Consider the following 57671-nt stretch of genomic DNA (forward strand, 5'->3'; position numbering starts at 1 on the left):
CAAAAATGGCTTGGTGTCTCTCGTCCGAATAAACCGCTCCACTTCTCGAAACCCCTGACGAGCCAGTCGTTCGCGCCAAGCAAACGACCAGCGCATCACATCTACACGTGGCCAAACGTGGAGTTCTTTGGGGCCCCGGTTTGTCTCCAGTAAATAGCAATCATCTAGGGGCGTAATTCGGATTACGCGCGCCCGATATTGCTGGCAAACCTCGGAGAGATCAATTTTATCCACGGTCCCCCACTCCTCTATTGTGGGATGTACAGAATCTGCCCTGCTACAAGCTGCTCGGAAGCTAATCGGTTTACTTCCACGATTTTGGAAACAGGCAAGGAGTATCGTTGTGAAATATGCTCTAACGTCTCATCTCGCTGAATAATGCACATTTTCAGCTGACTGGAACGCTCTTCTTTTCTCCGGACAAACGACGTTAGATTTTGCATAGCCTCCACCGTAGAAGCGTTGACATTCGCCGCAGACCCATATCGCGAAGAGCTAGATGAAGATTCCGCCTCTAACGCCATCGCTTCCTGTTTGGCACGACTCGCTTGTGAGAAGATGGAAGTAATGTTCACACGACTTCTATCTTCCTGGGAGGGTTTCCCTGAAATCGCCACTCGCACTTCTACATCTTCCGCGGCAGCCTCTGGTTGTGCAACGACTGGTTCTGCTTCCGGCTCAGGTTCTGACTCGGATACAACACTGGCTTCCACCGCTTCTTGCACGGCTTCCTGCGACTCCGCTTCGACTGATGACCCTGTAGGTTCATTGGAAACTTGCTGGTATGCGATTGCCTGTTGATCGTGGATAGCCAGTATAGGCTCCTCATGTCCTTGTTCTTTTTCGGCTATTTCTCTCATCTGCTCTTGCTCATCTGCCAATACTGACTGCTCGGAATAGGCGACAGAAGAATCGTACGAAGCAGATTGTTGGGAATCGAAGTCATACGAAATAGGAGCAGTCTCCCAGGACTCTGGAAGATTGGACTGTGCTGACTGTGCCACTTCCAGCACATCACCATATTGCTCGTAGTATTCATCCTCATCGGATTGAGCAATAGCCGGAGTATCGAACATGGAAGGAGATTCGGTTGATTCATAGGATGCTGGCAATGCCTGCCGCTCCAATTCCTCCTCCAGCGCACTCAGCTTTTGATCAATGTCATCGAGGGACGTCTGTTCCGTATATTCTTGCCCATCATCCCTAGCAGCAAAGGTGTATTCCCACGCTCCTTCGCCTGGACCTGCTGCCTGCGTTTCGATCTGCTCCGCTTGTTCTGCTCTATCCCCGAGGACTATCCCCAAAATCTTCAGATCGGCATCAATGAGCATTTGATGTGGTGATTCCAGCTTGTAGTCAAAGCTGTCCACAATTGCATAGATGTCTCCGATCTCGGTAATCCGATCCAATGGAATGGTGATGTTCAACGGAATGCGATGACCGATCTGTTCCTCCCAGCCATAAAAGGCTTGATCCGATGCTTCCTGGCGAAAGGGAGTAAAAGTCATGGCCTCAACCAGCGATTCTCCTTCGCCGCCTGTCGCTTCTGCGGCTTCCCTGATTGGCTCGTACTTCCCTACTAATTGCAAGCAACCCGTGATCGAGATGTAGGAATCGTTTTCCAACACTTCCACATCTGGAACCAATTCCAGCTCTTGCAATTCACCTATTCCAGCTCTATCGGATGAGAGGAAAATGGTCTCCTTGATGGCAAAAGAGAGTTGCCCATCCTGTAATGCCATTCGTGCTCCTCCTTTCAAGTGCAGGACATTTCCCTATACTATATGGACAGGACGAGCCGTTTAGCACCGAAAAAAAAGGAAAAACCGGGGTTATCTATCTCCCCGGTTTTACAGACGCGATCCATTCTGCTATTGCTTTTTTCCCCTGATCAATACAATCGGGTACACCTACGCCACTGTACGACGCACCTGCCACGATAACACCAGGGAGTTTTTCTTTTAATTGATTGTTCACATCCTGCACCCAAGCCTGATGTCCGACAACATATGGTATGGCATTTTGCAAACGTGATACGTTATAAAAATCCGGCTCTGCTCGAATCGTCATAATCTTGCGCAGATCGCGGAGGACAACCTCCAAAATTTCCTCGTCTGTCTGCTCCATGAAGGATTGCTCTCCTGCTCTCCCTATGAAGCTACGCAGCAAGGCTTTGTTTTTCGGCGTCGTATGCGGCCATTTGCGATGCGCCCACGTACAAGCGGTAATTTTTGCTCCAGAATGCCGCGGTACAATAAATCCTGTCCCTTCCATTCCTAAATCAATGGCTGACTCTGGAAACGCCATCGCGATGGTTGCAACCATATGCGGCTTCGCTTGTGGCAGAGTAGGAACTTGTACATAAGGACGGAACAACGGCTCTGCGACAGCATGTGGCAAGGTAAACAATACCGTATCCGTCTCAATCGTTTCCCCATTTTTCAATACCAATGTGTACTTCCCGTCTGGACGTTTCACCAGTTCTTTGACACCGGTATTCTTGGAGATGACTTCTTCAGGCAGACTCTTCTCGATTGCCTCCACTAAGGACTGCAAGCCGTTCTTCAACGTCAGGAAGATGCCTTTTGGCTTTTCTTGCGTTTTTACTTGCGGGCGAGAATGCTTCATCGCTACGATCAAGCTGCGATGCTGCTCCTCCATTTTGGCGAATTGAGGAAAACTCGCAAGCAAGCTGAGTTTGTCGAGATCCCCGGAGTATACACCGGACAATAAAGGCGCTATAAGATTATCAATAACTTCATTACCTAGCCTACGCCGAAAAAAGTCACCCACGGAGATATCGCCGTCTCCTTTTGATGCAGGAAGAACGAGATCCAAAGCTGCTCGAAGCTTGCCCGGCCAAGAAATAAGATCGGTCGTGACAAAGGGCATGAGCTTCGTCGGTACACCCATGACCGCTCCTTCTGGTATAGCTTTCAGGCGATCCTGATGCCAAATATAAGCTTGGCCTGTACTGTTGCGAACGAGATCATCCGCAAGCCCCAAGTCCACTGCCAGCTCAGCCGCACTCGTTTTCCGCTCGAGAAACGAATCGGGACCTTGCTCAATCACAAACCCTTCGTGACGCCATGTCTTGATTTTCCCACCAAGTCGTCCCTGCTCTTCAAGCAGTTGAAAACGGATTGGCAAGCCTTTTGCTTCGATTTCCTTTTGTAAGTAATAAGCAGCGGTTAACCCTGTGATGCCGCCGCCTATAATCGTAATATGATAGGTATTATCGCTCATATGATCGATCCCCTAATTCGCCAGCTTCTTTCCGACTGCATCAGCCAGACAGGAAATGAACGCAGGTCTGGCGTTAGGCATCGGTGGACGATTGTAATGTACCCTTAGCTCATCTGTAACCGCTTTGCATTCCACATCATTATCAAACAGAACTTCCAAATGCTCCGCAATAAATCCGACAGGACAGTAAACAAATGCTTGGTAGCCTTTTGCTTCGTACAGCTCTCTAGTCAAATCCTGTACATCTGGTCCCAACCACGGATCAGGTGTATTTCCGGCGCTTTGCCATCCGATTGCATAAGAAGTGACCCCTGCTCGCTCGGCAATGAGCTTTGCTGTCTCTTCCAGTTGCATTGGGTACGGATCACCTGACTTCAAGATTTTTTCCGGCAGGCTGTGAGCGGAGAAGATCACAACTGCTTGTCCACGCTCTTCATCCGTCATCGTAGCAAACGTCGCTTGAATAGCATCTGCCCAATATCCGATGAAGCCTGGTTCCAGATACCAGCTCTCAATGCTCTGGATGACAGGTCCGCCAATTGCCTCGGAATGCTCCTGTGCTCGTCCATTGTATTCTTTGACGCTGTAGCTGGAATAATGAGGCGCCAGAACAAGACTGATCGCTTCTGTAATCCCATCCCGCTTCATTTGCTCTACTGCGTCTTCGACAAACGGAGCGATATGCTTCAAACCAAGGTACCCTACAAATTCACGGTCTGGGTAGCGTTTGTTCATTTCCTGCTCGAGAGCGCGCACTTGCTCATCTGTAATGTCTGCAAATCGATTCAATCCATCTACAGCCTCGTAACGCGCCATCAAATCATCGAGCAGTTCTTGTGGTGGCTTACGACCACGGCGAATGTGCGTATAGTATGGTTCAATCTGTTCAGGACTGCGTGGCGTTCCATACGCCATTAACAAGAGTCCGATCTTCTGCTTTGACATGTAAGCGCCCCTCCTGATTAGATGTCCCTTTTGTAACTATGGATGAACTTCGTCAGTTGTTGCAGTGTTTCTACTTTGGCGTCAGGGAATACGCCGTGTCCCAGATTGAAAATGAAGCCTGGCTGTTTTGTGCCTTCATCCAAAATTTCCTTCGCCTTCGCTTCGAGCTTCTCCCAAGGAGCCAATAGCAGCGTTGGGTCCAAATTGCCTTGCAGCGACTTCGTCACACCCATCTCACGAGCAGTTGTAATCGAAGTACGCCAGTCCAGACCAACCACATCAACAGGCAAGCGGTTCCAATCCATCAAAAGATGACCAGCGCCGATACCAAAATAGATCGTTGGCACGCCAGTATCTTTTAGTGCATTGAAGATACGAGTCATGACAGGTGTAATGTACTCGCGGTAATCTTCGTCATTCAATGCACCGACCCACGAATCAAATACTTGCACAGCTTGTGCACCTGCTTTAATTTGCGCCTTGAGGTAGGTGATAGTCATATCGCCCAGTTTTTCCATCAGCGCCTGCCAAGCAACTGGCTCGGTATACATGAATGCTTTTGTCTTATGATAGTGCTTGGAAGGGCCGCCTTCGATCAAATAGCTAGCCAGTGTAAATGGTGCACCTGCGAAACCGATCAATGGAACAGATAATTGCTGACGCAAAATCTTAATGGATTCAAGAATGTACGGCACATGCGTTTCCGGATCGAGCTCAAGCAGACGCTCAACATCCTTCAAGGATTCGATTGGGTTCGCGATCACAGGACCAATCCCAGATTCGATATTTACATCCACACCAATCGGTTTTAGTGGCGTCATGATGTCTGCAAACAAGATTGCAGCGTCAACGCCCAGTTGCTCAACTGGAAGACGTGTCACTTCCGCGCAAACTTCCGGTATGTAGTTCATTTCAAAAAAGCTATGCTTCGCGCGGATGGCGCGGTATTCTGGCTGATAACGCCCTGCCTGTCGCATGTACCAGACCGGAACATGCTCTGTCGCTTCACCGCGACATGCTTTCAAAAACGTGTCGTTAAAAGTTTTTGCGGTCATGAATAAACCTCGCTTTGCACAATTATGTTTCCTTCAATATGATACCATTCGTCATTCGACAAGTAATGTCTCTTTTGTGTCAAAATCTTTTCGTTTCTTCCGTTTCCAATCCTATCCATCAGTGTTTCCAAACTTCTCCTATTGAATGCGAACGTCCCCGGTAGAACTTCGCACAGTCATTTTGGGTCCACCTGATCCAATCGATGCCTTCACTTTGTATTCCTCGTTCTTTTCATAGGTAAGGTTAGACCAGGTGGTTTCAATGCCTCCTGTATCTGTCGTTACTTCCAACTGTGCTGCAACAGGCTCCTTGGCTACTGTCACTCGAATATCCCCGGTATCCGTTCGAATAGAAACGTCATGGGTCAACTCTGGCATTGTCAGTTTATCAATCTCGCCTGTGGAGCTTTCAATGACAACGGCCGAGCGAACATTCGCCAGATTGATATCTCCTGTAGCTGTCTGGACGTCAAGTGCTTCTCCTTCATAGCCCGACACATCCACATCTCCATTGCTGGTGGATATTTTCGTGTTCTTTGCACGCAGCATTCCGCTCTTGATATCCCCTGTCATCGTTGCAAGCTGGACGTTCTCATACACTTTTTCTGGCAGGAAGAGCTCCAGCTTTACCTTTCCGTTGCGAGGATAAAACATATTGACGTGAGGGCGTTCACGCAGTTCTATGAGAAGCGTACCATCTGGTGAGACTACACTCTGAAACTCCAGTCGCTCCTGCTGTTGTTCGGATACTTCCCCGACCATCCGTACGCTCGCTTTTGGTTGCTTGCTTGCCATGATTTCCACATCAGCCGTTTCCGTCAGCAACTCAATCGCTTTTACCTCTTGTTCGATCATGCGCTCTTCATTGACTTGTTTTAACGAAAAGGAGAAATTTTCTTGCTTCGTAAAGAGCCAGATGATTCCACATACACCGATGATGAACAAAAGAAGACTTATTCCAAAGAGTCTTTTCCCCAAATTTCGCATCTCATTTCCCCCTGATCATCTTCACGTTGAACTGGAGATAACGCAAGAACTGGCGATACAGCCATTTCGTCAATCGTAGCAAGCCGATGGCAAACATTCCGCCCAATCCTACGGAAACCATGCTGGAGAACAACAAGAAAAGTCGCTCTTGAGACGGGGCAGGAATCCCGTAATCCAAGAATATTCCGACTGGCGCGACCAAAAGCGCCGCAGTCATCGCATACAACCCCATCAGTATACCAATCAGGCCTAAAAATGGCCCCAAAACAAAGACGAGATTGAAAAATCCCAAGCTGATCGTGGCGACAATCGCTCTCGTCATATTCCCTACCGATGCGTTGGACTGTGCTTGATCAATTCGGTAGCCAGCCAAAAGCTCGCGTGCCACTAGCTTCGGACTTCCCAATCCTTCTGCAATTTCAAACTCCGTCTTTCCTTGTTTCATTCCCGAGAGAAAATGCTCTGTATAATCGGCAAGGATGTCTAAACGTTCTTTATCAGGCAAAGCGCTAAGCAAAGCATTTAACTCATCCATAAACTCACGCCTTGTCATATCCGAGTCCCTCCTCTATGATCTCATTTACTCCGCGGTTAAATATTCGCCACTCCAAGACGAGGTCATTCATGTATTGACGACCCCGATTTGTCAGCTGGTAATATTTCCGTGGGGGTCCCTCTTGTGATTCCGCCAAATAGGTCGTAAAAAATCCTTCCTGGGTCAAACGGCGAAGCAAGGGGTAAACCGTTCCTTCAGAGATATGGAATTTTTCTGAGATGCTCGCAACTAGTTCGTAGCCGTATCTGTCCTGCTTAGCTGTCAAGACGAGAACACACAGCTCCAGAACCCCTTTTTTAAACTGTACGTTCATCAACATCACCCATGTAAAAGCTTACCAAATGGCTACTATATATTGCAAGGTACTTCATAATAACAAAACCTCTTTTTCGCAGCATATCAAGAAGGTGCGACCGCGTTTTAGAGGTAGTTTATTGTGTCCGTACAGTAAAAAATGGACAGGGAGGTTTTTCTCCACCCCTGTCCGGTCAAACCTTATTTTACTTCAACAATGCGGTCTTCTACTTTTGGATTGACAGTTTTACGCTTGATCAAGCCTTCTTCCACAATGCTGTACATGGACAAGCCTGTGTTGAAGAATGGCTTTTTCAAAGATTCGTAACCATCTCCGCCTGCTGCCAGGAAGTCGATCGTTGCCACTTTATACGTTTTGGTCAGGTCAAGCGCCTTGTCGCCAACTTTTACTTCTACTACGCGCTCGCCAGCTGGCTTGGATGGGTTGTACGTGAAGCTCATGCCGCTCACTTGCGGGAAGCGTCCTGCTCCCTCTTCTACCTTGCTCACGCCATTTTCGAGGGCTTTCTTCAGCTCTTCGCCTGTTACTTCTACGACTGCCAGTGTATTGTTCTCGAATGGCAGGAGCGTGTACAGACCTTTTTTCGTGATATCGCCTGCTGGCAACTGTGTACGGATTCCACCACCGTTAGCGAGTGCTACATCTGCCTCATAGCCTTTGATGGACTGCGTGCGCTCCAGCATGATATCTGCGATCAGGTTACCTACGTTTGTTTCTTTCGTACGTACCAGTGCACGGTCACCATCGAGTGGCACTTCGGATTTCGCAATGGTAACATTCATGACAGTATCGATCTTGCCCACGATTTCTTTTACCATCTTATCTACGTCTGGATCAGCCACAACTGCTTCATCGTACTCTTTCAAACCGCCGCTGAATGCTACCAGTTCTTTGCCGAGGTAGTAGAGGTCAGCGCGTCCGAGGGACTTGCCGTACTCCCAGTCTTGTACAATGTACGTGCCGTTTACGAGTTCAGGTGCTTTCAGCGGAGTATGGGAGTGACCACCAACAATCAGGTCAATGCCAGGGACGTTTTTCGCGATTTCACGGTCTACGTTCACTCCGATGTGGGAAACAACAATCACGTGATCTACTTCTTTTTTCAGCTCAGGTACAAGTACTTTCGCCACTTCTACCGGGTTTTTGAATGTCAGCCCTTTTACGTTGTCAGGGTGAGTCAATACAGGTGTGTCTTCCGCTACGAAACCAACAAAGGCGAATTTCTTCCCACCAATCTCTGCTTTGAAAACAGGTGGCAGCAATTCTTTTCCATCTGCCTTGAACACGTTAGCAGAGATAACTGGATGCTCGAGCATGTCACGCAGCTTGAGCAGTTGCTCATAACCGAAGTCAAACTCGTGGTTACCGGCAGCCATTACGTTGTAGTCGAGGCTGTTGAGGATCGGAACAACAGATTCGCCTTTGAATTGGTTCACGAAAACGGTACCTTGGAAGGTATCACCAGCGTCCAAGAGCAAGAAGTTTTCGTTCTCTGCACGCCATTCCTTGAGCAAGGTTGCGATTTTGGCAAAGCCGAATTCTTTTTGGTTCTTGTCTTCTTGAATATGACCATGTGTATCGTTGGTGTGTGCAATCGTTACATGCGTGGTAGCAGCATCACCCAATGCTTGGAAAAATTCACCGCGCGTTACAGTCGCTTTGCTGTCGAGCTTCATTTTGTAGCCCAATTTGTCAGCCATTTGTGTCAGCTTGGCAGACGTTACGGCTTGCGCAGGGTTTTTATAGTCGTCTTGTGTGAGAGCACCTTGGCTCTTTGCCCAGTCGAAGTAAGGAGTAGACCAATGAGCTCCCTTAGCGGCTGCTCCCAGTTTTGCCTCTTTCAATTTAGAAAAAACAACAGTAGCCTCCGCGAGAGTCACGGCACGATCCAAAGCAAGATCGCCATTTTGACCCGCTGATACAATTGCCTTTTTCACCATCCAGTCAGTGTGCTGTACGGGATGCAATGGTGCTGCAAATGCTGAGGAAGACATCAGCGATGCAAACACGATAGATGCAAACGCCGTCATCGTAATCCGACGTGCCTTTTTCATGATAATTTCCCCTCTCGTCTATGTATAAATAAATAGGATAACGTTTTCATTATAGCAAAATTTGCTAGGACTATGGTGTGATATTTGTTTACTTTCTGTTTAGAAAGCTCTTGAAGGCCTCTGCCATTTTCTCTGGTGCCTCTACCATGCCCATATGCCCAACATCAGGCAACAACACTTGCTCTACGTTATTTTTATCTACTGTAAAAGTTTTTTCAGAAGGAATGATCTGGTCCTCTGTTCCTGCGACTAATAGCACAGGTAAAGTCGTTTCTTGCAGCACATGATTGCGATCCGCTCGATCACGCATGGCGATTAATGTTTGGATGGCTCCAACCGGGTTCGTCGCAAAACCAATTTCTTTTGCTAGCTGGACTTCTTCTCTCATCGTCTCGACATGGGAAGGTGCGAACAGCTTCGGTACGAGGGCTTTGATAAACGGCTCCATTCCATTTTGGCGGATGTTGTCTGCGCCTTTATCCCGATTGGCTTTGGCAGTGTCGTCATCTGGATATGGCGTCGAATGGATCAAGCCAAAGCTCGCTAGCTTGTCCGCGTATTGATTTGCAAATGCCAAGGTCACATAGCCACCGAGCGAATGTCCAAACAGATGAATCTTCGCTAAACCCAGCTCATCTACAAACAAAGCCAGATCGTCTGCAAAGCGCTCCATCGAATACGATTCATCAGGCGCCGAGCTGTTTCCATGACCACGTAAATCGATCGCAATGACACGATTGGTTTTAGACAAGAGCGGAACTAGCTTATGCCAGTAATCTGAGCTCCCGCAAAAACCGTGGATCAAAACAAGCGACTCCCCTGTTCCTTCTTCTACATAGGCTATTTTGATGCCGTTACTCAGTTGGACTTCCTTTTTCATCGAATCATACTCCTTTAATGTTTGTTTACTTCTTGTCAAAAAGTGCTGCTGACCCTTACGATTGGAAAATAACCCCTGTTTCGAAGAACATGAAAGAGGTGCATATGTAGATGGTATACCCAAAAACAGGTTCCGTGATCGTCAGGGACGGGAAAGAAATGACGTACACGCACATTCAGGCAAATCAGACGCCATCTCGCTCCGTCTGTTTTTTCTTTCCCGGAGCCAGCTATTCGTTCGACAGGCCTTATCTGTATTATTCTACCATGCTTTTATTGAGCAAACAGATCGATCTCGTCCATGTACATGCAGAGTATGGACGAGACAATACGGATTTTTGGAATAGCTCCTTCGCCAAACGAAGTGCTTGGATCAGCGAGGAGATGCAAACGGTTGTCTCACATGTGCTGGATGTTCACGCGTATGAACGAGTATTCTTCCTCGGGAAGTCACTCGGTACGGTACCGATTACATGCGGATTGCTTAAGGAATCTCGTTTTGTCCGTTCATCGGCTATCTTGTTGACGCCATTACTGACTGAGGATGTGTTCCATACGGAATTGCTGACTCTCACTCAACAGGTCTTTCTCGTCTCAGGCACCGCCGATCATTACTACAATCAGGAAGTGGTTGATCAGCTTGCTACATCCAAACCAAACATTCAGCTCCATCTCCCGCAAAACGCCAAGCACTCCCTCGATGTTGATCTCTACGTCGATGATTCCCTTCAAGTGCTACAGTCTGTCATGGGCGAACTAGCATGTTTCTTGGACAAGCAAATAGATTGACAGCAAAAACAACACCTCTTGCCCGTACTAAAGAGAGGTGTTGTTCTCTTGTTTTTTACCGAAGCGGGATAAAGATTTCATACGCATTGTCGACCCGAGCAGACTCATGCACAGATGGAACATATCGTTGATCGTAGCGCTCCATGCGAAGAGCTTGCTCGTCCACCTGATGGCCATTCTCGTTGAGCCAACCAAACAGGCCGTGGTATGTATTTTGTACCTGTTCCATCGGTCCTGTGTGGGTAAAGCGGGCGTATGTCTTCGCTGGCATCGTGAACCCGATCATGCCCTCAGGGATATGCTCGAAACGCTCTACTTCCACCACAATGTACTCGGTATACATTTGATACGTCCGATTCTCTTCGCTGATGTCGTAACGAACATCTGGTGAAATCACGAGAGGAATCTCATCCTGGCGCTTCAAAAAAGTCTCCCACAGCTTTGGCATGTATTCCACAAGCATCGGAAATGCACCAGAGAAGCTAAGGCCAATCAGATGCTTTTGCGGTACGTGAACAATCATCCCTTCCATGTCTCCACCTCATCATCTGCATTTTCCTTCGTATTTTGACAGGGAGTGGAAAAATCCTGCAAAAAAAAATCAAAAAAGCACCTCCTGCATCAGGAAGTGCTTCTTCTTTTCATTCTTTATTCAAACGCTTTTTTCATCGCTTTGTAGCTCGCTTCAATCGTCCGTTCGATATTTTCATCAGTATGTGCCAAGGAAACGAACATACCCTCAAACTGGGACGGCGGGATCATGATGCCTTCCTCCAGCAGATAGCTAAAGTACGCGGAGAAACGCTCCAGATCGGATGTTTTCGCTGTTTCATAGTTGATAACCGGTGTCTCTGTGAAGAACAGGCAAACCATGGAGCCTACGCGATTGAGCGTGTGCGGAATGCCCAGCTTCTTGGCATTGTCAGCCAAGCCTTCAGCCAAACGAGCGGACATCTTCTCCAAGCGTTCGTAAGCGCCTGGTTTGCTGAGCTCTTGCAAGGTAGTCAAGCCTGCTGCCATTGCCAAAGGATTACCCGACAGCGTTCCTGCTTGATAGATTGGTCCTGCTGGAGCCACTTGCTGCATGATCTCCCGTTTGCCGCCGTATGCACCAACTGGCAAGCCACCGCCAATGACTTTCCCCATCGTTGTCAAATCCGGAGTAATGCCGTACAGCTCTTGTGCACCGCCCAATGCTACACGGAAGCCAGTCATGACTTCATCGAAAATGAGCAGTGTCCCATGTTTCTCCGTAATTTCACGCAGTCCTTCGAGGAAGCCTGGCTGTGGAGGAACGACCCCCATGTTGCCGCCGATTGGCTCCACAATGACTGCTGCCAGATCATCGCCAAACGATTCAAATGCCAGTTTGACGCTTTCCAGATCATTGTAAGGAACCGTAATCGTGTTGTGTGCTGTTCCTTCTGGTACGCCTGGGCTGTCTGGAAGTCCGAGTGTAGCCACACCAGAACCAGCTTTGATCAACAGGCTGTCTGCATGACCATGGTAGCAGCCCTCGAACTTCATGATTTTGTTGCGTCTGGTATAGCCACGCGCGAGACGCAGAGCGCTCATCGTCGCCTCTGTACCGGAGTTCACCATGCGCACGACTTCTACAGATGGCACGATCTCACAAACGAGCTTTGCCATTTCTGTTTCCCGCTCAGTCGGTGCGCCGAAGCTGGTTCCAAGCGCAGCTACTTCCGTAATCGCTGCGAGGACACGCGGATGCGCATGACCCAAGATCAATGGACCCCACGAGCCGATGTAGTCAACATAGCTGTTACCATCCACATCAAAAATGCGGGAGCCTTCTCCTTTTGCGATGTAAACAGGATTGCCTCCGACGCTCTTAAAGGCACGGACCGGACTGTTTACTCCGCCTGGTATGTAATGCTGTGCTTCTGCAAATAACTGAGTAGATTTTTCTCTATTCATCTCGTGCTCACCTCGCCAGCCATTTTGCAACATCTTTTGCATGGTACGTAATGATCAAATCTGCACCTGCGCGCTTGAAACCAACCAATGTTTCCATAACGATACGCTCTTCATCGATCCAGCCATTCAGAGCTGCCGCTTTTACCATGGAATACTCTGCACTCACATTGTAAGCCACGATCGGCAGGTTGAAGTTCTCACGCAGACGAAGGACCATGTCCATGAAGGCAAGACCTGGCTTCACGATCAAGAAGTCAGCGCCTTCTTTTACATCGGAAGCTGCCTCTCGCATTCCTTCACGTGCATTGGCCGCGTCCATTTGATAGCTTTTGCGATCGCCGAATTGTGGAGTCGAGCCTGCCGCATCGCGGAACGGCCCGTAGAAAGCAGAAGCGTATTTCACCGCATAGGACATGATCGGAATGTGTTCAAAACCAGCCTCGTCCAAAGCTTCACGGATTGCAATCACGAAACCGTCCATCATGTTCGAAGGTGCAATGATATCTGCTCCAGCTTTTGCTTGGGAAACGGCGGTCTGACCCAAAAGCTTCAATGTTTCGTCATTCACGACTTCGCCTTCATGAATCACACCACAGTGACCATGATCGGTGTATTCACACAGGCATGTATCTGCAATCACGAGCATTTCCGGATGGGCTTCCTTGATCAGACGCATCGCCTGCTGGGTAATCGCATCATCATTGTACGCCTCTGTTCCACATGCGTCTTTATGTGTTGGTACCCCAAACATTAAAACAGCTTGAATTCCCAGAGCTACGATTTCCTTCATCTCTTCGGCCAGTTTGTCCAAGGAGAGCTGATACACGCCTGGCATGGACGGAATCTCATTCTTAATACCGGTTCCTTCCACTACGAATAACGGATAAATCAAGTCTTCCACCCGTACGTGGTTCTCCCGCACCAGATTACGCATAGCCGCGCTTTTGCGAAGACGGCGATGACGGTCAAATGTTTGTGCCATGTCGATTCCCTCCCAGATTCTCTATGATAGCTACTAGTAATCCTTCCACGGTGTACTCACTCGCTACCACATGAACAGAAAGCCCGTTTTGTTTTGCTGTATCGGCCGTTATTGGTCCGATACAGGCTATCTGAACGTGCTTAAGCCAGTCAAACGATGCATAAGGCTCCATCGCTGCCATAAAATGGGTCACCGTTGAAGAGCTGGTAAACAAGATGATATCGATGAGACCTTGCTGGAGCTTTTCCGCTGCATCTGGAGCCTGCTCTGCATCAATGACAGTGTGATACACGTCTACCTCTGTCACAGCAAGTCCCAAGCGAGCCAACTCCTTTGGCAATGCCTTGCGGGCAATATCTGCACGAGGCAGCAGAACGCGCTGACTAGGAAGCAGTTGATCATACAAGCTCGAAAGCAAGCCCTCCGCCACGTAATCAGACGGGATGACAGCTACTTCGAGTCCGTGATGCTCAAGGGCCTGGGCCGTCTTCGGACCGACCGCAGCAATTTTGCCAGTGAACGCTTCAAGGCCTACCCCGACCTCGTGCATGCGCTCCAAAAAGAAGCGTACGCCATTCACACTCGTGAAGACCACCCAGTCGTATGTTGGCAACTGGATGATGGCTTCGTCGAGCTTGGCAGTGTCCGTCGGCGGCATCATTTTTAACAGGGGAAATGCGTATGCTTCTCCACCCAACCGCTCGATATGTTCAACGAGCTCGCGAACTTGACTTCTTGCCCGCGTGACCATGATGCACTTGCCAGTCAGCGGCTTGTGCGATCCGTGGACAATCATTGCTCATTCTCCCGCAGTACTTGCGCAAGTACGTCTCCCGCTCCTTGCGCCAGGAGAGCTTCCGCCACTTGAATACCCAGGGCTAATGGATCCTGGCCAGTCGCCGTGTTTTTGAACATTTGCTTCCCATCTGGGGAGCCAACCATTCCGGTCAAAGTAATTTCATTGTTCTCACCAATTGTCGCATATGCGCCAATCGGCACCTGACAGCCTCCTTGGAGTTTATGCAGGAAGCTGCGCTCTGCCGTTACCGCCAAACGCGTCAGTGCGTCATCAAACTGCTTCAAGAGAGCGAGTGTCTCCTCATCGTCTGCACGGCACTCGATGGCAAGCGCACCTTGACCGACAGCTGGCAAGCTGATTTCAACAGGCAGGAACTGCGAGATGTTCCCTTCAAAATTCACGCGCTCAAGTCCAGCTGCAGCTAGGATGATCGCATCAAAATTTCCTTCCTCCAGCTTGCGCATGCGCGTATCAATATTTCCACGCAGAGATTCGATCTGAATGTCAGGGCGATGTGCGAGAATTTGTGCAGAACGGCGCAAGCTACTAGTCCCTACCAAAGCTCCTTGTGGTAATTCATCCAATGTCTTGCCGTCCTTGGAAAGCAGGACATCACGGGGATCAACACGCTTTGGAATCGCGCCGATTACCAAGCCCTCTGGCAATTCAGCTGGCATATCCTTCAAGCTGTGTACCGCAAAATCGGTTTCCTTATCGAACAAGGATTGCTCGATTTCTTTAACAAACAACCCTTTTCCGCCTACTTTGGACAAGGTCACATCGAGGATTCGATCGCCTTTTGTCACGATTTCATGCAATTCAAAATCAGCCTCAGGTGCTAACCCCTTTAGTTGATCTATGACCCAATTCGTTTGGGTGAGCGCCAATTTGCTGCGACGCGTTCCCACTTTCCATTTTCCCATGACAGCCTCCTTGATGAACAGCCCCTACCACCAGTCGTGAAATGTAGAAGTAGTGAAGCCTAAAAAATTGATAAGCAGTAACAAAAACGCCAAGACGTTCCACTGCGCGAGTCTGCGCATCTGCACCGTATCCCGATAGCGTTGGTACAGCCATAGCGAATAAATCGCAAGAACCAGCATGGAGAGCACTACTTTTGAATCTAGCAGAAATTTCTCCGGCAAAACCATTTTACCCCAAATGATCCCTAATACAATCGAGAGCAAGAGCATCGGTACACCCAGCATGTTCATTCGGTACGCGTAGCCTTCCAATTGATCGAGGCTAGGCAACCGCCTGAGCAACGGGGACCAGCGTCTTTCCTTGAGCATTTTGTGCTGAAGCAAGTACATGGCCGAGAAGATCATGGAGAGCGAGAACGCCCCGTAGCTGAACATGGCCAGTGTCACATGTGTCAACAATAGCTCAGAGGTCAAGATACTCGATACAGCCTCAATCGGCGTTTCCGGCAAAAACATCGACATGACGAGCACGACGAACCCGATAATATTAGTAAAAAATACCAGCAAATCAATCCGAAAAAAATAGTGAATGGTAAGCGACAAGCCTACCAGCACCCATGAATAAAAAAAGAGCGTCTCAAACAGCGTAATGACTGGAAAATACCCCTTCATGACTGCTTGCGAGACAAAAAATGCGGTTTGCAAGGCCCAAACGACAACAAGCAACCCGAAAGCCAGACGATTGACTTTCCGGTTGCTTTGCAAGAAGTCGTTAAAATAGAAGAGAACACTTGCAGCGTAGAGAAAGATCGTCAAGTCGTAGATCCATCTCACCTCGGCCATGTACTCTCTCCCCCACTTTCCCAATCGGTTTCTAACAGTAGCAGATAGATTGTTAGGTCAGCTTAGTCAGGGAACCGGGAAGCCAATACTTGCTCCCGAGAAGAAGATGTCTGTTTATTTTTATCGTTAGACCAGATTGCTTCCTGTTCTTTTCGCTCCAGGATCTCCTCCAACGCAAACATTTTCTCGAAAATATCCAGTACTTCTTCCCCATCTTTGGTAGCTGCCATTTCTTTTAAACGCACGACCGGATCGTGCAACAATTGATTGACAATGCCCTTGGTTGTCTTGCGGATGATGTGCATCTCCCGCTCAGACAGGTTCGGCAGCTTGTTTTCGATTTTTCGCATCGCTTCGCTTTGGATCGTGTTTGCCTTGTCACGCAGTGCAGCAATGAGTGGCGCCACTCCAAGCGTCTGGTACCAGGTCGTGAATGCCACAATCTCTTCTTGAATCATGACATCCAGACGTTCCGCTTCACGAGAACGTTCTGCAACGTTACTCGCAACGATGCCTTCGAGATCGTCAATATCATATAAAAATACGTTATCAAGATCATGCAAGTCAGGATTCAGGTCGCGAGGAACTGCGATATCCACCATGAACAACGGTCGATGCTTCCGTTGTTTCATGATCGGAGCCAGTTCTTTTTTGCCGAGGACATAACCTGTCGCTCCGGTCGAGCTGATGACGATGTCTGCTGTGAGCAGTGCCTCTGGCAGCTGCTCCATCGTACAGGAGTCACCCTTGAACTTTTCTGCCAAAAGCTGCGCTCTCTCCAATGTACGATTCGCTACCATGACGCGTTCCGATCCATTTGTGTGCAGGTGCTTGGCGGTGAGCTCACTCATTTTGCCCGCTCCGACGATCAGGACAGACTTCCCTGCGAAGGAACCGAAGATCTTTTTCCCCAGTTCGACAGCAGCGTAGCTGACAGAAACCGCATTTTGTCCAATCGCTGTCTCTGTATGGGCACGCTTAGCGAACGTAATCGCTTGCTTGAACAAGGTGTTGAAGACAGTACCTGTCGTTTGACGTTCCTGCGCCAACAGGAACGCATCGCGGACTTGTCCGAGGATTTGTGTTTCTCCCATTACCATCGAATCAAGACCGGAAGAGACGCGGAACAAGTGCTCGATTGCCTGTTCGTTCTCTTTTATATAGAGATGATCCTTAAATTGTTCTTTCTCCACGCCGAACCATTCAGCCAAAAAACGGCGGGTATAGTCTCGGCCAATATTCGCCTGGTCGCAAACGACGTAAATTTCCGTCCGGTTGCACGTCCCCAGGATGATACATTCTGCGATACTCTTCGTCTGGGAGAGAAGATGAAGAGCGCGTGCTGTTCCATCGTCGCTGAATGTAAACTTTTCGCGAATTTCGACAGGAGCTGTTTTGTAGTTTAAACCCAGCAAAAGAATATCCATAATGTCCTCCCAGAATAACAAACCTGTTAGCGGCATATGTAAAATGCACTATTATTATATCATTATGTCCCGAATCGGATAAGAGTAATTGTGAAAAGTTTATTAACGGAGTGTACTTTGCGTATCTCCTATATAATCCGCTTGCGTTCCATCCTGGAATCCCTTATGATGTCGGCTATACATGAAAACAGAAGAAAAATTGCGAAAATGTCAGAAAGGAGAGGAAAGAAGCTTTGAGAAAACCTTGGATGGCAGACATAACGCTGCTCCTCGTCGCAGTTATCTGGGGAACTACGTTTTTGATCGTACAACAGGCAATCACATCGCTGCCTCCCAATACGTTTAACGCTGTTCGTTTTACCATTGCTGCGTTATTTTTATTGATCATCTATTTCATCCGCAATCGTCATCGTGGGCAGACCTCTGAATGGAGAGGGCCACTGCTTCGTGCAGGCGTCATCCTCGGCTTTTGGCTCTGTCTGGGATACGCCTTACAGACCGTAGGACTTTTGTATACTTCGCCGTCCAAAGCTGGCTTTATCACTGGATTATCCGTCGTATTGGTGCCGCTTTTCTCGTTTTTGCTCTTACGTGAGCGCGTCAAGCCTTTCGCTATCGTCGGTGTGATTCTAGCAGCATTCGGCTTGTATCTGCTGACGCAGAACCAGTCATTCTCCTTTAATCTCGGTGATGCCCTGATCTTCGTCGGTGCAATCTGCTTCGCCATGCAAATTGTCTCTACCGGTAAATACGCACCTCGTTTTGCAGCATTGCCCCTTGCCATCACGCAATTAGGCACGGTAGGTGTGATGAGCTGGCTGTACGCCTTTTTCTTTGAGGATTGGAGTCGTGCTTTTGATCCGGCGATCTTGTTCATACCCGAGGTGGCCTTTGGTTTAATCGTCACTTCTATTTTCGCCACGGCACTGGCCTTTCTCGCGCAGACGGCCTTGCAAAAACAAACCAGCTCGACGCGGGTCGCTCTCATTTTCGCTTTGGAGCCCGTATTTGCTGCAGTCACCTCATACGTCTTTATTCATGAAATATTGAGTGGAAGACAGTTAACTGGATGTCTCCTTATTTTCACCGGCATGATTCTCGCTGAGCTGCCGATTCAAGAATGGGTGCGGAGTTTCCGTCAGAGAAAACCAAATGACGGTCGTGAATCCGCCTGATACGAAAAGCAAAAAAGTTCCTTCTCCCCTGCGGGAAAGGAACTTTTTTTATGAGCTCTTCTTGACCTCTAGCATTACCGCATCCACAAAAAGCTGCATGACCGGTCCGCACACTTCTTGCGGGTAACGCTCCGTTCGTTTGAGCCACTGTTTGAGGCGGAGCAAGTGATACGCTGCTTGTGGCAGTCGCCCTCTTGTCCCATGATCGATGAGAGCGACTGCCGACAGACCGACCTTAGTCCACAGATGGAACTTCTCCACCCACGGCCTCGTTTCTTCTGCCAGCTTCTGATTCGTCATTCCTGCCAACAGCTTGTCTGCCGCAGCCTCCATCTTCTGAAAAAGAGCCGTCAAGTCAGCAATGGCTTTTTGCCGATCTCCCTGCAAAAAATGAAAGCGGAAGGTCAGGATAGCTTCTAGCAATCGCGGCGATTCCACCTCGCATAAAAACGAGCTTTGCACGTTATCCGCAAAGGTGAAGAACGCATCTGCATCCTTTTGTCCCGCTACTTCCTCTACGGCTTGTTTCCATACTCTATCAGGATCGTAGCCGATCGGATCTCGCAAATAAGCTGCCGTCGTAATCAAAGGAATCTTCGAGCATTCTGATCTAGACATCGCATTCGCCACATAGCCTGCTGCGTATTGCCACAGGTCAGGATCACGGTGACGCAATGGACCGATATGTAGTTCGTTCGCCATCGCCAAATCATTCACCGGGTAGTTGTCCCAATAAAATGGCTGATGACCCGTGTACTCCTGAAAGCGAATGGCATCCCCATCCGTCAGGTAGGGCGAGCAGACGAATCGTCCCGTCCAGAACAAATCGATTTCTGGCGGCAAATGCTGGCCGAGGTAAATGATGTACGCTTCTTTTCCAATCCCGTTGTATTGAGTAGGACAGACAACCAACTTAACTGATTCGCCCCAACTGCGTATCAAATCCCACACATAAAGTGTCGTACGGGCATGCGCCTCCGCCAAATGGGCAAACTCGGCTACATCCTTCTCATGCAACAAATGCATGGGGATATCATCGAACAATAACGCAAAGTAGCGCACACCGCGATCGTACAAATCCCGATACTTCCTACCTAACAGCGCCAAGTGCTGACGATTCGTATATTCCATGCTGAGCCCAGGACCCAAGCAATAAATAAACTGCATGTTGCGAGTCTTAGCCCGCTGGATCAGCTCATCTAACTGTTGATTGGCTTTCGCAGGAAGCGGCTCCATCCAGCGTTCCCGCAGATACTCGTCATCTTTTGGAGCGTAGAAATACGCGTTGTAATCATGTCGGTGCAAAAAGTCGATCATATCCAGCCGCTCTTCATGTGTCCAAGGTGTTCCATAGAAGCCTTCGATCACACCACGTACAGCAAAGCAAGCACTCCCGCTCACTCAGATGCTCCCTTCCCCACGACGAATTGGGTCTAAGAATTACTCATTGGCTGGAGCAGTCTCCTCAGCCTTAGTAGCCGTCTCCCTGGCCATTTCCTCGCCAGCACGGATACGACGCATGATTTCTGCCCACAGTTCATCCTTACCTTGACCTGTCTCCGAGGAAAATACGATGATCGTATCATCCCCGCGCAAATTCAGGCTTTGACGGATGATCTTCGTATGCTGTAGCCAACGCCCGCGAGCGATTTTATCACCTTTCGTCGCTACGACTACGGTAGGGATCCCGATTTGCTTACACCAATCGTACATCGCAACGTCTTCTTTACTCGGAGCATGACGAATATCGACTAGTTGAATAATGAAGCGAAGCTCTTCCCGATTTTTCAAATAGCCCTCGATCATTTTTCCCCATTGTTCCTTGATCGTCTTCGCTACCTTTGCATACCCATAACCCGGGAAGTCAACGAAGTAGAGCATTTGATTCACACGGAAATAGTTTAATGTCTGGGTTTTACCCGGACGAGAACTGATCCGGGCAAGCCCTTTGCGGTTCATCATTTTATTGAGCAAGGATGATTTTCCTACGTTGGAGCGTCCTACCAGCGCGATCTCATGGAGACCATCAGTCGGATACTGCTTTGGTCCAACCGCGCTGATAATAAACTCTGATGATGTTACCTTCATGCTTTGTCACCTACTGGCTGTTTAGTTAGAGCGTGACGCAGCACTTCATCTAAATGATCAACTGGATAGAATGTCAGTTCACCGCGTACGCTCTCCGGGATATCCTCGATATCCTTCTCGTTGTCTTTTGGCAAAATGATCGTGGTTAAACCTGCACGGTGAGCAGACATGCACTTTTCTTTCAGCCCGCCAATTGGTAGAACCCGACCTCGCAACGTAATCTCCCCCGTCATCCCCACTTCTTTTTTCACAGGGATTTTCGTGAGGGCGGATACGAGTGCGGTTGCCATAGTAATCCCAGCAGACGGACCGTCTTTTGGAATCGCCCCTTCTGGAAAGTGGATGTGGATATCGTTCTTCTCATGGAAGGACGGATCAATTCCCCACTGATCTGCATGGGAGCGAATATAGCTGAATGCAGCCTGTGCAGATTCCTTCATGACATCACCCAGTTTCCCTGTCAGGGTGAGCTTTCCTTTTCCAGGCAAAATGCTGACTTCTACATTCAGCGTATCTCCGCCTGCTTGTGTCCAAGCCAGACCCGTAACGGAGCCGACTTGATCTTTTTTCTCCGCCAGTCCATAGCGGTAGCGCGGTTTGCCGAGGAGTGTCTCCAACGTCTTAACCGTAACCACGACACGCTTCTTCTCACCGCTCACGATCAGCTTGGCAGCTTTGCGGCATACGTTGGCTGCTTCGCGATTGAGGTTGCGAACACCCGCTTCTCGCGTGTACAGACGAACGAGCTTCAGCATCGCATCGTCGTTCATTTTCAGCTTATCTTTGCCCAGACCGTGATCCTGCATTTGCTTCGGCAAGAGGTAATCACGCAAAATGTTCAGCTTTTCCAGTTCAGTATAGCTGGAAATTGAGATGACCTCCATCCGGTCCAAAAGCGGACGCGGAATCGTATCGAGACTATTTGCGGTCGTAATAAACATGACGTTCGTCAAATCATAGGTCTCTTCGATATAGTGGTCACTGAATTTATCATTTTGGTTTGGATCGAGTACTTCGAGCAGTGCAGACGCAGGGTCTCCGCGGAAATCAGACGCGAGCTTGTCGATCTCATCCAGCAAAAAGACAGGATTAATCGTACCAGCTTGCTTCATTCCTTGTATGATTCTTCCTGGAAGAGCACCTACATACGTGCGGCGGTGTCCGCGAATCTCTGCTTCGTCGCGTACTCCACCCAAGGAAATGCGAACGAAATTGCGCCCGATTGCACGCGCTACGGAACGGGCCAGAGACGTTTTCCCGACACCCGGAGGGCCTACCAGGCAAAGGATCGGTCCACGCATGGAGTTTACCAGCTTTTGTACTGCCAAATACTCCAAGACGCGCTCCTTGGGTTTATCCAAGCCGTAATGATCTTCATCGAGAACTTGCTGTGCATGATGAATATCCAGATTATCTTCTGTCGTTTTCGTCCACGGCAGCGCGAACAAGGTATCGATATACGTACGGATTACTGAGCCTTCCGCAGAAGTCGCCGGCATCTTCTCCAGACGCTCGAGCTCCTTCTCGATCTTCGTTTTGATCCGCTCAGGAGCGTCCGATTTTTCGAGCTGAGCACGCAGCTCATCTACTTCGCCTTGGCGTCCGTCCTTGTCGCCCAGCTCTTTTTGGATGGCTTTCATTTGCTCACGCAGGTAATATTCCTTTTGCGTGCGCTCCATCTGTTTCTTCACGCGGTTGCCGATCTTGCGCTCCAGCTCAAGTACCTCGCGCTCGTTGTTCAAAATGGTCAAAAGAATTTCGAGACGTTCCTTGATGTTGGTCGTCTCCAAAATTTCTTGTTTATCCTTCATCTTAAGCGGCAAATGCGAAGCAATCACATCCGCCAAACGTCCTGGTTCCTCAATGTCCTGCACAGAGGTTAGCGTCTCTGGAGAAACCTTTTTGGACAGCTTGATGTACTGCTCAAAGTGTCCCAGCAAGGAACGCATTAATGCTTCCACTTCGTTTTGCTCTGTTTTTTCATCTTGCAAATATGTAATCGACACGACGAAATAATCTTCCTGTTGAAGATACTCCTCGATCTTCGCGCGTTGCAAGCCTTCTACCAATACACGGATTGTCCCATTCGGCAGCTTCAGCATTTGTTTCACACGCGCAACGGTACCAATACTGTAGATTTGCTCAGCATCTGGCTCTTCTATATGGACCTCTTCCTGTGTCGCAAGCAAAATCTTGTTATCGTCTACCATGGCTTGCTCCAATGCGCGGATGGACTTTTCCCGTCCAACGTCCAAATGGAGTACCATTGTCGGATAAACAAGCAATCCTCGCAACGGGAGAAGCGGTAATTCTCGTTTACCGGAACGTTCGCCCAAGCGGATGCACCTCTCCTTGTTGATCTACCCTCTTACAAAGAGCCTTATAACAGACAAAAACGGCCCTCAAAGCCGTTTTTCTAACGCCCGCCCGGCCCCAAAAAACGAGACAAAAAAGATCATACGCAATCATTTTTTTGTGGAGCTCGTTTCAGGCCGGGCAAGGCCTCAGGCTCTTTGCAAGCAGAAGCTTTTTTCCATTGTAGCGCAAACACAATCCGATGTCTAATCCGCGAGCATACCCGACTGTTACAGGGATAGCGGAGAGGAAGCAAGATCCTCTGCTGGGATTTGCAAAGTAAATCCCGTCGCCTCTTCCTCTTGCATGGCAGCTTGCGGTACAGCTAGCTCGAGTACCTCAGTAACAGTTGACACTGGTATGATTTCGATCCCCTTCATGTCGGCAAAAATGCTTTGCCAGTTTTCCTGTGGAATGAGGACTCTGGTCGCTCCCGCTTGTTTGGCGGCCTCCACCTTCGCGACTACACCCCCAACTGGCTTTACCTTCCCATGAATACTCACTTCGCCAGTCATGGCCAGTAAATTATCGACAGGCTGATCCAAAATCGCCGAGTAGATCGCTGTAGCAATGGTAATGCCAGCAGAAGGCCCGTCGACAGGGATGCCTCCCGGAAAATTGATATGCAGATCGTAATCGTACGGGCGTACGCCCATTCTGTTTAGGACAGTCAAAACGTTTTCGATCGAACCTTTTGCCATCGACTTCCGTCGGATCGTCCGGCTACGGCTGCCCATCTCCTCTTCCTCAGCCATTCCTGTCATCGCCATTCGACCTTGACCAGGAACAGCGGTGGGTGAAGCAGTCACTTCAAGCTCCATCACACTGCCCATGTTCGGACCGTACACAGCAAGACCGTTGACCAATCCGACCTGCGGTGTATCATGCACCTGTTTTTCTGGACGAGGCGATTTTTGACTGCTGTGCATCACCCATTCCACATCGGCAGCCTGGATGTCTTGGCGTTCTTCCGTCAAGGCAATTCCAGCAGCAATTTGCAGCGTATTGATCGCTTCACGTCCATTGGTCGCGTAGCGCTCGATCACAGAAACTGCGCCGTCTTCTATATTCATATTCATTTTAGGCACGGCCGTACGCACGATACTCCCAATTTCTCCAGCCTTTAATGGGCGGAAAAAGATTTCCAGGCAACGGGAACGAAGCGCAGGAGGCAGTTCTTCTGGCAACCTCGTAGTCGCTCCAACCAGACGGAAATCAGCGGGTAAACCGTATTTGAAAACGTCATGAATATGCGAAGGAATTTGGTTATTTTCCTCGCTGTAGTAAGCACTCTCTAGCATGACTTTGCGGTCTTCGAGAACCTTTAGTAACTTATTCATCTGCACAGGATGAAGTTCCCCTATTTCATCAAGAAAAAGCATGCCACCGTGCGCTTTTGTCACAGCGCCTGGCTTTGGCTGCGGAATCCCCGCCTGTCCAAGCGAGCCTGCTCCTTGATAAATAGGATCATGTACAGAACCGATTAACGGGTCAGCAATCCCGCGCTCATCAAAACGAGCAATCGTCGCATCGATTTCAATAAACTTGGCATCAGAAGAAAACGGCGATAGCTGATTTTTCTTCGCTTCTTCCAGCACGACCCTAGCCGCTGCGGTCTTGCCTACACCAGGCGGCCCATAAATAATGACATGCTGTGGGTTGGGACCACACAAAGCGGCACGCAACGCACGAAGCCCATCTTCTTGTCCTACAATTTCTTCCAAAGTCGCTGGTCTTGTTCTCTCTGACAGAGGTTCCGTCAACGCAACCATTCTCATTTTACGAATGGAATCAAGATCCTTGCGCGATTCCTTTTCGGTTGAGGTTTTCGTGTTTCTCTGCGCTCGCAGCAAGTTCCAAAAGTAGGTGCCGATCACGATACCAACAACCACTTCAATGACAGCAATGACCAATGTCGTATAGTCCATATGCAGTCCCTCCCATGCGTCTTCGCTTGCGGTCAGCTTTTGTCCCCCGAAGAGAGGGAACACGTTCATGACCGTTTTGTGCATATGTAAAGCTTCTCTTGAACGATATCAAGTAGTATTGCCCCGCAAACGTAGACGTAAACCAACAACAAAAAAACCACCTCGCTTATCACGAGATGGTTTGTGTAGACAATGCTTATGCTGTTTCTTCGTGCAATTCCTGGCCTTCTTTGGTCAACAGTTGTGGCTTCACTTTGTCGCGAACCGTTTCTTCGGTAATCACGCACTTGTTGACGTCTTCTCTGGAAGGAAGCTCATACATCATGTCGAGCATGATTTGTTCGATAATCGCACGCAGTCCACGCGCACCAGTGTTGCGCTTAATCGCTTCTTTGGCGATTTGCATGAGCGCACCGTTATCGAACTCCAGCTCAACACCGTCGAGACTCAACAGTTTTTGGTACTGTTTCACCAAAGAGTTTTTCGGCTCTGTCAGGATACGCACGAGCGTCTCCTCATCCAGCGGCTCCAAGGTAGCAAGCACTGGCAAACGACCGACGAACTCCGGAATCAGACCAAATTTCAGCAGGTCTTCCGGCAAAATGTATTTCAGGTATTCTCCGGCTTTCAGATCGCCTTTTACGCCATCGCCGAAGTCTGCACCGAAACCGATGACTTTTTTACCCAAACGACGCTTGATAATCTGCTCGACGCCATCAAATGCACCACCGCAGATGAACAAAATGTTCGACGTGTCGATTTGGATGAACTCTTGATGAGGATGCTTGCGTCCGCCTTGTGGTGGAACACTCGCAACAGTACCCTCTAAAATTTTCAAAAGCGCTTGTTGAACGCCTTCACCAGATACATCACGCGTGATGGATGGGTTTTCCGATTTACGGGCTACCTTATCAATCTCGTCGATGTAAATGATTCCTTTTTCAGCCTTCTCAACATCATAGTCAGCAGCCTGGATGAGCTTGAGCAAGATGTTTTCAACGTCTTCGCCCACATAGCCTGCTTCTGTCAGAGAAGTTGCGTCCGCAATCGCGAAAGGTACATTCAGAATGCGCGCCAATGTTTGCGCGAGCAACGTTTTCCCGCTACCAGTCGGACCAATCAGCATGATGTTGGATTTTTGCAGCTCCACATCCTCGATCTTCGCCCCGGAATTAATCCGTTTGTAGTGGTTGTACACCGCTACAGACAAGGACTTCTTCGCCATATCTTGACCAATGACATAGTCGTCCAAGATTTTGCGAATTTCCACTGGCTTTGGAATTTCTTTCATATCGATTTCTTCTTCAGTGCCCAGTTCTTCCTGTACAATTTCATTGCACAGTTCGATACATTCGTCACAAATGTAAACACCAGGACCAGCTACCAGCTTGCGCACCTGTTCCTGGGACTTGCCGCAGAAGGAACACTTCAGTTGGCCTTTGTCGTCGTTAAACTTAAACATGCGCTTCACCTCACAACGGGTCAGTTTTTGCGTTCGATAATAGAGTCAATCAATCCGTAGGCCTTTGCTTCTTCTGCGCTCATGAAATTGTCGCGGTCTGTATCTTGCTCTACGCGTTCATAAGGCTGACCTGTCCGCTCAGACAAAATCTCATTCAGCTGGCGCTTCGTTTTCATAATCCATTCCGCATGAATGCGGATGTCTTCTGCTTGCCCACGCACACCACCGAGCGGTTGGTGAATCATTACTTCGGCATTTGGCAGAGCGAAGCGCTTGCCTTTTGCACCAGCAGCCAACAGGAACGCACCCATGCTGGCAGCCATGCCCACACAAATCGTGGACACATCTGGTTTGATGTACTGCATGGTGTCATAGATGGCCATTCCTGCTGTAACAGAACCACCTGGAGAGTTTATGTATAGCGATATGTCTTTGTCCGGATCTTCTGCCTGCAAGAAAAGCAGCTGAGCGACAACCAGATTGGCGATTTCATCATCAATCTCGGTGCCCAAGAGAATAATCCGGTCTTTCAGGAGGCGCGAGTAAATATCGTAGGAGCGCTCGCCCCTGCTTGTTTGCTCGATGACCATAGGGATTAGCATTATGTATTTTCCTCCTTTGCCGAAAAAAGTCAATGGTGGAAAAACAAGGCACGATACACTCGTGCCTTGTGGTCTTGACAGTCAGCGTCAGGGTTAGCCTGCCCACTGACCAATCATGCGTTCTTCTAAGCTTATGCTGTTACTTTGCTTTCTGCAACCAGCAAATCTACTGTTTTGCGAGTTTGCACATCGCGGTACAGAGCAACCATGCCATCTTGTGCAGAGAAGATTTTGCGCAGCTCATCAGCTGGGCGGCCGTATACGCCAGCCAGTTTATCCAGTTCTGCGTTTACGTCCTCTTCTGTTGCTTCGATGTTTTCTGCTTTGCCGATTGCTTCCAAAGTCAAGGAAGTGCGAACGCGGGATGTTGCGTCTGCACGCAATTGATCACGCAGTTGGCTCTCATCCATGCCAGAGAACTGGTAGTACAGTTCCAGAGTCATGCCTTGGTATTGCAGACGTTGACCAAATTCATTTACCATTTGATCCAATTCATGCTCAACCATTACTGCTGGCAGATCGATTTCAGCGCTTTCAGCTGCTTTCAGAACGAGCTGCTCACGAACATATTGATCTTTTTCTTGCGCTGTTTTTTCTTCGAGTTTTTTCTTGGTGTCTGCTTTCAGCTCTTCCAGCGTGTCGAACTCGCTCACGTCTTTGGCAAACTCATCATCCAAAGTAGGCAGGTTTTTGCGCTTCAGGCTGTTCAGCTTCACTTGGAATACCGCTTCTTTACCAGCGAGGTTAGGAGAGTGGTACTCTTCAGGGAAAGTTACGGTAATTTCTTTTTCTTCGCCGATGTTCAAGCCAGCTAGTTGCTCTTCGAACCCTGCGATGAAAGTACCGGAACCCAGTTCCAGAGAGTAATCTTCTGCTTTACCGCCTTCGAAAGCTACTCCGTCTTGGAAGCCTTCGAAATCGATTACAGCGATATCGCCTGTTTGTGCTGCGCCCTCTTCTACTGCTACCAGCTCAGCATGACGCTCTTGCATACGCTTCAGTTCAGCGTCAACGCTCTCTTCAGTTACAGAGAAGTCTTTTTCTTCGATAGACAGACCTTTGTAGTCGCCCAGCTTCACTTCAGGCTTCACAGTTACAGTCGCTTTGAAGATCAGGTTTTTCCCTTGTTCCATTTGCGTTACGTCTACTTCTGGACGATCTACTGGCTCGATACCAGCTTCACGAACAGCTTGTCCGTATGCAGTTGGAAGCAGAATGTCAAGAGCGTCTTGGTACAGAGATTCTACACCAAAACGGGATTCGAACATTTTGCGTGGTACTTTTCCTTTACGGAATCCTGGAACTTGAACTTTTTGAACCACTTTTTTAAACGCTTGATCCAATGCTGCGTCTACTTGCGTAGCATCTACTTCAATCGTCAGGACTCCCTGGTTATTCTCTACCTTTTCCCAATTTGCTGCCACGTAAACTTCCCCTCCTAAATCGAATAACAGAACATCGCCAGCCGCGCCATGGTATCTTCGCAGGCTCGGATGATAATATTCTAGCCATTATAACCATTCTAGTATAGCACAAATCTTTTAGTTTTCAAGAAGACCTCATTGGTCGACGAACAGAATAGTTCCCTCCCAATTGTGAAACCGGGTTGCCTAAATGATCATAAAACGCCACGGATATGTAAACTTCTGTCGGGCTCGTTCCTGTCTCTTCTAAAAGAGCATATGTCGGTACGTGAAAACCGCGCGGCATTTGCAGGCTGCCCGGATTCAGAAACAAGATGTCTCTCTCTACGCCACAGACAGGTACATGAGAGTGACCGAATACGACTACATTTGCTCCGACCTCTTCTGCACGGTAATGAAGGCGCAGAAGAGAGCCTTTCACTCCGAAAAGATGCCCGTGCGTTTGCAGGATGTGAAGTTCGCGCCATTCGGTCTCTTGCTCAGTCGGCACCTCTTGTGTCGAATCGCAATTGCCTCGGACAAGCGTCATGTTGGAAAACGGCTCGCGCTGATGGTCGACACAAAAATCGCCACAATGCAATATTTTTTCGACATGATGTCGGTTGACGACCTGGCTTACTTCCCGAACCAAGCCGTGGCTATCGCTCATGATGAGAATTCCCATCACGCCTCACTCTCCTGTTTTCTCTCTTGTCTACTTGATGATTTCAAGCAGTTGCTGCATGGCACGAGCACGGTGGCTGATCTGGTTCTTTTCTTCTGGCATGAGTTCGGCCATCATTTTGTCCATCGAAGGGATGTGAAATACCGGATCGTATCCAAAGCCGTTTGTCCCTTTTGGCTCACGCGCGATCACACCCTCACATGCGCCAGTGGCAATGATTGGCTCTTCGCCTGGAATCACCAATGCCAACGTACAACGGAAGCGAGCAGTGCGTTCCTGTGTCGACACTTCTTCCAGCTCTTTCAACAATTTACGCCAATTCTGCTCGTCTGTTGCATCTTCCCCGGCAAAGCGTGCGGAGTAAACACCAGGGCGTCCTTCCAGCGCATCTACTTCCAGCCCTGAATCGTCACCGAGGGCTGGCATGTTCAAATATGTAGAGATTTCGATTGCTTTTTTCAGCGCGTTTCCTTCGAAGGTGTCCTTGTCTTCTACTACCTCAGGCACACCATCAAATTCAACGAGGCTAATTCCTTCCCAGCCTGCCTCTGCGAACAGCCTGTTGAATTCTTTCACTTTTCCCTGGTTACGTGTTGCAAGAACGACTTTTTTTCGATTAGGCATGACTTTCCTCCGCTACTGATTGTGCAAAAGAGAGCGAAACATCAGCGAGCGCCTCTTTTTGACTGTTAATCAAGTTGTCAATGCCGACTTTTGCAAGGGCAATCATTTCTTGTAGCTGTTCAGGAGAAAACGGTGCATCCTCCCCTGTTCCTTGCAGCTCGACAAACTTTCCTTTTCCTGTCATGACGACATTCATGTCGACAATCGCTGTAGAATCTTCTTTGTAGTTGAGATCGAGCACTGCTTCCTCGCCAACTACCCCTACTGAGGTCGCTGCCAGGAAGTCGTTGAGCGGCAATTGTTTCCATGTGCCACCATCCACAAGCTTTTGCATCGCGTCTACCATTGCCACGAAGGCTCCGGTAATCGAAGCTGTCCGTGTACCTCCGTCTGCCTGGATGACATCGCAATCCAACCAAATAGTGCGTTCACCCATTGCTTCAAGGTTCACGACGGAGCGCAGAGCACGTCCGATCAGACGCTGAATCTCCATTGTACGTCCACCGACTTTTCCTTTGGACGACTCACGCGCGTTGCGGGTCGCTGTTGCTCGGGGAAGCATGGAATACTCGGCTGTGATCCAGCCCTTCCCGCCACCACGCATAAAAGGCGGTACCCGGTCCTCCAAAGTCGCTGTACAAATCACCTTTGTGTCTCCGACTTCAATCAGGCACGATCCTTCTGCGTGTTTAATGTAATTGCGCGTAATGGTTACAGGGCGCAATTGATCATGGGCACGGCCATCCACTCTCATTCCAAGTTCCTCCTAAATCGCTTTGTTACACTCCGCTCATTATACCAGAGGCGGGAAACGATCTGCCACTGCACAAACGCCTCTTCCTTATTTACGTTAATTGCAAATATTCTTGTCACTTCCTCCATGCTACCAGCAGCTACGCTTGCAGCAAACAATTGGCGAACAAAAACCACGCTCGTTATTACGGGCGTGGCTCGTTCATTACATCTGTATGGGATTGAGTTGAACTGGGCGGCTCACTGGCTTGGTGAACTCGCCACTGGCTAGCGGTTTTCCTTCCACCAGCAGCTGCACTTGCTTGGCTCCTGTCGTTTCTGTCAATGACAAGACGAGCGATTGCAGGGCTTCTGGGCTCGCTTCCTTGCCATCGTCATACTTGAGGATGTCACTGCTCAAATTGACCGTCACCAAATCTTTTTCCTGCTTCACATTCAGAACACGTGTCGTACGCAGCAAGGAACTAAAGAGCTGAGATCCTTGTTTCGGTCCTTTGATCAACTCTTCAACGGTTGCCTTGGCGATGTCAGCCGTTTCAGGAACCAGGCGAGTGACTGGGACATAATACGTACGTGTATCATCCAGCTGTCCTTGGAAATAAACCGTTACGCTGGAGGTATCTCCTGGTACCGCCCCATCGCCCAGTTCGAGATTGACTCCTTGATTCCGGTCTAAAAGCGTTATGGGTGTTTTGGCTGCTGGCATTTCCGTCAACGGCGTTCCATTCACCCAAATTTGCACAGTCTTGACGTTGCTAAACTCCGTCAACGCCCGGGTGACTGCATCGACAATTTTCTTCTCGTCTTTCTCCTCGTACGTTTTGAAGTCTTTGGAAAAATCGACAGTGGCTACGCCGTTTTTGATGACAAGTCCTTTTACTTCTGTCCCTTTCGGCAAGACAGCGGAGAAGCCACCCTGGAGCATGCTGTCTACCGGACCACCTTTTACCATGTAGCTCAATACTTGTTTGGCAGGACCTTCTGATTTCGGAAGAGTCATCGAGACAGGAACGATATATCCGTTAGCATCCTGCAAGTACACCATTCTCTCTCCAGTCTCCTGAACGACCGATTGTGCACCTTCTTTTGCAGCATCCGGGGACGGCGTGCCGTTTGGCAAATCCACTGATACCTCTGACTGTGGCGGTGCATCAATACTAATCGTTCCCTTTTCCGGGCCAAAGAGACCGCAGCCCGACAAAAGCACTGCGCTAACCCCCAGCACGGCCGTCATTTTCCCGATGTGCCTTATCTTCATTTCCCCAGCCTCCTCCAGACACTTTGTACTACCATGTATACGAGCTAGGCTTGGGTTTATGCGTTGAAAGTTTGTCTCGACAGACAAGGTCTTCCATCAGGGCTGGACGGATTTTTCCAATGAGTTGTGCTGGACGTTTACTTTGCAATCCAGCCATTCTTCTGCAATGGTCCGGAATTTGTGGGCGTCCCCACTCGTCACAAACAGATGTTCCGGGCGCTCTATTTGCTTACTTTCGGCGTCCGTCGCAATTTGCAGGGACAATTCTCGCGCTGTCTCTTCTGCGGAGTTAATCAAGCGTACTCGATCTCCCATCACTTCCGAAATGACTGGTGCTAGCAACGGATAGTGTGTACAGCCCAAAATTAACGTGTCCAAATCTTCGTGCAAGAACGGGGCGAGCGTTTCTTTTACGACTCTTCTTGCTTCCTCCGAGTTCGCCATGTGGCTCTCCACTAGTGGCACAAATGCGGGACAAGCCATGCCTGCGACGTACAAATCCGGTTGAATCCGTAAAAGCGCACGCTCATACGCCTTGGTACGTATGGTCGTTTCCGTCCCGATGACACCGACCCTTCCGTTTTTCGTCACTTGAACAGCCGCGCGTGCGCCTGGTTCAATCACCCCAATGACGGGCAGCGGCAAATCCTCCATCGCTTCCTCCAGCACGACGGCAGTCGCAGTATTACAGGCGATCACCAATGCTTTTAACGGTGTACGCATCACATAATCGATCATTTGAAAGCTGTAGGTACGAATCTCTTCCGGCGATTTGGAGCCATACGGACAACGGGCATTATCGCCTACATAAACAATCCGTTCTTCGGGTAGCTGACGCATGACTTCCTTCGCAACAGTTAATCCTCCCACTCCTGAATCAATAACGGCAATCGCTCGTTCTCTACTCATGCTAATGTGTCTCCCCTGTTGAAATGAATATAGTACAGCATACCACTCAAACATTTGTGCTACTACCATATGCCGAGATGAAATTTCTTGTACTCCGCAAATGTCGCACCTTCTCTAGGCGCCTTTCATAATGTGGGGAGAGATGATGTGCCCACGAGGAGGAGAATCTTTTGGTAGAAGAAGCCAAGAATTTACTGGACTGGAGCCAATGGGGCCGACAATGGATCGAGCATTTGCGTAGACATAAGACCCTCAACCGAGAACTCGAACGGCATCTGCACAAATTCGAAGAATCATTTACAGTGATCGGAAGGCAAGCATCGAAGCTTGGTTCAACACAAGAAAGCGACGAGCTCCCTGCTCTCGTCACTCGGGCAGAACAGGTGCAGGAGCAATTCCATCACTTTTTACGACTGGCTCAGTTGAGTGAAGATGAGCATTTGGAAGTAGAGGTGCGGGAACCTGTTCAGGAATCAATAAATGCACAGCCAGCGCTGGCGGAAGAAGTACTAGTGCCTGTAGTGCCAGAACCCGTATCCTACCCCGGTGCACGCGAGCCAGTCCGTGCAGCACGCCCCGTGGCTGTCGGCCGACATACCCTCCCTCCGCTCCCTTATGCCTACAACGCATTGGAGCCGTACATCGATGAAGCTACCATGCAAATCCATCACAACAAACTGCATCAAAAGTATGTAGACGATCTTAATACAGCAGAACGGAAGCTAGCAGAGGCTCGAGAAAGTGGCAACTTCGATCTCATACGCCATTGGGAACGCGAGCTAGCCTTTAATGGGGCCGGTCATTACTTGCACACTATCTTTTGGCCATCCATGAGTCCAAATGGAGGTGGCACTCCCTCTGGTGATCTTGCAGCGGCAATCAATCGGTATTTCGGTTTGTATGACGCCTTTAAGAGACAATTTAGTCAGGCGGCAGAAAAGGTAGAAGGTCCTGGGTGGGCGATCCTCGTTTGGTCCCCGCGAGCACATCATCTGGAGATTCTTACAGCCGAAAAGCACCAGAACCTGTCACAATGGGATGTGATTCCGCTACTGGCTCTGGACGTATGGGAGCATGCCTATTTCCTGGCGTATCAAAACCAGCGAGACAAGTATGTAGAAAACTGGTGGAATATCGTCAACTGGCCATATGTGGAAGAGCGATTCGAAAAAGCACGAAAACTGCGCTGGGAGCCATATTGACTTGTATCTCCTCTTCATAGACAAACCCCCTCGTCATCCCAAATGGCAGGAATAAGAGGGGGGTTTTTGCTTGCAAAACTTATTCGTTATACGGGACAAATTCGATTTTTTGCACCTTGATCGGATTTTGGATGGGCTTCGCATTCTCATCTGTTTTCTGGGCAGCGATCTTGTCTACCACTTCCATCCCGGCAAATACATGACCAAAAACAGTGTGGCGATTGTCGAGGTAAGCTCGTCCGCCAATTTCTTTATACTTCGCTTCTGCGTTCAACGGCAGCGCCGACAAATCGAGATACTCCTGATCTACCTTGGGGCTTTGTACAATGTAGAAATGGGTGCTGTTCGTATTAGGTCCAGCGTTCCCCATACTGAGCGCTCCTCTGAAGTTGAACAGATCCCGGCTAAACTCGTCTTCAAACGACTCGCCGTAAATACTCGGCAGCTCCTTGCCATCCGGCCCTTTCAAATCTCCCGCCTGAATCATGAAATCGTTGATCACACGGTGAAAAATCATATTGTTGTACTGCCCTTTTTTCGCCAATGTCTTAAAGTTTTCCACCGCTTTTGGTGCTTTGTTCGGGAACAGTCTCAGCTTGATCACACCTGAATCAGTCGTGATCACGCATATTTCTTCGCCTTTGCGTGGCTTCTCCAACTGAAACAGCTTCACATCTGACACATCGATGCCAGAGTCCTGCCAAATGACACCCCACGCCTTCCAGTTCACCGGGTCTGTCCCCAATCTGGCCAAGCCGAGATAATCCGTTTTTTCAATGGCCTTGTTATCTGCGGTATACCCGACGTATTTGAATTTCACAATCGCGCGGTAGTTATTATAAGCGTCCTCCTTCGTGACGGTGTACAGCTTGTCTACTTTTGCTTCGATCACCTGAATGTTCTTGTATTGCGCCAATCCTTCCATATAGGTTTTCATCGCAAAATTCGTCAAGGAATCATCTGCTACCAGCTTTGCTACCTCAGCAGGATTGGATCGTTGCTTCACCAAGGACGCTATGATATCATTCACTTCCTGCTTATCTCCCCCATGCGGGCGGAACTGGTTGACCTGAACTTCGTTACGATAATCATGAATAGCGTTTGCAGCAGCATGTTGGACAAAGGTCGGACTCAGTAACGGGATCGCAATACTTGCAACGACTGCCAGAGATACGAGTTTCTTCATTTTTTCCGCCCCCACTAAATTAGAAGATTTTTACACAAGAATAGTATAGCGTAATCTGATTTCAATTGACGATAATATTTTTAATATTCAGTTATCGTAATTGTGTGTATGTAGCTTGTCATCTATCCCTTTCAGATCCATTGTTTCCTTCATAGATTGGAATCATCATGCGAAAAAAAGGAGCCGAATGGAGTAACCATTACTCCAAATGGAACAAGAGTTTATGTGGCAAATCAATTTGATGACACCGTTTCCGTCATCACTACAACAAACAATCAAGTTATCGCTACAATTAAAAACCGTCGTATTTCGGTTAATCCGAGTTCGATGGTTTTTTCATTTTTTTCCTTAAAATCTCTTGCGTCTTTTTGCGGCCCTTCCCCGTCTAACCCATGTAAACTTCATGAAGCTACAACAAAAAAACAATCAATCATACCGGCAATCTGCCATATAAGGGAGAGACACACCATGAATAAAAAAACGATCACTGTATTTGCTGCTTCTATTTTGACTTACTCTGTTTTTGCCGGAGCACTCGGCACTACTTGGGCTAACCAAGCTGCTACCCCAGTCACCACGCAGCAAGAAACAAAAGTAAACGAAGCAGCTAAGCAAACTATGTTCCGGAATATCAAACTAGCGGAGCCTGCTCTCCTGTACACCTTACAAGGGGAAGCAAGTGTTTTTGAAGGAACGTACCAATACGCAGTCAAGCAAGGGAAGCACGTCTTGGCAAAAGGATTCGGCACAGCTTCAAAAGGTGGACCGGAATGGGGAACTTTTGCGCAAACGATTAAGATTCCAACAAGTGAGCTGATCGGAAACGAGCCATTGCTGCTCGAGATGTTTGAAATCAATCAAGAGAACGGCTCGATCATCAACAAGCTTTCCATTCCATTAGATAGCTCCGATAAAGTAAAAAACACCAACGTATTTCGTAACCTGAAGCTTGCCGCACCATCTGTCGTGTACACCGTATCCGGCGAAGCTAGCGTTTTCGAAGGCACCTATCAATATGCCGTGAAGCAAGGTGAACAAATAGTTACCAAAGGCTTTGGTACAGCATCGAAAGGCGGCCCGGAATGGGGTGAATTCTCTCAGGAGATTGTCATTCCGCTGAGCAATCTATCTAAAAATAAGCCAAGCACCCTCGAACTGTTTGAAATCGATCAAGAAAGCGGCGAAATGAAAAATAAAATGGTGCTTCCATTGAAGTAAGGATAAGAAGGATCTACGTTCCCGCAGTGTGTCTATCGCTGCGGGATTATTTTCGAGAAGAAAGGAAGAACCTAACATATTCAGTAAGGAGGGTGTGCAGCATCGTGAATCAAACTGAACTGGCACAAAAAGCCATTTCCGGTGATGAAGACAGCTTTACGCTTCTGATCCAAGAGAGTAGAGAAAAAATATATCGAATGGCTTTTACTTATTTAAGAAACAAGGAAGACGCGCTGGAAATCGTGCAGGAAACTGTCTACCGCGCCTTTATCTCCGTACACAAATTGAAGCAGCCGCAATATTTTCAAACGTGGCTGACCAAAATCGCCGTCAACTGCGCCTTGGATCATATACGCAAAGCAAAAAAAGTCGTTTATATGGATAAAGAACATGAAGGCAGCTATGTGCAGAAACCGCGGGAAGATGTCATCGACTTGCATGATGCCTTGGACCAACTCGATGAAAAATCTCGAACGGTCATTATGCTGAGATATTTCGAAGACATGCCCATCAAGGACATTGCCGATGTGCTAGACATACCCCTCAGTTCCGTAAAGTCGATCCTTTACCGCGGACTGGAGAAATTGAAAGTGAACATTGGGGAGCGTGAATCTCTTGGATAACAAGCTGGACGATTATAAACAAGCCTATCACGATATTGAAATTCCCGAAGAGTTGGCGGCCGTCACCGAGCAAGCCATCGAACGTGGGAAGCTGCATCGAAAACGTGCGAAAGCCAGAACGCGTTGGATGAAGCACGCTGGCGTAAGCGCAGCGGCAGTCTTTGTTCTTTTTACAGTCAGCGTGAACACGATGCCCGCTTTTGCAAGCGCTTTGGAAAACGTACCCGGTCTGGGGCAGCTGGTAAAAATATTGCAATTCAATAAAGGCAGTGCAGGCGGCGGTACTCCTCAGGATGCCGTAGATGTTAGCTTCATTACGTTACAGAAGCAAGGAGATCAGGAAAACATCATCTTGAACTTTACCCAGGATAATGAGGTACAGCAGAACGCCAGCTCCTTCCACGTGAGTTTTACTGAATATCCGAATACGATGACCTTTGCTGTTGGTGGTGCGAGAAGATTTTCGGCTGTCAAAGATTTCGAGATATTGAAGCAAAGTCCGTATATCGAAGATGCCTATGAGATCATTTCGTTGGACGATTCGCTTGTGCGGTTTAATGTGACCTTTAAGGAAGCAATAGCTTATGAGGTGAAAGAGTATAAGGAACCGGCACAGGTTGTGATTACGATTTCGCCAAAAGAAGTATCGCCAGAAGAGCAGCAGCCTGTGTACGCGGTGCGCACTGCTTCCGTGCCGTATGGAGAGACGCTCGGGGTTATGGAGGAATCTCTGTTGGTTGCGGACAATATGCGGGTTTTGAAGGACAAGCAAGGTGGATACTTTGTCGAGGCCGGGTATTATCAGACGGAAGCTGAGGCTCAGGAGAAAATGAAGCAGTTGAAGGATGAGTTTGACGTTGTAGAACCCTTGTTTGTGGAGAAGAGAGAGTATTTCGAGGTGCCTGGGGGGATTGTGGCGAGGTAGGGTCCCCCTCCTCCTTCTCTCTTATCAATCGTCAGATTATTCTGGGAGGATAGAAAAACTGTGAACACCATAGGAAAGTTCCTAGCGACTCTATATAATTAGCTCTCAAGAGCGCTCTTTTCTGTTTTTTAGTTTGAATCGGGAGGTTTCATGATGAATACCAAAACTGTTGTTTATGAAGCCAGCTATTGTGATCAATTGGTAGATATTTGGTATCGTGCTGTTTGCCGTACTCACCATTTTTTGACGAAAGAAGATATTGAGTTTTATAAAAACATGGTAAAAAATGAAGCTCTATCTGCTGTTGAAGTATGGATGGAACTAAACGAAAAGAAAGAGCCTGTAGGCTTTATTGGCCTTCATGGAACAAAAATCGAAATGCTATTCGTTGATCCAGAATACCACGGAAAAGGGATTGGCAGCAGATTACTCGAACATGCGGAACGCAAGTATGGCCCTCATTTGAAAGTAGATGTCAACGAACAAAACGAAGGGGCCCACGCTTTCTACAAACGGTATGGGTTTGTGCAAACAGGAAGATCTGAACTGGATGGTTCGGGAAGGCCGTTTCCTTTGCTTCATTTAGATTTACAACGTTAATTCTTGGTTTTTCAAAAAACAAGACTGTCTCCTGTAGTAGAATTCTCTACTTGCGAGACAGTCTTGCTCAAATGTTTAGACTGACATCGAAAGCGCTTTCCGAAATTTCAAGAAGTTATATTTTTGTCGCTTCTTCTACTATTCTCTTCTGCTGCTTCCATTTTGTTAATGAACGTCCCGAGTACCTTTAATACTTGAAACAAGACGACCAAAATCGCGATAACCGTCACCCATAATACCCCGAACCCAATCATCCAGCCTGTAGACATGTTCATCCCTGCCTTTTTCGCAAAATATGTTTGAACGTACTGAGTTCTCCACTAATAGCCATGAGAAGAGAGATGCACACACTCGAAAAGAAGATAGCCTTAACTCCGTTGGTGATTTCGAAACTGCCGGACACTAAATAATGGTCAACACTCGCCCAGCCCCCGCTCCATTGCCCCACATAGACGGCTAGACTGATGAATACGAGGTTACGCAAAACAAGCTTCCACGATAAAAAATGATTTCCCGCCATTCCGCCGCATCCGCATGAAATCTTCTCTCTACCTTTTGCTAGATTGATACTGATCGCAAGTGTGTACGCCCCCAGTAAAAAAATCGCCAGGGACAGTCCCAACGTTGTAAAAAAACCAAGCAGCAAGGAAATCACTACGGCGGCTTGCAACCCCAGATCAAGATACGTAAAGCTTTTTGACCACGAATAAGGTATGATCTGATAGGCTCGCACAATGGACAAATGCGTGCTAATATCGCTTATTTTCGAGACAAACGTGCTGAGAAATAAAAAGGCGAGAATCAGCCGAAACAGCAAACCAAGCTCCTCCATAACACCCCTCCTTCGTTACGCAAACCATTTCGCTTGCATGCGGTACATGCGCGAATATTCTCCGTTTGCATCCATTAACTCATCATGATGCCCCACTTCGATCAGCTGACCTTGCTTCATGACAAAAATCCGATCCGCCATTCGTGCCGCAGCCATCCGATGGGAAATAAAAATCGCCGTCTTGTTCTGTGTGAGGGCATCAAACTGCTGAAATACCTCCAGCTCTGCTTGCGGATCAAGTGCCGCCGTAGGCTCATCCAGAATAAAAATCTCTCCTCTTCTGTATAAAGCTCGCGCCAACGCGACCTTCTGCCACTGTCCGCCTGACAGGTCTTCGCCATCCTGTAGCGTCCGCCCCAAAATCGTATCGTATCCACTAGGGAGTTTGCGAATAAAGGTATCTGCACCGGTTTCAACCGCTACTTGCCTCATCTGAGCGGGATTGACTTCCTGCGTCACTCTCCCAATGGTGATGTTCTCTCCAGCAGTGAAATTGTACCGAATGAAGTCTTGGAAAATGACCGTGATATTTCGTTGCAGGTCGGAAATATCGAGCTCATGAATCGACTGATTGTCGAACAGAATATTTCCAGAATGGATCGGATAAAGCCCCATCAAGCATTTGACAAGCGTCGTTTTCCCAGAGCCATTATCGCCGACAATCGCAATACGCTCCCCTGGCTTGATCGTAAAGGAAACTTCATTGATCACATTGCGCTCCATTTTGGGATAGCAAAACGAAACCCGATCAAACGTAATACCAGATTGCAGCTTGGTGGGAAACTCCGCTTTGCCAGTGAGCTTCGGAATCGTTTTATCCTCATATTCCAGAAAGTCAAACAGATCAGAGATGTACAAGCATCTGTTGACGATATGTGCGAGGTTAAAGGTCATGAGCGAAAGTAGCTGCTGTGTATTCTGTACCGCTTGTGCAATCGCTACAAAATCCCCTACCTTCAGGGCGCTCGCACGAAGCAGCGATACGACCAATCCCAAGCAGCCAATATACATTGAGGAGGTAAAAATCCCTGAGAGAATCAGTGCTTTTTCCCTGCGATGGAGCAGACGAAGTACCTCCTTCATATTTTTCAAATAAAGTCGAGACCATCTGCCTAGCAAAAAGTCCTTTAGCTGAAACAGTCGGACCTCTTTGGAGCTGTCGCGCTCATTCAGGATCGAGCTGATGTAGGAGGCTTCTCGAATTTCCGGCGTCTGTAGCCTTGCGAGATAGTATTCCGACATACCAAATTTGATTTGGACAATTAACAGCGGGATCACGGCTAGCAAGCTCATCACAGCTAATCCCCAGTGAATGCTAAGCAAAAACACCGCATACGAAATCAGAGTAATCAGATTTTTACCAAGATCCAATACCCTTCCCACAGGATCCAGAAAGCGTTCCCCCATTGCCTCTGCCCGAATGCGGTGATGATGATTGTAAAATTCCGGATCATCGAAATAAGAGAGCGGAACAGATGCTGCTTTCTTTGCTACCATATGCTCCAAATGATATTCCAGTCGTTGCTCCGTATGGGCATCGAGAATACGCAAGACCGTTTCCAACGCATTCGTCACCAGCGTCACAGAAAACAATCCCGCAAGCAGCCAAAGCAATGGCTGGTAATCATCTGTCTGATCCAGCGCAATGACTGTAACCTCGTTCACCATTTCTTTCATGATCCAGATTGATGCCAACGGGGAAAATGCCAGGATGATTCTAAGAGCGATGGAACAAATGAGCCATAGCTTGCCATGTGCCCAAATCAATCGAACTGTTTTTGCAAAATAGGAGCGAGTCATGCTGGTTCACCTGCTAGCGCCAGGAGCTTCTTTTTGGTTTCCACAGCGGTTATTGGTTTGGCACGAATGACGTCCTGTTCGTCGATTACCAAAACGCTGGGGAAATGATTGATCTTGTAGGCTTCCAGCATGGGTTTGTTGCCGATCAAGACAGCGATGCCAGATATGTTGTTTTCTCGCAGCCATTGGGAAGTGGATATGTGCTCGGATTCTGTTGAGATGATAACGGATGACTCTGTGAGTACCTCTCCCTCTGACAATAGTTCGTGCACATGATTGGCACAGTGCCCGCAGCCTGTATGGGTGAAGTTTACGATTAGTGGGCGGGGCAGATGATTTAGTTGTTGTTCTTGACCGTTTAGTGTAAGGAATGGTAGTGATTGTAGTTTGGTGCCGATTGCTGGTCCGGTTTCTGGGATGAATGGGTGGAAGTGATGGACCTGTCTCTGGGTTTGTTTTAATAGGGTGAGAAGTTTTGCCAGTATGAAGGCAAAGATAAGTAGAAAGATCAGGTTTAAGGCTATGAGCAAATCTATCGATCTCCTTTCATGCGACTCGAGATTATACGAGAGGCGTAACATATTTTTACAGAGAAAATACCATAATATTCAAGTTTTGTCATTGTTTTATGTTTCAAATGAGTTTGTTGGTAGAAAAGATTTTGGTGGGTTGATGCTATTCCGTTATCTACGCCCTTAACATTAGATGTATACATTTGAAAACGTTGTTACTTGTTCATCTTATGTGACATAAAACGCGCTATTCGAGATCATGCGAACAAATTCGTGTTCATCACGATACAAAAATCCTATATATTTCTTTTGATACTGTGGGATGGTCAAAAAGAACCCCAAACGAGCCTTGATTGCTCGTTGGGGTCCAACAAGAAGAACATAAAGAAAATCTTGAAAAATTAAATCATCTATCCTTTTTCACATGTTTATCAATCATTTCGAAGAATTCATCTTTATTCAAATGAATAGAATCAGTATACTCCCAAAGAAAATATGGATTGAGAGATTCGGCTACTTCGTTCCAAGTTTCCCGCTCATGCTTTGATAGGATTTCATTAATAGTTTCAGTTATCAACTCAAAGTCTAATTTATTTACAATAAAATACCTCATGCCCAAAATTATTTTAGTATCACTTTTTAATTCTCTTTCTAAAGCTTTTGGAGTGATAATTGCAAAATCAAAATTATCCTCCCCAATAGAATCTTCTGTACCGATACATGCTGTACCCGATAAATGAAAATCATCACCAATGTCTTCCGTTTTTAAAAACTGCAATTTGCCGTAAATCTCAGGGTTTCCAGTAATAATAAGATCTTTCAAAATTGGTTTAACCAAATTTCCCACCTCATTGTATCTGATACTATTATCCTTCACTTTATATCAACGTGATAATTAGTTATTCTATTTCCTTCTTTCCTATCCCATTGCCAAGGATCTTTAAAAGTCTCAAAATTCGCCTCTAATGCATCATTCTTCCCTTTTTATTCATAACTCTTACTCATTTTGTACCATTTTCACTACAACGCCAAATATATCCTTTTTGCTTAAAGTACTATAATTGGGACCGACAAACTCTTTCGCAGTATCAGCCAGAAATCAGGTGTTCTTGTCTTCATTTGGTGTCCCTTCCTTTCGATTGTAGTACCCCCGTGGGGCGGTTTTGGGGTCAGGAAGGCGGCTAGCCTAAAACATTCCTTACCTGCTTCTATATAAACTGGCACGTTACCAGATTAAATTAATCTTTGAGCCTTACACTATAAATAATCGGGACATCCCCTCATTTTGTTGCGATAAATACCTTTTGACCGTCTCACAACCTATACATCGTTTTATATACGTACATTGTTGCAATCCTTTTTGAAAATCCACAAAAAAACGAAGATAACAAAAAACAGGTCAATCATGGTGGTATCTTACCATAATCAACCTGATTATCGTAACGGGAATGACCTCACTTGTACGCACCATAATTTAAGGAAAATATTATCCGGGGTTGATGAGGGTTAAGTTCTTTCAGTGCGTGCCCTCCGATTCATTCGGCACTGGGTGAAGTTTAACAAAAAAGACCTTGAGGACGATACCCCAAGGTCGAAAAATTACTTTTCTTTTGGTTTACTTCGAAACATATATTCATCATATGCTTCTTGTATTTTGGCTTTGCAAACCTTTTTCCACAGTGTCTTTGATTCAGCTACATTACCTTCTGTATATTTCTCTGGTTCCATTTCCCCACCAAAGCCTATCCAAGCGTCATCTTCTACTTCTCCATTATCACCTGAATAAGCAATTTCATGAGGTGCAGGAGCGTAACCAACATATTGACAATTATTTTTCAAGCAATGATAACCTGGGTGTTTAATCCCATACTTACAAAATTCAGGTACTGAACCAATTTCCTTGCTATCATCAATTCCATACAAACAATGCACTTCCACAATAACATGATTAAAAGGAATAAGAACCACCTTCTTTTTATTTTTGATGTTTCAAGTCGATTTCAGTAATTGTTATTTTTCCATCTTCTACTTTGTAATATATTCGTGCATTTCCTCGGCCCTGTCCAAAGCCTTTGAAGTCTGCTGACATCAATCCTTTTTTGTTACCAGTCAAAGCGTGTACATTTAATCCAGCAGTATCACCGCTAGCTAGCTGAGTTTTGATGCTCTCAAAACTCTCCTGTTGTTTAGCACTCAAACTTTTTAATTGAGACGTAACATTCTTCTCTTCAACTATTGTCTTCCACGGACAATTCGTATTATGCACCCAAATCCCAAGGTCGCTGACGAAGTAGGTATGGAACTCATCAACCGTCATGTTGTACACTGTGACGTTCTTGGGCAACAGTTCTATGCTGTCTATCTTCAGTGTATTCCCATCACTCTGAACAAGCAAGTCACCAGGCTTGAGGTCTTTGACGAACGTCCACCCTTTGTCCTTCACATAGAACGGATGGTTAAAGGTCGATTCAATCGTCTGACCGCCCACATGAATTTGGTAAATCCCATCCGTCTCATGGTTGAACGTTGCCGTAACCTCTTTGTAAGCTACCTCGCCAGTCTCTTCATTCTTCGAGAGAACCTTATCTCCGACTTTTATGTCTTCGATATTCTTCTCCCCTTCGTCTGTTTTAACCTTTGTACCCGCTGTAAAGCAATTGCAATTCGCAATATTAGTATTTGATTTGATAGGTGTGCTTTTTGTAGTGCTTTTTACAGTAGTCTTTGCTAAACGGGCTCCTGCGTATGATCCTCCCATTGCGGAGAAATCCCCTGCTTCTCGGGCCCATTTTGCAGCTCCAACCCAACCTACAATTGTTTTAACTTCTGCCTTATATTCCGCTGGGACAACTATGTCTACAGCATCATAGGGAACCATTCCTCCATGAGAATCTGCCCAATTAACTGTTCTTACTGCCCAATACAACGCAGAATCTTCAAATGAAGAACCTGCAGGAGGACCACCATATGCAAACCCCCCTGTCATTTCCTCTAAGTGTCCACTTGGATCAACATATCTCAAAGGATTATTACTAACATACGTATACCGATTCAACGTCAGCGGATTATCCACTTGCCCCTTATACGTATCCTCCGAGATAAACCGCCCTATCTTCGGATCATAATACCGGGCACGCAAATAATAAAATCCGCTCTCTTTATCGAACATCTCCCCCGCATACATAAACGGGTTGGAAATCGTTTCCTTGACTTTATCAGCGATTAAGTTACCCCAAATGTCATAGTCATACGTGTTCAGAACGTTGCCATTCGGGGCTTTGATCTTAACAACATCGCCGTGGCTGTTGTAATAGTAATTGCCTTCGAGATTCGACGCATAGTCTTTTCGCCAAATCAACTGGTTACCAAACACATTCCGTGCCTTGACCCTGCCATCCTGCGTCAGCTCTTCAATCACTTGCCCATCCAAATAGACGTAATGGGTCGTATCCGTCACGCTGCCAGTCTGTTGCTTCGACGCACGCAACCCACCTGGATAATACGTGTAAGTCGTTGTCCCTTTCTCATCCTTGTACTCCTGCAAACGATTAAACAAATCGTGCTTCATTTCATAGGAGCGCAGGATATCTGTCGGAGCATTTGCATAAACTTGGCGGTTACCACGTTTGTCATAAGCGTATTGCTTGACGTTTCCTTCGACTGATTCTTCCTTGATCCGGGAAAGCTTGTCGTACACAAACAATCCATAATTCGTACGGGAGCGCTTTTGACTGGTGATATTCCCAAGCAGATCGTAGCCATTTGTCTCATTCCAGCCGTCTGCGTGATTCATTGCCGTTATTTCTGCAAACGAGTTGACTGATTGTTGCATGGCTATCGGTTGCCCCGGATACGATATAGCATTGGTTTCTCCTCTGTTGCTGATATCGTACGTGTACGTAGTCGTTCCTACTCCCGGGATCGCCACCGAATTTAAGCGATTTGCATTGTCATAGGTGTATCCGACACTTAGAGATGGGGCTGAACCAGATACCGCCCCCCTTGCTGGGTATACGAGTGTATCTATCATATCGTCGTTGTCGGAATACAGAAGCTGGTAATCCTTACCCATCATCGTTTGGCGATTCTTCCGATGGAATCCATCGTAGCCATAGCTGATGGCGTTTCCTGTGTGATTATTTTCGCTCAAAAGCAGGCCAGATTGTGGATCGTACACCCGGTCTTCATAGAAAGAAGCGCCGGAAGAAACTTTCTTTAACTCTTGGAAAGGCGTGTAGTCGTAGTTGAATGTGACGCCGTTTTTGTCCTTAAAAGTTTTTACAATGCCACTTTTCTCATAGGTGTACGTCTCCGCTTTTGTTTCTGGATTCTTTTCGGAGAGCTTCCATGACAGGCTATTGTAGGTATACTCTGCCGTAGTCGTGCCATTCTCCAATACACTGGTGAGATTGCCTAGCCCATCGTACCCGTATACATTTACGTTATTTTCCGGGTCCTGCAAATAAACTAGGTTGTCGTTATGGTCGAAGCGCATACTCCACGCTTGGGAAGTTTTTCCGTCTGAGATTTCTTTATTGGTCACTTTCCCAAATCGATCCGTCTGGTAGTTCGTCACGCGATGGTGACTACCACTTTGGCTCGTCTCCTCTGTGCTTTCCACTTTTCCATACAAATCGCGGTAGGTAGTCGCGATATAGCCATTCGGAGAGAGCGTTTGTTCCGTCAGACGGGGTAAGTATCTTGTTCCATCCGAGTAGGCATTGTTTCGATGGTTCTTAGTGGTTCCTAAGGAATTCGTCGTTTGGTACACAAAACCGTCCCAGTCATACAGGTACGAGGTGCTTTGCTCCTTCTTCCCGTAAGGAACCGTGCGACTAATCTCCATGCCATCTGGCGTAAACTCGTTTTCGACCAAAGGACGCTTTGCACCCGTCGTGCCCACCTGTTCTTGATAGGCGGGATCTCCATATGGGGTGTAGTAAGTGATGAGTTTCGATTGATCCGGAGCAATTTTCTCAACGATGCCCGGTCCCTCTGTACTCGATCCAGAGGCTTCTCCGTCCCGATACACATACGTAATCGTTCGTTTTGCGCCTTGATTGTGAAAAGTCTCCGATAATGGTCGGCCTAACTCATCGTAATCGTACGTAGCCTTGCTTCCATTTGGATAGGTCTGGCTTTTGATTTGGCCTTTGTCATCGATTTCGTAGGAAAAATTCAATACATCCGATTTACCGCTTTCCAGCTCGACACCTGCGAGTGCAATCTGTGTAGGCTGAATGCCATATTGATCATAAGCGGTAAAGGTCTGCGTTCTGGTCTTACCTGCGCCAAAGTTTTCCGTAATCGAATAGAGCTGGTTATTGGTGTACTCATATGTCCGTTCGATCGATTGGCTCTTGTGATTATTGATTAAATTGGCAGGGAACGAGTTGATCTCCGTTTCCTTCCGAAGCAAATATTGATTGTTGTACTCGAATGTCGTATTCGAATAATACGGATCGCCCGAGGCGGAGGTCGATTGCGTTCTTGCTGCCTTTAGTACGGAGAAGGTACGGAAGCCCCATGGATTTACACCTTCTGCATCATATGTCCATGTACTTACAATCCCGTCCGGTGCAATCTGCTTACTCAGCTGTCCGTAATCGTTATATTCCAAATACGTCTCTTGTGCATAATTGTTGATCTTGGCTGCATACCGTGAGCGATTGGAAAGGTTCGGGTCTTTCAAGTAGGAATTGTAAACATCCAGATCGCTCACTGCCGATGTCGGTTCCAGGAAAACGTATTGATACGTCGGCTTTGTGTTCCGGCCGGAATAGGCATAGGTTGTGTACGTAGTTGGATTGTACTCGACCCGATACTTCGCGCCAGATACATTCGTTCCGCCTTTGCTCACGCCTGTTGTCTTCTCGCTTCGCAGCAACGTATTTCCGTCTTGATTGACCTTGTAGATTGAATTCTTCGTGTATCGGGATGCCTCAGATTCTGTGACTTGGATGGTATCTCCATGGCGTTCCGCAAAATTCTTCAATCTTGGCAGCTGTTCCTTTGGTACCTTCCATATCTCGCGGAGGTTGTCGTTATTAGCATAGTTCTTTTCCAGCTTATACGTATTGGTCCCTTTCGGCGTTTTCTGCGTATAGCTGTACGATACTTTATTAACAGGATGATAGGCTACATAGCTTAGTGCATACTTGTCTTGAAAAATCCGTACGAGACCGTCATTGAACGTCGTTTGACCTAGTTGATAGGGACGATATTCGTAGTTGATTTTTAATCCTTGCAACGGATAGGAAACTTCTTGCATGAGCAAGTAATCGATTTCCTTACGCTTCTTTGTATCCGATTCCCAATACTTTGCTGAATCTTGAAGGGCTTGATCTGTAGGCAGCTTTTCCAGCGTGTATTCTTTGTTCAAATTGAAATAAGCAATGCCCTTGGTAGTAGGATTATGATAGGAATAATTTGCTACTGTATAAGGACTGCTTCCACTCCCTGCTGTCGGCAGGACTTCTACTCGAACGAGCTGATGGTAACTTCTCAATGCGAACTTTCGTTCAAAGTGGTAGCGAATGTGCTTGAGCACAGTAGTCTCAGTTTTATCTTTGTAGACAATCAAGTCTTGCGTGGTATCGTTTTGCTTTCGTTTCAGCACCACATAACGACCGACACTGTCTTCGATGCTGACAGGCTCTCCGTCGCTGTTCAGGTTGTACTTGATCGTGTCCCCGTAAATATTGGATTTGACGACCGTTCCTCGACTCACATCAAATTCATATCTCAGATTACGGTAATACAACGTGTACTTCTCATTCACTTTGTCAGTGATGAACATGATGTCTCTATACGGATAATTCACAAACTTGTTGAACCGATATTCTAAGGATGTCCCGTCCTCTAAACTGATGTAATAACGATTCGACGTTGGACTCTTGTCTACGTTGGTAGAGTAAATTTGCAGGCCAGAATTATAGGGGTCGTCCCTTACCGTAGCTACCTGCTCCCGCGTGACGACATCCAGTCTTGGCATATTAAAATCCCAACCGGGTGCAAATTTCTCATTGATTAGGGCTTCATTCTTGTCTAGATCATCGTCCCAGCTTGGTACACCGATTTTACTACTCAGGGAGTGATATCTGCGCTTAATATCCAGATCCAGTCCATGCTTTCCTGGCAAGTAGAGATCTTGCTCCACTAGGTTCGCAGCGCGATATACATCATCTACGGATTGCTCTGTTTTTGAACGAGTAAAGCGAAACTCCTGATCTTTTTCTGTGTAGAGAACGTCTGGAGGAGTTGTATTCACTGCTTGAATGTCGAGCGTTTCCTCCAGACTCTTAAGTTCATTTACTTTCGATGCTACAAGGGGTGTAAGGCGATTTAAGAGGGCCTTATTTTCCTGACTGAGATTATCGAATTGAGAAATTAGCTGGTCACTAGTAAAAGTTTTGACTTCTGCTTGTTCTTCAGTTGAAAGCAGCTGCAATAGATCTGGGTAGAAATAGGCAGCGTATTTTAGTAAGGATCGGTCGAATGTTTGGTGTATTTCGATTGCTGTGTTTGCATCCAGCTGGGTCCATGTTAGTGAAGCGATGTCCTCTGCGTTATATGATGCGGGATTTTTTGCTTCTCTATTTTCTGGTAAAGGGTTGAGATTTTGCTCTGAGATGGATTGCTGGATTTCATTTATCGTCTCGTTTGGAGTTGATGATTCTATATTTTGAGTATTTGATAAGTCTCGGGTTGACGGTTCATTTGCCAGGATACTCACTGGTGGTATGATCGTCGTAAATAGGGAAATGCATAATATAAAGATTAGTGTTGATTTTGTCGACAGGAGTTTCATATTGCCTCCGAAAGAAATGTTGTCCCCCTTGCTTGGAAGGGGGATTTACTCGTAATGATTATGGTGCAATTTTGACTTTTACAGGTTTGGTATAGTTTTTAGTTGTTCCTTCTCCTAGTTGACCGCGATTATTATATCCCCAGGCGTATACTGTTCCGTCTCTCTTTAATGCTAAACTATGTGTTGCACTAGACCCACTTGCAATTTCGTCAATGTCTGTTAATTCTGGTACATTCACAGGAACATGCCTGTCCGTAATAATGCCATCACCAATTTGTCCTATGCTCCCACTGCCCCACGCATACACTTTGCCATTAAAATCAAGAGCCAAGCTATGCTTTTCTCCTGCAGCAACAGAGACAATATTTGAAAGTCCGTCTGTTTTAGTCGGAGAAGTAGCCCTTGTTGTATTGTTAGTGCCTAATTGACCATACGTGTTATCTCCCCAAGCCCAGACTGTGCCGTCCTTTTTAACAGCAAGACTGTGCTTTCCCCCACCTGAAATGGCCCTTACGTCTGTTAGTCCTTCTACTTTGATTGGTATTTTTGATTCGACAACCCCATAATTATATCCCCATATCCAAACCGTACCATCTTTCTTGAGGGCTAGTCCATGATGGTTTCCAGCAGCAATCTCTATAACATCTGTAAGGCCCACTGCTTGTACTGGTGTGGCACTATTTGTGTTTCCGTTATTACCCAACTCACCGTAACCATTATATCCCCAACCCCATACTGTACCATCAGCTTTTAAAGCCAAGCTATAGGTCATTCCTGCAGCAATACCCGAAATGTTTGTAATGCCTTTTACTTGGACAGGAACATTTTTATCAACAGTTGTACCATCTCCCAATTGACCGTAAGTATTTGCACCCCACGCCCAAACTGTACCATCACTCTTCAGGATGAGAGAGTGCTCATAACCCGCTGCACTACTCACTACATTACCCGCGGCCAAAGTCGTTTCTTTTGATAGAAAAAGAACTGCAAGCATTATCAGTAAAATATTTCTTATTAATTTTGACTTCATTAGATTTTTTTTCACCTAAGCTCACTCCATTTAATTGTCATTCGTTAATACTGGAACTGTGCTATTTTGTAGACTATTATTTCCTAGCTGTCCTCTTTCATTTTGACCCCATGCCCATACACTTCCGTTTTCTTTCACCATCAACGTATGTGCGCTACCTGCGGACAAGCGATTGACTTTCACTTTAGTTCCCTTGACTTCCACAGGGACCGTGATTGTTTTGTTATAGTGGCTCACTGTGATGTTCGTTGTCCCTATCGATACGGCTGTAATCACACCTGCTGCATCCACCGATGCAATCGCTGGATTACTGCTCTCATACGTCGACTGCGTCGTAACATCTTGTGTACTGTTGTTTGCATAGGTCGCCGTGATTTGCAATGGCTTGCTTTGAGACATCGGCAGCAACACCGTACCAGGACTCGCTGTCAGTTGCTGAACCGAAATCACCAGCATACTTTCTATTGGCGTCATCCGATCTTGTACCGTTCCATCTCCTAGCTGGCCTTTTTCATTCTGACCCCACGCCCATACACTTCCATCTTCTTTAACCATCAACGTATGTGCGCTACCTGCGGACAAGCGATTGACTTTCACTTTTGTTTCTTTGACTTCCACAGGGACCGTGATTGTTTTGTTATAGTAGCTCACTGTGATGCTCGTTGTCCCTATCGATACGGCTGTAATCACACCTGCTGCATCCACCGATGCAACCGCTGGGTTACTGCTCTCATACGTCGACTGCGTCGTGACATCTTGTGTACTGTTGTTTGCATAGGTCGCCGTGATTTGCAATGGCTTGCTTTGAGACATCGGCAGCAACACCGTACCAGGCCTCGCTATCAGTTGCTGAACCGAAATCACCAGCATACTTTCTATTGGCGTCGTCCGATCTTGTACCGTTCCATCTCCTAGCTGGCCTTTTTCATTTTGACCCCACGCCCATACACTTCCATCTTCTTTCACCATCAACGTATGTGCGCTACCTGCGGACAAGCGCTTTATCTTCTCTTCGTTCAATACTTGTTTTATTTTTACATTCACGTTTACCTTGGTTCCCAAATAGTCAATGGTTACTGAGGTGATTCCGTCTTTTATTCCCGTGAGGAGACCACTTGCAGAAACGGATGCTATAGATGGATCTGCGATTGTAAACAATGATTTATCCGCTACATCTACTTCAGTACCATCCGCAAGCTTCAATAGCACATTTAGTTGTTGTGTTGTCCCCTCTTGAAGAGTGATGTCTTCCGGTACAACCTTGATGTTCTGAACCGGAATTTCTGCTGTAACAACAACAGGCACAACCACACTCGCTCCCCCAAAGGAAACGGTGATGTTCGTACTACCTGCCTTAACAGCCGTAACCACTCTGTTCGAATCAACAGCTACCACTGTGGCATCTCCTGGCAAGTAGACTGCTTGCCCCGAAACATCCATGTTTTTGCCATCCTTATAGGTAGCTGTTACTTGCAGCTGCTGTGTCTTCCCAACCAACATGTTCAGGCTGACTGGTGTAACGGACAAGCTCTGCACAGGCTCTTGTGTCTCTGTAACCTGAACAGGAACCGTAACTACTTTTCCACCAAAAGATATGGTTACAGTGGATGATCCTACTGCCACCCCAGTAACGGAGCCACTTGCTCCAACACTGGCAATAGCAGGTTGCGAACTCTGATAAGTCGCCTGATTCGTTACAATCGTTTGGCTGTTATCACTGTAGGTCGCCTTCACTTCCAACTGCTGATTGGCTCCTTTGCCAATGCTCACTGTCGCTGGCGTAACAGCCAAAGACACGAGAGAGATGGCATTTCCTGAAACCGTAACAGGAATGATCGTACTTTGCCCACCGTAGCTTACCGTGACTTGCGCAGCTCCTGGCGAAAGTGCTGTTATCAGTCCACCACTATCTACTGATGCAACATTGGCATTACTACTTGAATACACGGCTTGCTTTGAAATATTTTCTTCGGCCCCGTTTGAATAAGTGGCCGTTACACTAAGCTGTTGAGTACCACCTGCAACCAACGACACTTGCACTGGGGTTCCTTTTATTTCCTGGATGGTAGCCCCTTGAACAGTTACTTGGCTGGATGCGCTTTTACCATCATAAGAAACGGTAATCGTTGCTGTTCCTGCTTTGATACCCGTTACGACACCTTGGCTGCTCACTTGCGCAACAGATGAATTCGAAGTGTCAAAGCTGGCAACGCTGCTGATATCCTTGCTGTTACCGTCTGAGTAATATGCGGATGCGTACAAGCGTTGAATCTGGCCTTCTGTTATTGTGGACTGCCCTGGTGTAAGACTGATCGATGTCAAATGAACAGAAGGTGCATCAACGGTAATGGTAAACGTCTTCGACTGCCCTCCGAAATACAACCTGGCCCGCGTCGTCCCGCCGTTCACCGCATACACAATCCCCTTGTTGATATAAGCAACCGAAGGATCCTCCACGACATATACAGCCTGCGCGCTTACATCTACCTGACTCCCGTTGTCCAATGTTGCCATGACCTTGATCGATTTGGAGTTACCGGGTGATACATCCACCTTCTCCAGATCAAGACTCAAGGCTTTGGCTTTCTGTGGTGTAGATGCGTTTTGCTTTACGCTTTTTGTAATATTTCCGTTCTCGTCATGAGAGAAAATGACGCTTTCGACTCCATTTTCTTTGATCGCCTTGATTCGATTGTTTTGATCGTATACATACTCGTAAACCGTTCCCCCAGCCGCTGGAGCAAAAACTGTAAATAATACATTGACTGGATTACTTTCTGTATTGGTCAGCTTAATCGTATAGGCACCTGCCGCCAAATCATAAATGACCTCCGCTGCACTTGGCTTCTCCCTTGGTGACACTAGAACTCCATTGGAATAGACCGTTACAGCAGGATACTTCTGACTTGGATTTTTCAATTGCGTAACCATGCGATACTTTCCAGGAATGATTGCATTCATGGCGATTTCTACCGTTTGTCCACCTGGAATCGTGATATCGTTTGGCTGATTAAAAACAAAGGCTTCGCCTCCTGGCTTTGCCAGAAGCGTAGCGTAAAACGTACTGTTTCCTACAATCTTCACATAATACGTTTTTCCGGCAACAAATACTGGATTCACTCTACCATTACTTCCTGAGGAGACCTCCTCATGATCCAGCAAGCCCGCCCCTTTATAAACGGATATATTTGCATCTGCCGCTAATCCCGAGTCGTTATTTAACGTGAACTGATAAACTCCGCTCGTTTTCGCTGTGATTTTAAAGTATTTTGCCTGATCGGCAGGAAAATGCATCCGTACCGGGTTATACTCTACCAACAGATTAAAATTGCTTTCTGCTGGTTTCGTTTGGACTACGAAGGGGCTGCTGCTATAGCTGCTAGTACCGGATGAATTGTACGCCCAAAGTATGATTGAATAAGCGGTCGCCGGTTGTAGGCCCGTGATGGTATGAGTGGATACGTTGCCTACCCGCTTGATCCCTTTGCCATCTACTTGAATGCCGTAGTCTGTTGCCCCTGCGACTGGACTCCAAAATACTTTAAGGGAATTCGTATCTGCCTCTACTTTAATAATGTTAGGGGCATCTGGTTTCTTCTCGATAGTCAAGCTTCCAGGATAAACCGCTACAAAACCGCCGCGATTGGATACTTCGATGTTCGGATAGGTGCCTTCTCCAAGATCCCTGCCCCTCCAGCTAAGGCTCCACTGACCTGAGCTACTAGTAGTAGTAAATTCCTGCGGATTTTTAAGACGATTCATCCTTCCAGATATGACATCGCCTGCTTGAAGATGGGTATAGACCCCTTCCAAGGTAAAGGTTTCATCAATGTCCATGACCCTCTTTGCCCCGGGGGTATAAATAACGATCTTCGGGAGAGCATCTACCAATCGGGATGAGTAATTCGTTGGTGTAGTCCATGCACCACGATTATCCTGAGCTTGAACCGTCCAGTAAACGGTTTGATACAACATTTCTTTTGTGATGGGGAAAAAATATCTGCCGGACGCATTCCCATTTTGGTTCGATTCGGAAATCGGGTCTTCTTTCTCACCCAGCTCGTTTCCGCCTGGAGTCAGTCCCACTCTTAATTTTGTTGATACGATTTTGTCTGAAACATCATTATCTCTAAGTGAATAATTAATTAACCCCGTTCGGCCACTATCCATGATGAGAAGCTCTGTATTTACGACTACAGGTGCTTGATTCGTGGCTAATAGATAGAACTCCAATTTAGCGGTACTGCCTTCAAGGATTTTCGGGGCATCGCTCTTCATTACCGCTTTTAGGCGCACATCAATGAGTGCGTTTTTTTGTATAAAGCTGGTATCAAATACATATGAACGGGCTGTACCTGTTAATTTGTCCCGTTTTACAGAAGTGACATGCCCACCCTCGCTGATATAAATGATTAATTCTTGCGAGGCTATATAGCTTGGATACCCTTTACCGTTGTAGTAGTCCCAATCCAATGTAATCGACTGCCCTTTTGGTATTTCTTGTCGATCTCTCGGATATTTCCAATCGGCAGAAATGGTTATCGGGTCCTTTTCAGCTTGCGCTCTCATATCCAAGCTAATATCGACTTTTTCGACGAGAGATTTACTGGATTTCTGATCGACTGCCCAGACACGAAGTGAGTAGAGATGATCTGGTTTCAAATTTCTGATGGGCAAGTTGTACGAAAATTCATTCGCGCTCTCAGACGCCGTAAAACGAGTCAGTTCATGAGGATCTTCTTCATCTAGCTGATACCAAATATGAACTTGGTCTCCGATGTTCGGATCCATCGCAATACCTGATATGATGATGACATCCTCTGAATTAACAGTAGTGACAGCCTTCCCTACCATTGGTGAGGTCAAATAGACTTGGGGAGCAGAATTATCGTTCACCTCGTTGGTTATGTAGGTGATTTCAGGTGTCCATTTGAGAAGATCCCCAACATTGTTTTCTTTCTGGTTGACCTGAAAAATCAATGCGTCTCCTTCTTCAATCGAAAGCTCCTCCTGAAGTTCCACACCAATCTCATCGTTAAAGTCAATCGATTGCCAGCCTGAGGAAGGCCAAATTTGAGCATCGTTTTTCAATAGCCGGACGTTGACTCCGTCTCCCTCTTCCACTTGGATTTTGGAAATCCAGCCGCTAACGTGAATTCGTCCTGAACGCGGCGCCTTCCATTTCAGGATTGGATCTGAGCTCCCGACTTTTATCCACGTATTTCCGATCGCGGTCTCGTTTTGGTTACTCTTCCATTCCTCGGCAGCTTTGTCCCATTCCAATTCCGTGAAGCGATCTCCGCTTATTTCCTGATAGGACCAGTTGTTCTGTCCTTGCTGATTAGAAAATTGTAGCCAAAAAGCATACGTGTCATGTATGGGTTCCACAATCGTGATTGTCTTCTCCATAGTGGTTTGCTTCCCGTCTTTTTCTGTAACCAGCACATGTAATTGGTGTTCCCCTACTTGCATCTGGTCAACTTCCAACAGATAGGAGAAACCTGGCTTTAGATGAGGTGCGTCTGGGTATTTGCGCTTCATATCTGGTCGTTCAAGCCCATATTTCGCCTCGCCCAGCTTATCTCCATCCATCAATACCTCGATTTTCTCCACTTCACCAGAAGAAACGAACCATCCCGTCATGTTGTAATTCCTACTGATCAGTTCGTTATCTTGTGGGGTGTCAATGGCGCCCCCTGTTACCAAGACGTCGCCTTTTACAGTGACAGGGTATTGCTTCACGATGCCAGCATAAGACACGGTAAGAACCGTACTCCCTGATGTGAGACCTGTTAGTACTCCTGTTGCATCTACTTTGGCAATAGCTGGGTTATCGATCGTATAGGTCACTTCTCCTGTTACATCCTTTGTACTCTTATCTCGATAAGATGCAACGACCGTGAATGCTACGCTCTTGTCTTTTTCTAAAGTAACTTCGGAATAATTAGCTACGATTCCCGTAACGGGACCAATGATGATGTTACTTTCCAGCACGAGACTCTCCGCGCCCGCTTTATCCGTTACTTTTATGGTTAGTTTGTGATTCCCTTCCGCAAACAAGGACGTATCCAGTAGATATTGAAAGCCAGCATTTGCATTCTGGTAGTGTGGGTACATGGATAAAATGTCTGAACGAGGTCCGCCATAAACGGCGGTTCCCTGTAATTGTCCATCCACCAAAACCTCGATTTTGGACACACCGCTTGGGTTCAGAATCCATCCCTGTATGGTTGTGGTTCCACCAATTACTGTGCTTTCTTTAGGGATATCGATTTGCCCTTTGGCAACAAGCGAGCCTGATTCTGATTCTGTGACAACAACTGGAATCACCAATGACTGATTCCCGTAATTCACGTGAATCTTTGTCATTCCAACCTTCAGACCTGTAACGATTCCCAGTGGACTGACATAAACGACATTCGGATCTTCTACTGTATAAACAGCTTCACCAGTAATGTCCTTTGGTTGTTGTCCTTCAAAATTGGCCGTAATCTGCAGTTTCTGCATAGCGTCTTTTGCTACGCTAATAGCTAGTTCTGCATTTTGCAGACTGATCGCTGGAGCAATATTTCCAATAACAAATTTCTTTTCTGGTAATGGATACTGCTTTCCTTCGCTATCGGTTGCGATCACAGAAACGGTATGATTACCCAGTTGCAGTTCGTTCAGATCAACGGTATAGCTGTATCCTGCTTGCGTATTTGTATATTCCGGATGAAGCAGTGCAATATCAGGTCGAGCAATGCCCGATTTTGCTTTCCCATGTTCGATCCCGTCAATGACAACCAGATAGTCAGAGATAGCAGAGGGATGTAAAAACCATCCTGAAATCGTATAGGTACCATTGACAGTAGCACCATTTACAGGCGTTTCTATCTCTCCCAAAGTTTTAAGTGCTTCCGCTTCTGTAACGGTAATAGGAATGCTGATACTTTGATCCCCATATTTTACA

46 protein-coding genes and 1 pseudogene (2 of these 47 cut by a window edge) are annotated in these 57671 nt (G+C 47.1%); 8 read left to right on the forward strand and 39 right to left on the reverse strand.

Annotation, left to right across the window (positions count from 1 at the left end; all coding sequences use genetic code 11):
* From ACFVS2_RS10830 to ACFVS2_RS10875, 10 genes are all read right to left on the reverse strand, one after another.
* Positions 1-234, reverse strand: partial view of a phosphotransferase gene (locus ACFVS2_RS10830; protein ID WP_390233654.1) — the beginning only. The gene continues 765 nt to the left of window position 1, outside the view; 234 of the gene's 999 nt are visible here — the first part of the coding sequence; it begins with the start codon at positions 232-234; its stop codon lies beyond the left edge, outside the window.
* Between the two features lie 14 nt (positions 235-248).
* Complete coding sequence (locus ACFVS2_RS10835; protein ID WP_390233657.1) at positions 249-1742, reverse strand: LysM peptidoglycan-binding domain-containing protein; 1494 nt, start codon at positions 1740-1742, stop codon at positions 249-251.
* 94 nt (positions 1743-1836) lie between these two features.
* On the reverse strand, positions 1837-3246 hold the full coding sequence (gene hemY / locus ACFVS2_RS10840) for a protoporphyrinogen oxidase (RefSeq protein ID WP_390233659.1): 1410 nt from the start codon (positions 3244-3246) through the stop codon (positions 1837-1839).
* A 12-nt stretch (positions 3247-3258) separates the two neighbouring features.
* Positions 3259-4191, reverse strand: a complete 933-nt coding sequence (hemH, locus tag ACFVS2_RS10845; RefSeq protein ID WP_390233662.1) for a ferrochelatase — start codon at positions 4189-4191, stop codon at positions 3259-3261.
* Between the two features lie 17 nt (positions 4192-4208).
* Positions 4209-5246 (reverse strand): uroporphyrinogen decarboxylase, encoded by a 1038-nt coding sequence (hemE, locus tag ACFVS2_RS10850; protein ID WP_390233665.1) that lies wholly within the window; start codon positions 5244-5246, stop codon positions 4209-4211.
* Positions 5247-5384: 138 nt separating this feature from the next.
* Positions 5385-6233, reverse strand: a complete 849-nt coding sequence (locus tag ACFVS2_RS10855) for a DUF4097 family beta strand repeat-containing protein (RefSeq protein ID WP_390233668.1) — start codon at positions 6231-6233, stop codon at positions 5385-5387.
* A 1-nt stretch (position 6234) separates the two neighbouring features.
* Positions 6235-6786 carry an HAAS signaling domain-containing protein gene (locus ACFVS2_RS10860; RefSeq protein WP_173618955.1) on the reverse strand — a complete coding sequence of 184 codons (552 nt, stop codon included), beginning with the start codon at positions 6784-6786 and terminating at the stop codon, positions 6235-6237.
* Positions 6773-7102 (reverse strand): PadR family transcriptional regulator, encoded by a 330-nt coding sequence (locus tag ACFVS2_RS10865; protein WP_017247513.1) that lies wholly within the window; start codon positions 7100-7102, stop codon positions 6773-6775. The genes ACFVS2_RS10860 and ACFVS2_RS10865 overlap by 14 nt, the downstream gene beginning before the upstream one ends.
* A gap of 182 nt (positions 7103-7284) precedes the next feature.
* Positions 7285-9159 carry a bifunctional metallophosphatase/5'-nucleotidase gene (locus ACFVS2_RS10870; protein ID WP_390233671.1) on the reverse strand — a complete coding sequence of 625 codons (1875 nt, stop codon included), beginning with the start codon at positions 9157-9159 and terminating at the stop codon, positions 7285-7287.
* Between the two features lie 88 nt (positions 9160-9247).
* Complete coding sequence (locus tag ACFVS2_RS10875; protein ID WP_390233673.1) at positions 9248-10039, reverse strand: alpha/beta fold hydrolase; 792 nt, start codon at positions 10037-10039, stop codon at positions 9248-9250.
* Between the two features lie 110 nt (positions 10040-10149).
* Between ACFVS2_RS10875 and ACFVS2_RS10880 the strand changes: the two genes are divergently transcribed.
* Positions 10150-10827 carry an alpha/beta family hydrolase gene (locus tag ACFVS2_RS10880; RefSeq protein WP_390233675.1) on the forward strand — a complete coding sequence of 226 codons (678 nt, stop codon included), beginning with the start codon at positions 10150-10152 and terminating at the stop codon, positions 10825-10827.
* Positions 10828-10882: 55 nt separating this feature from the next.
* Here ACFVS2_RS10880 and ACFVS2_RS10885 read toward each other — a convergent pair whose 3' ends face one another.
* The 7 genes from ACFVS2_RS10885 to hemA form a co-directional block, all read right to left on the reverse strand.
* Positions 10883-11359: a GyrI-like domain-containing protein gene (locus ACFVS2_RS10885; protein ID WP_390233678.1), complete on the reverse strand. Its 477-nt coding sequence runs from the start codon at positions 11357-11359 to the stop codon at positions 10883-10885.
* Between the two features lie 116 nt (positions 11360-11475).
* The gene (gene hemL, locus ACFVS2_RS10890; RefSeq protein ID WP_390233680.1) at positions 11476-12765 is read right to left on the reverse strand and encodes a glutamate-1-semialdehyde 2,1-aminomutase; all 1290 of its coding nucleotides are present in this window, start codon (positions 12763-12765) and stop codon (positions 11476-11478) included.
* A gap of 7 nt (positions 12766-12772) precedes the next feature.
* The gene (gene hemB / locus ACFVS2_RS10895) at positions 12773-13747 is read right to left on the reverse strand and encodes a porphobilinogen synthase (RefSeq protein WP_173618961.1); all 975 of its coding nucleotides are present in this window, start codon (positions 13745-13747) and stop codon (positions 12773-12775) included.
* Positions 13731-14543: a uroporphyrinogen-III synthase gene (locus ACFVS2_RS10900; protein ID WP_390233683.1), complete on the reverse strand. Its 813-nt coding sequence runs from the start codon at positions 14541-14543 to the stop codon at positions 13731-13733. Before ACFVS2_RS10900 ends, hemB begins: the two co-directional genes overlap by 17 nt.
* Positions 14540-15469 (reverse strand): hydroxymethylbilane synthase, encoded by a 930-nt coding sequence (gene hemC, locus ACFVS2_RS10905; RefSeq protein ID WP_390233685.1) that lies wholly within the window; start codon positions 15467-15469, stop codon positions 14540-14542. The genes ACFVS2_RS10900 and hemC overlap by 4 nt, the downstream gene beginning before the upstream one ends.
* Positions 15470-15493: 24 nt before the next feature.
* Positions 15494-16312 carry a cytochrome C assembly family protein gene (locus ACFVS2_RS10910; protein WP_173618964.1) on the reverse strand — a complete coding sequence of 273 codons (819 nt, stop codon included), beginning with the start codon at positions 16310-16312 and terminating at the stop codon, positions 15494-15496.
* Between the two features lie 62 nt (positions 16313-16374).
* On the reverse strand, positions 16375-17739 hold the full coding sequence (gene hemA / locus ACFVS2_RS10915; RefSeq protein WP_173618965.1) for a glutamyl-tRNA reductase: 1365 nt from the start codon (positions 17737-17739) through the stop codon (positions 16375-16377).
* Positions 17740-17972: 233 nt separating this feature from the next.
* Between hemA and ACFVS2_RS10920 the strand changes: the two genes are divergently transcribed.
* On the forward strand, positions 17973-18914 hold the full coding sequence (locus tag ACFVS2_RS10920; protein WP_390233689.1) for a DMT family transporter: 942 nt from the start codon (positions 17973-17975) through the stop codon (positions 18912-18914).
* 48 nt (positions 18915-18962) lie between these two features.
* Here ACFVS2_RS10920 and ACFVS2_RS10925 read toward each other — a convergent pair whose 3' ends face one another.
* From ACFVS2_RS10925 to racE, 12 genes are all read right to left on the reverse strand, one after another.
* Complete coding sequence (locus ACFVS2_RS10925; protein ID WP_390233691.1) at positions 18963-20315, reverse strand: protein O-GlcNAcase; 1353 nt, start codon at positions 20313-20315, stop codon at positions 18963-18965.
* A 39-nt stretch (positions 20316-20354) separates the two neighbouring features.
* Positions 20355-21002: a ribosome biogenesis GTP-binding protein YihA/YsxC gene (gene yihA, locus ACFVS2_RS10930; RefSeq protein WP_173618967.1), complete on the reverse strand. Its 648-nt coding sequence runs from the start codon at positions 21000-21002 to the stop codon at positions 20355-20357.
* Positions 20999-23338 carry an endopeptidase La gene (lon, locus tag ACFVS2_RS10935; RefSeq protein WP_173618968.1) on the reverse strand — a complete coding sequence of 780 codons (2340 nt, stop codon included), beginning with the start codon at positions 23336-23338 and terminating at the stop codon, positions 20999-21001. Before lon ends, yihA begins: the two co-directional genes overlap by 4 nt.
* 249 nt (positions 23339-23587) lie before the next feature.
* Positions 23588-25285, reverse strand: a complete 1698-nt coding sequence (gene lonB / locus ACFVS2_RS10940; protein ID WP_390234504.1) for an ATP-dependent protease LonB — start codon at positions 25283-25285, stop codon at positions 23588-23590.
* A gap of 196 nt (positions 25286-25481) precedes the next feature.
* Positions 25482-26747 carry an ATP-dependent protease ATP-binding subunit ClpX gene (gene clpX, locus ACFVS2_RS10945; protein WP_007722243.1) on the reverse strand — a complete coding sequence of 422 codons (1266 nt, stop codon included), beginning with the start codon at positions 26745-26747 and terminating at the stop codon, positions 25482-25484.
* 20 nt (positions 26748-26767) lie between these two features.
* Positions 26768-27349, reverse strand: a complete 582-nt coding sequence (clpP, locus tag ACFVS2_RS10950; protein ID WP_007722241.1) for an ATP-dependent Clp endopeptidase proteolytic subunit ClpP — start codon at positions 27347-27349, stop codon at positions 26768-26770.
* 131 nt (positions 27350-27480) lie between these two features.
* Positions 27481-28773 (reverse strand): trigger factor, encoded by a 1293-nt coding sequence (gene tig, locus ACFVS2_RS10955; protein WP_007722239.1) that lies wholly within the window; start codon positions 28771-28773, stop codon positions 27481-27483.
* A 124-nt stretch (positions 28774-28897) separates the two neighbouring features.
* Positions 28898-29437 (reverse strand): metallophosphoesterase family protein, encoded by a 540-nt coding sequence (locus ACFVS2_RS10960; RefSeq protein ID WP_390234505.1) that lies wholly within the window; start codon positions 29435-29437, stop codon positions 28898-28900.
* Positions 29438-29467: 30 nt separating this feature from the next.
* A complete protein-coding gene (locus tag ACFVS2_RS10965) occupies positions 29468-30061 on the reverse strand; it encodes an XTP/dITP diphosphatase (protein WP_390233696.1) in 594 nt (197 codons plus the stop codon).
* Positions 30054-30815 (reverse strand): ribonuclease PH, encoded by a 762-nt coding sequence (gene rph / locus ACFVS2_RS10970; RefSeq protein WP_173618971.1) that lies wholly within the window; start codon positions 30813-30815, stop codon positions 30054-30056. The genes ACFVS2_RS10965 and rph overlap by 8 nt, the downstream gene beginning before the upstream one ends.
* 204 nt (positions 30816-31019) lie before the next feature.
* On the reverse strand, positions 31020-32072 hold the full coding sequence (locus tag ACFVS2_RS10975) for a GerMN domain-containing protein (protein WP_390233699.1): 1053 nt from the start codon (positions 32070-32072) through the stop codon (positions 31020-31022).
* Between the two features lie 96 nt (positions 32073-32168).
* A complete protein-coding gene (racE, locus tag ACFVS2_RS10980) occupies positions 32169-32981 on the reverse strand; it encodes a glutamate racemase (RefSeq protein WP_173618973.1) in 813 nt (270 codons plus the stop codon).
* A 170-nt stretch (positions 32982-33151) separates the two neighbouring features.
* Here racE and ACFVS2_RS10985 point away from each other — a divergent pair, with 170 nt between their 5' ends.
* Complete coding sequence (locus ACFVS2_RS10985) at positions 33152-34183, forward strand: superoxide dismutase (RefSeq protein WP_390233701.1); 1032 nt, start codon at positions 33152-33154, stop codon at positions 34181-34183.
* Between the two features lie 79 nt (positions 34184-34262).
* Here the strand turns inward: ACFVS2_RS10985 and ACFVS2_RS10990 are convergent, their stop codons facing one another.
* Positions 34263-35369, reverse strand: coding sequence for a peptidylprolyl isomerase (locus ACFVS2_RS10990; protein ID WP_390233703.1), 1107 nt, complete (start codon positions 35367-35369; stop codon positions 34263-34265).
* Positions 35370-35525: 156 nt separating this feature from the next.
* Between ACFVS2_RS10990 and ACFVS2_RS10995 the strand changes: the two are divergent.
* The 5 genes and pseudogenes from ACFVS2_RS10995 to ACFVS2_RS11015 form a co-directional block, all read left to right on the forward strand.
* Positions 35526-35654, forward strand: a pseudogene (locus ACFVS2_RS10995) (hypothetical protein); the annotation flags it as partial.
* Between the two features lie 183 nt (positions 35655-35837).
* Positions 35838-36587 (forward strand): Gmad2 immunoglobulin-like domain-containing protein, encoded by a 750-nt coding sequence (locus tag ACFVS2_RS11000; protein ID WP_390234508.1) that lies wholly within the window; start codon positions 35838-35840, stop codon positions 36585-36587.
* Between the two features lie 104 nt (positions 36588-36691).
* On the forward strand, positions 36692-37210 hold the full coding sequence (locus ACFVS2_RS11005; RefSeq protein WP_390233705.1) for a sigma-70 family RNA polymerase sigma factor: 519 nt from the start codon (positions 36692-36694) through the stop codon (positions 37208-37210).
* Positions 37194-38135, forward strand: a complete 942-nt coding sequence (locus ACFVS2_RS11010) for a DUF4179 domain-containing protein (protein WP_390233708.1) — start codon at positions 37194-37196, stop codon at positions 38133-38135. The genes ACFVS2_RS11005 and ACFVS2_RS11010 overlap by 17 nt, the downstream gene beginning before the upstream one ends.
* Positions 38136-38288: 153 nt before the next feature.
* Positions 38289-38735 carry an acetyltransferase gene (locus ACFVS2_RS11015; protein WP_390234511.1) on the forward strand — a complete coding sequence of 149 codons (447 nt, stop codon included), beginning with the start codon at positions 38289-38291 and terminating at the stop codon, positions 38733-38735.
* A gap of 107 nt (positions 38736-38842) precedes the next feature.
* Here the strand turns inward: ACFVS2_RS11015 and ACFVS2_RS11020 are convergent, their stop codons facing one another.
* The 9 genes from ACFVS2_RS11020 to ACFVS2_RS11060 form a co-directional block, all read right to left on the reverse strand.
* Entirely contained in the window at positions 38843-39004 is a 162-nt protein-coding gene (locus tag ACFVS2_RS11020; protein WP_164724411.1) for a hypothetical protein, read from the reverse strand.
* A 2-nt stretch (positions 39005-39006) separates the two neighbouring features.
* On the reverse strand, positions 39007-39567 hold the full coding sequence (locus tag ACFVS2_RS11025; protein ID WP_390233711.1) for a MauE/DoxX family redox-associated membrane protein: 561 nt from the start codon (positions 39565-39567) through the stop codon (positions 39007-39009).
* Positions 39568-39582: 15 nt separating this feature from the next.
* On the reverse strand, positions 39583-41367 hold the full coding sequence (locus ACFVS2_RS11030) for an ABC transporter ATP-binding protein (protein WP_390233713.1): 1785 nt from the start codon (positions 41365-41367) through the stop codon (positions 39583-39585).
* Positions 41364-41897 carry a TlpA family protein disulfide reductase gene (locus ACFVS2_RS11035; RefSeq protein ID WP_390233715.1) on the reverse strand — a complete coding sequence of 178 codons (534 nt, stop codon included), beginning with the start codon at positions 41895-41897 and terminating at the stop codon, positions 41364-41366. The genes ACFVS2_RS11030 and ACFVS2_RS11035 overlap by 4 nt, the downstream gene beginning before the upstream one ends.
* Positions 41898-42285: 388 nt before the next feature.
* Positions 42286-42717, reverse strand: coding sequence for an Imm8 family immunity protein (locus ACFVS2_RS11040; protein ID WP_390233717.1), 432 nt, complete (start codon positions 42715-42717; stop codon positions 42286-42288).
* A 761-nt stretch (positions 42718-43478) separates the two neighbouring features.
* On the reverse strand, positions 43479-43811 hold the full coding sequence (locus tag ACFVS2_RS11045) for a hypothetical protein (RefSeq protein WP_390234514.1): 333 nt from the start codon (positions 43809-43811) through the stop codon (positions 43479-43481).
* Between the two features lie 43 nt (positions 43812-43854).
* Positions 43855-49689, reverse strand: a complete 5835-nt coding sequence (locus ACFVS2_RS11050; RefSeq protein ID WP_390233719.1) for a polymorphic toxin-type HINT domain-containing protein — start codon at positions 49687-49689, stop codon at positions 43855-43857.
* 58 nt (positions 49690-49747) lie between these two features.
* Entirely contained in the window at positions 49748-50734 is a 987-nt protein-coding gene (locus ACFVS2_RS11055; protein ID WP_390233722.1) for an RCC1 domain-containing protein, read from the reverse strand.
* Positions 50735-50749: 15 nt separating this feature from the next.
* Positions 50750-57671: the 3' portion of an Ig-like domain-containing protein gene (locus ACFVS2_RS11060; RefSeq protein ID WP_390233724.1), read on the reverse strand. It continues 3137 nt past the right edge of the window; the window shows 6922 of its 10059 coding nt (coding positions 3138-10059); its start codon lies off the right edge, out of view; it ends in the stop codon at positions 50750-50752.

Origin of the sequence: Brevibacillus sp. NPDC058079 (assembly GCF_042885155.1) — a bacterium.
Lineage (GTDB): Bacteria > Bacillota > Bacilli > Brevibacillales > Brevibacillaceae > Brevibacillus.

Bases quoted from the DNA above. Each gene is read 5' to 3' on its own strand.
- ACFVS2_RS11030 (WP_390233713.1), bottom strand. From the start codon at position 41,367: ATGACTCGCTCCTATTTTGCAAAAACAGTTCGATTGATTTGGGCACAT.
- ACFVS2_RS10835 (WP_390233657.1), bottom strand. From the start codon at position 1,742: ATGGCATTACAGGATGGGCAACTCTCTTTTGCCATCAAGGAGACCATT.
- hemY (WP_390233659.1), bottom strand. From the start codon at position 3,246: ATGAGCGATAATACCTATCATATTACGATTATAGGCGGCGGCATCACA.
- ACFVS2_RS11025 (WP_390233711.1), bottom strand. From the start codon at position 39,567: ATGGAGGAGCTTGGTTTGCTGTTTCGGCTGATTCTCGCCTTTTTATTT.
- hemE (WP_390233665.1), bottom strand. From the start codon at position 5,246: ATGACCGCAAAAACTTTTAACGACACGTTTTTGAAAGCATGTCGCGGT.
- ACFVS2_RS10900 (WP_390233683.1), bottom strand. From the start codon at position 14,543: ATGATTGTCCACGGATCGCACAAGCCGCTGACTGGCAAGTGCATCATG.
- hemC (WP_390233685.1), bottom strand. From the start codon at position 15,469: ATGGGAAAATGGAAAGTGGGAACGCGTCGCAGCAAATTGGCGCTCACC.
- ACFVS2_RS10870 (WP_390233671.1), bottom strand. From the start codon at position 9,159: ATGAAAAAGGCACGTCGGATTACGATGACGGCGTTTGCATCTATCGTG.
- ACFVS2_RS11050 (WP_390233719.1), bottom strand. From the start codon at position 49,689: ATGAAACTCCTGTCGACAAAATCAACACTAATCTTTATATTATGCATT.
- ACFVS2_RS10880 (WP_390233675.1), top strand. From the start codon at position 10,150: ATGGTATACCCAAAAACAGGTTCCGTGATCGTCAGGGACGGGAAAGAA.
- lonB (WP_390234504.1), bottom strand. From the start codon at position 25,285: ATGGACTATACGACATTGGTCATTGCTGTCATTGAAGTGGTTGTTGGT.
- racE (WP_173618973.1), bottom strand. From the start codon at position 32,981: ATGAGTAGAGAACGAGCGATTGCCGTTATTGATTCAGGAGTGGGAGGA.
- ACFVS2_RS11000 (WP_390234508.1), top strand. From the start codon at position 35,838: ATGAATAAAAAAACGATCACTGTATTTGCTGCTTCTATTTTGACTTAC.
- yihA (WP_173618967.1), bottom strand. From the start codon at position 21,002: ATGAAGGTAACATCATCAGAGTTTATTATCAGCGCGGTTGGACCAAAG.
- ACFVS2_RS10975 (WP_390233699.1), bottom strand. From the start codon at position 32,072: ATGAAGATAAGGCACATCGGGAAAATGACGGCCGTGCTGGGGGTTAGC.
- hemB (WP_173618961.1), bottom strand. From the start codon at position 13,747: ATGGCACAAACATTTGACCGTCATCGCCGTCTTCGCAAAAGCGCGGCT.
- rph (WP_173618971.1), bottom strand. From the start codon at position 30,815: ATGAGAGTGGATGGCCGTGCCCATGATCAATTGCGCCCTGTAACCATT.
- ACFVS2_RS10865 (WP_017247513.1), bottom strand. From the start codon at position 7,102: ATGAACGTACAGTTTAAAAAAGGGGTTCTGGAGCTGTGTGTTCTCGTC.
- clpX (WP_007722243.1), bottom strand. From the start codon at position 26,747: ATGTTTAAGTTTAACGACGACAAAGGCCAACTGAAGTGTTCCTTCTGC.
- ACFVS2_RS10960 (WP_390234505.1), bottom strand. From the start codon at position 29,437: ATGGGAATTCTCATCATGAGCGATAGCCACGGCTTGGTTCGGGAAGTA.
- ACFVS2_RS10910 (WP_173618964.1), bottom strand. From the start codon at position 16,312: ATGGCCGAGGTGAGATGGATCTACGACTTGACGATCTTTCTCTACGCT.
- hemH (WP_390233662.1), bottom strand. From the start codon at position 4,191: ATGTCAAAGCAGAAGATCGGACTCTTGTTAATGGCGTATGGAACGCCA.
- hemL (WP_390233680.1), bottom strand. From the start codon at position 12,765: ATGAATAGAGAAAAATCTACTCAGTTATTTGCAGAAGCACAGCATTAC.
- hemA (WP_173618965.1), bottom strand. From the start codon at position 17,739: ATGGATATTCTTTTGCTGGGTTTAAACTACAAAACAGCTCCTGTCGAA.
- ACFVS2_RS11015 (WP_390234511.1), top strand. From the start codon at position 38,289: ATGAATACCAAAACTGTTGTTTATGAAGCCAGCTATTGTGATCAATTG.
- clpP (WP_007722241.1), bottom strand. From the start codon at position 27,349: ATGCTAATCCCTATGGTCATCGAGCAAACAAGCAGGGGCGAGCGCTCC.
- ACFVS2_RS11020 (WP_164724411.1), bottom strand. From the start codon at position 39,004: ATGTCTACAGGCTGGATGATTGGGTTCGGGGTATTATGGGTGACGGTT.
- ACFVS2_RS10965 (WP_390233696.1), bottom strand. From the start codon at position 30,061: ATGCCTAATCGAAAAAAAGTCGTTCTTGCAACACGTAACCAGGGAAAA.
- ACFVS2_RS10990 (WP_390233703.1), bottom strand. From the start codon at position 35,369: ATGAAGAAACTCGTATCTCTGGCAGTCGTTGCAAGTATTGCGATCCCG.
- ACFVS2_RS10885 (WP_390233678.1), bottom strand. From the start codon at position 11,359: ATGGAAGGGATGATTGTTCACGTACCGCAAAAGCATCTGATTGGCCTT.
- ACFVS2_RS10875 (WP_390233673.1), bottom strand. From the start codon at position 10,039: ATGAAAAAGGAAGTCCAACTGAGTAACGGCATCAAAATAGCCTATGTA.
- ACFVS2_RS10860 (WP_173618955.1), bottom strand. From the start codon at position 6,786: ATGACAAGGCGTGAGTTTATGGATGAGTTAAATGCTTTGCTTAGCGCT.
- ACFVS2_RS10855 (WP_390233668.1), bottom strand. From the start codon at position 6,233: ATGCGAAATTTGGGGAAAAGACTCTTTGGAATAAGTCTTCTTTTGTTC.